This window comes from Cellvibrio sp., from assembly GCF_039207905.1.
Lineage (GTDB): Bacteria > Pseudomonadota > Gammaproteobacteria > Pseudomonadales > Cellvibrionaceae > Cellvibrio.
Map to the genome: position 1 here is coordinate 1 of NZ_JBCECX010000040.1, position 42,962 is coordinate 42,962.

At 48.3% G+C, this 42,962-nt stretch carries 32 protein-coding genes and 1 other RNA gene; 18 read left to right on the forward strand and 15 right to left on the reverse strand.

What is annotated here, in order from left to right:
* The first annotated feature begins 40 nt into the window (after positions 1-40).
* The 4 genes from AAGC78_RS18500 (at position 41) to AAGC78_RS18515 (ending at position 1,623) form a co-directional block, all read left to right on the forward strand.
* Positions 41-247 (forward strand): TIGR02449 family protein, encoded by a 207-nt coding sequence (locus AAGC78_RS18500; protein ID WP_435785587.1) that lies wholly within the window; start codon positions 41-43, stop codon positions 245-247.
* Positions 248-258: 11 nt separating this feature from the next.
* Positions 259-558 carry a cell division protein ZapA gene (locus AAGC78_RS18505; protein ID WP_435785588.1) on the forward strand — a complete coding sequence of 100 codons (300 nt, stop codon included), beginning with the start codon at positions 259-261 and terminating at the stop codon, positions 556-558.
* 214 nt (positions 559-772) lie between these two features.
* Positions 773-949: non-coding RNA, 6S RNA (gene ssrS / locus AAGC78_RS18510), on the forward strand.
* Between the two features lie 35 nt (positions 950-984).
* Positions 985-1,623 carry a 5-formyltetrahydrofolate cyclo-ligase gene (locus AAGC78_RS18515; RefSeq protein ID WP_435785589.1) on the forward strand — a complete coding sequence of 213 codons (639 nt, stop codon included), beginning with the start codon at positions 985-987 and terminating at the stop codon, positions 1,621-1,623.
* 88 nt (positions 1,624-1,711) lie between these two features.
* Here the strand turns inward: AAGC78_RS18515 and AAGC78_RS18520 are convergent, their stop codons facing one another.
* The 3 genes from AAGC78_RS18520 to ilvA all read right to left on the reverse strand — a co-directional run bounded on the left by AAGC78_RS18520 (position 1,712) and on the right by ilvA (position 6,526).
* Positions 1,712-1,834 carry a hypothetical protein gene (locus AAGC78_RS18520; RefSeq protein WP_435785590.1) on the reverse strand — a complete coding sequence of 41 codons (123 nt, stop codon included), beginning with the start codon at positions 1,832-1,834 and terminating at the stop codon, positions 1,712-1,714.
* Positions 1,835-2,156: 322 nt separating this feature from the next.
* Positions 2,157-4,739 carry a family 20 glycosylhydrolase gene (locus tag AAGC78_RS18525; protein ID WP_435785591.1) on the reverse strand — a complete coding sequence of 861 codons (2,583 nt, stop codon included), beginning with the start codon at positions 4,737-4,739 and terminating at the stop codon, positions 2,157-2,159.
* A 272-nt stretch (positions 4,740-5,011) separates the two neighbouring features.
* Positions 5,012-6,526 (reverse strand): threonine ammonia-lyase, biosynthetic, encoded by a 1,515-nt coding sequence (gene ilvA, locus AAGC78_RS18530; RefSeq protein ID WP_435785592.1) that lies wholly within the window; start codon positions 6,524-6,526, stop codon positions 5,012-5,014.
* A 243-nt stretch (positions 6,527-6,769) separates the two neighbouring features.
* Between ilvA and rpiA the strand changes: the two genes are divergently transcribed.
* The 5 genes from rpiA (at position 6,770) to AAGC78_RS18555 (ending at position 12,808) form a co-directional block, all read left to right on the forward strand.
* The gene (rpiA, locus tag AAGC78_RS18535) at positions 6,770-7,444 is read left to right on the forward strand and encodes a ribose-5-phosphate isomerase RpiA (RefSeq protein WP_435785593.1); all 675 of its coding nucleotides are present in this window, start codon (positions 6,770-6,772) and stop codon (positions 7,442-7,444) included.
* Between the two features lie 18 nt (positions 7,445-7,462).
* Positions 7,463-8,629: a helix-turn-helix domain-containing protein gene (locus AAGC78_RS18540; RefSeq protein WP_435785594.1), complete on the forward strand. Its 1,167-nt coding sequence runs from the start codon at positions 7,463-7,465 to the stop codon at positions 8,627-8,629.
* Positions 8,630-8,904: 275 nt separating this feature from the next.
* Positions 8,905-10,227 (forward strand): glycoside hydrolase family 5 protein, encoded by a 1,323-nt coding sequence (locus AAGC78_RS18545; RefSeq protein WP_435785595.1) that lies wholly within the window; start codon positions 8,905-8,907, stop codon positions 10,225-10,227.
* Positions 10,228-10,253: 26 nt separating this feature from the next.
* Positions 10,254-11,024, forward strand: coding sequence for a pirin family protein (locus AAGC78_RS18550; protein WP_435785596.1), 771 nt, complete (start codon positions 10,254-10,256; stop codon positions 11,022-11,024).
* Positions 11,025-11,188: 164 nt separating this feature from the next.
* Complete coding sequence (locus AAGC78_RS18555; protein WP_435785597.1) at positions 11,189-12,808, forward strand: methyl-accepting chemotaxis protein; 1,620 nt, start codon at positions 11,189-11,191, stop codon at positions 12,806-12,808.
* A gap of 68 nt (positions 12,809-12,876) precedes the next feature.
* Here AAGC78_RS18555 and AAGC78_RS18560 read toward each other — a convergent pair whose 3' ends face one another.
* A complete protein-coding gene (locus tag AAGC78_RS18560) occupies positions 12,877-13,812 on the reverse strand; it encodes a choice-of-anchor A family protein (RefSeq protein ID WP_435785598.1) in 936 nt (311 codons plus the stop codon).
* Between the two features lie 296 nt (positions 13,813-14,108).
* Complete coding sequence (locus tag AAGC78_RS18565; protein ID WP_435785599.1) at positions 14,109-15,359, reverse strand: glycoside hydrolase family 26 protein; 1,251 nt, start codon at positions 15,357-15,359, stop codon at positions 14,109-14,111.
* A 196-nt stretch (positions 15,360-15,555) separates the two neighbouring features.
* On the opposite strand from AAGC78_RS18565, the gene tsaA reads away from it, so the two are divergent.
* Together tsaA and AAGC78_RS18575 are read left to right on the forward strand one after the other, a co-directional pair.
* Positions 15,556-16,278: a tRNA (N6-threonylcarbamoyladenosine(37)-N6)-methyltransferase TrmO gene (tsaA, locus tag AAGC78_RS18570; RefSeq protein ID WP_435785600.1), complete on the forward strand. Its 723-nt coding sequence runs from the start codon at positions 15,556-15,558 to the stop codon at positions 16,276-16,278.
* Between the two features lie 12 nt (positions 16,279-16,290).
* Entirely contained in the window at positions 16,291-17,025 is a 735-nt protein-coding gene (locus AAGC78_RS18575; protein WP_435785601.1) for a DUF4197 domain-containing protein, read from the forward strand.
* 55 nt (positions 17,026-17,080) lie between these two features.
* Here AAGC78_RS18575 and AAGC78_RS18580 read toward each other — a convergent pair whose 3' ends face one another.
* Complete coding sequence (locus AAGC78_RS18580) at positions 17,081-18,304, reverse strand: MFS transporter (protein ID WP_435785602.1); 1,224 nt, start codon at positions 18,302-18,304, stop codon at positions 17,081-17,083.
* Between the two features lie 322 nt (positions 18,305-18,626).
* On the opposite strand from AAGC78_RS18580, the gene serA reads away from it, so the two are divergent.
* Positions 18,627-19,856, forward strand: coding sequence for a phosphoglycerate dehydrogenase (gene serA / locus AAGC78_RS18585; RefSeq protein WP_435785603.1), 1,230 nt, complete (start codon positions 18,627-18,629; stop codon positions 19,854-19,856).
* 79 nt (positions 19,857-19,935) lie between these two features.
* Here the strand turns inward: serA and AAGC78_RS18590 are convergent, their stop codons facing one another.
* Both AAGC78_RS18590 and AAGC78_RS18595 read right to left on the reverse strand, forming a co-directional pair.
* Positions 19,936-20,592, reverse strand: a complete 657-nt coding sequence (locus tag AAGC78_RS18590; RefSeq protein ID WP_435785604.1) for a DedA family protein — start codon at positions 20,590-20,592, stop codon at positions 19,936-19,938.
* Positions 20,593-20,640: 48 nt separating this feature from the next.
* On the reverse strand, positions 20,641-21,639 hold the full coding sequence (locus AAGC78_RS18595) for an alpha/beta hydrolase (RefSeq protein ID WP_435785605.1): 999 nt from the start codon (positions 21,637-21,639) through the stop codon (positions 20,641-20,643).
* Positions 21,640-21,879: 240 nt separating this feature from the next.
* On the opposite strand from AAGC78_RS18595, the gene AAGC78_RS18600 reads away from it, so the two are divergent.
* Positions 21,880-23,040 (forward strand): helix-turn-helix domain-containing protein, encoded by a 1,161-nt coding sequence (locus AAGC78_RS18600; RefSeq protein WP_435785606.1) that lies wholly within the window; start codon positions 21,880-21,882, stop codon positions 23,038-23,040.
* A 48-nt stretch (positions 23,041-23,088) separates the two neighbouring features.
* Here the strand turns inward: AAGC78_RS18600 and AAGC78_RS18605 are convergent, their stop codons facing one another.
* Positions 23,089-25,104 carry a metallophosphoesterase gene (locus AAGC78_RS18605; protein ID WP_435785607.1) on the reverse strand — a complete coding sequence of 672 codons (2,016 nt, stop codon included), beginning with the start codon at positions 25,102-25,104 and terminating at the stop codon, positions 23,089-23,091.
* A 329-nt stretch (positions 25,105-25,433) separates the two neighbouring features.
* Here AAGC78_RS18605 and AAGC78_RS18610 point away from each other — a divergent pair, with 329 nt between their 5' ends.
* Positions 25,434-28,226 (forward strand): TonB-dependent receptor, encoded by a 2,793-nt coding sequence (locus tag AAGC78_RS18610; RefSeq protein ID WP_435785608.1) that lies wholly within the window; start codon positions 25,434-25,436, stop codon positions 28,224-28,226.
* 98 nt (positions 28,227-28,324) lie between these two features.
* Here the strand turns inward: AAGC78_RS18610 and AAGC78_RS18615 are convergent, their stop codons facing one another.
* The 4 genes from AAGC78_RS18615 to AAGC78_RS18630 form a co-directional block, all read right to left on the reverse strand.
* Positions 28,325-30,661 (reverse strand): hypothetical protein, encoded by a 2,337-nt coding sequence (locus AAGC78_RS18615; RefSeq protein WP_435785609.1) that lies wholly within the window; start codon positions 30,659-30,661, stop codon positions 28,325-28,327.
* A gap of 254 nt (positions 30,662-30,915) precedes the next feature.
* On the reverse strand, positions 30,916-32,286 hold the full coding sequence (locus AAGC78_RS18620) for an ADP-ribosylglycohydrolase family protein (RefSeq protein WP_435785610.1): 1,371 nt from the start codon (positions 32,284-32,286) through the stop codon (positions 30,916-30,918).
* Between the two features lie 124 nt (positions 32,287-32,410).
* The gene (locus AAGC78_RS18625) at positions 32,411-34,543 is read right to left on the reverse strand and encodes a family 16 glycosylhydrolase (protein WP_435785611.1); all 2,133 of its coding nucleotides are present in this window, start codon (positions 34,541-34,543) and stop codon (positions 32,411-32,413) included.
* Between the two features lie 145 nt (positions 34,544-34,688).
* Positions 34,689-37,235 (reverse strand): glycoside hydrolase family 3 protein, encoded by a 2,547-nt coding sequence (locus tag AAGC78_RS18630; RefSeq protein ID WP_435785612.1) that lies wholly within the window; start codon positions 37,233-37,235, stop codon positions 34,689-34,691.
* 635 nt (positions 37,236-37,870) lie between these two features.
* Here AAGC78_RS18630 and AAGC78_RS18635 point away from each other — a divergent pair.
* The 4 genes from AAGC78_RS18635 to AAGC78_RS18650 all read left to right on the forward strand — a co-directional run bounded on the left by AAGC78_RS18635 (position 37,871) and on the right by AAGC78_RS18650 (position 40,676).
* Positions 37,871-38,566, forward strand: coding sequence for a hypothetical protein (locus AAGC78_RS18635; protein WP_435785613.1), 696 nt, complete (start codon positions 37,871-37,873; stop codon positions 38,564-38,566).
* A gap of 135 nt (positions 38,567-38,701) precedes the next feature.
* Positions 38,702-39,166 (forward strand): hypothetical protein, encoded by a 465-nt coding sequence (locus tag AAGC78_RS18640; RefSeq protein WP_435785614.1) that lies wholly within the window; start codon positions 38,702-38,704, stop codon positions 39,164-39,166.
* A gap of 76 nt (positions 39,167-39,242) precedes the next feature.
* The gene (locus AAGC78_RS18645) at positions 39,243-39,965 is read left to right on the forward strand and encodes a hypothetical protein (protein ID WP_435785615.1); all 723 of its coding nucleotides are present in this window, start codon (positions 39,243-39,245) and stop codon (positions 39,963-39,965) included.
* Positions 39,966-40,163: 198 nt separating this feature from the next.
* The gene (locus AAGC78_RS18650) at positions 40,164-40,676 is read left to right on the forward strand and encodes a hypothetical protein (RefSeq protein ID WP_435785616.1); all 513 of its coding nucleotides are present in this window, start codon (positions 40,164-40,166) and stop codon (positions 40,674-40,676) included.
* Positions 40,677-40,750: 74 nt separating this feature from the next.
* Here the strand turns inward: AAGC78_RS18650 and AAGC78_RS18655 are convergent, their stop codons facing one another.
* Positions 40,751-42,289, reverse strand: coding sequence for a tryptophan halogenase family protein (locus tag AAGC78_RS18655; RefSeq protein WP_435785617.1), 1,539 nt, complete (start codon positions 42,287-42,289; stop codon positions 40,751-40,753).
* A 16-nt stretch (positions 42,290-42,305) separates the two neighbouring features.
* Positions 42,306-42,962: tryptophan 7-halogenase (locus AAGC78_RS18660; RefSeq protein WP_435785618.1), on the reverse strand; the 657-nt coding region annotated here is incomplete at its 5' end.

The following is a 42,962-nucleotide window of genomic DNA, read 5'->3' on the forward strand; positions in this document are numbered from 1 at the left end:
ATAGTGGGCGACCCGCGCTATTTACTGGTTCTTTATTATCATGTCCGACGATCTGTTACTCGCCCTCGAAACCAAGCTGGATAAGCTGATCCTGCTGTGCAGCCGTTTGCAGCAAGAAAACACCGAGCTCAAAACCCGCGAAAGCGAATGGCAGCGCGAGCGTGTACGCTTGATCGAGAAGAATGATTTGGCGCGCAGCCGCGTGGAAGCCATGATCACCCACCTACGTAACCTGGACGCTGAGTAATCGAGGCATCAATGAGCAACGAAACTGTTTTTGTAAAAATCCTCGATAAAGAATACCAAGTCGCCTGCCCACGTGAAGAGCGTCAGGCACTGATTGAATCCGCCCAATTGCTCGATGAGCGCATGAAAGCGATTCGCGGCACTGGCGCCGTGATTGGTTTGGAGCGTATCGCAGTGATGGCCGCGCTCAACCTGAGCCATGAATTACTGCAAGCCAAAACGGCCGGCGCGAGCACGGGCGGAGCAGCAAATCACAGCGATTTATTGCGTTTGAACGAAAAATTGGATCGCAGCCTGTCCAATCTGAGCTAACAAATAACCCTGATTTCCCCCAGCGCCCGCCCTATGCGGGCGTTGTCGTTTTTACGTACTGATTAGTCCGCAAACAAATTGCCGCATCCATAATCACAAGCCCAATTCAGTGATTTTTACCAGCCCCGTTTAAGACGATTAATTGCTAAACGGTTATATAACCCAATCATAATTTCATTTGCGGAAGCTGGGTAACCTTGGGTTATACTGGCGCCACGCCCTGGAATGTTTGCAAACCGACAAGTCCTTGAGCCGATTTCCACAAAACTGGTGGTGTCTCGTTGTGTTTGGTGTGCATGTCCGCCTGACGGAAAGCCTTAAAAACCACAGGTGCTACCTCCTTGAACCTATGGGTTCAAGGCCAGCTTGGTAGCGGCATTTCGGGGTATCTTATTTCTCTTCCCTGTTTCTCCTTTAAGGCTATTTATGGCCGATTCGCTTGATTCTCCGTTTGGCAATAATCCATCTACCGATAATCTCGCTCAGGCAAAAACCAGCCTGCGTCAGGAATTGCGTGCGCGTCGACGTGCATTGAATCCAACCCAGCAACAACAGGCTTCGCTGTTCCTCCTGCGCCAATTGATGCAAGTGCCGCAAATTATGCGCGCGCGCAATGTTGGAATTTACATCGCCAATGATGGCGAGATAGATCCAGCGCCCATTGCCCAACAACTGTGGAAGATGGAAAAGCATTGCTATTTGCCCGTATTGCGACCGGGAAAAAGCCGCGAGCTGTGGTTTATTGAATACAAGCCTGATGCGCTGCTGACTAAAAATCGTTTTGGGATTCCCGAGCCGGATTTTCGCGACTATCACAAATTGCCCGCGACGCTTATCGATGTAGTGTTAATGCCCTTAGTGGGATTTGATCGGACGGGCGCACGGCTGGGAATGGGTGGCGGTTTTTACGATACCACCTTCGCCTTCAAACAAAAGAAAAAGCCGGGAAAACCAGCCTTGATTGGCTTGGCGCACGCCTGTCAGGAAGTGGAATCGCTCGCCACCGAAAGCTGGGACATTCCGCTGTTTGCTATCGCCACCGACAAAGAAATTATCCTCACCTAAGGGCGAGCTAAAAAATCTTACCGCGCAAAAAACAACTCCCGCCGAAGCGGGAGTCATTGTCGAAAATTCCGTTTATGTTCCTGTCACTTTATTCAGAGGTCGTCTCTACTGCAGCCTCTGCAAATGATACTAAAGCACCTACATCCAACAGGGTTACCAACACTCCCAAGCAAAACAAAACAAACACGACGGAGAGGACATCAACTTTCATGGTTGTAACCTTGCACAATATTATTTTTGAAAAAAACAACATCAATTACATAACCACAAAACAGCATACGGCTGTGGTGTGAATAAATAATAGGCAAGCTTTTGTAATAATGAAACACGTGTCATTGAAAATTTTACAAAATTCCGTTTGATGGCGCACAAATGCACGCATTTTTGCGAAAGTATCGACTTTTTCTAATCACATCGATAAAAAATAGCGGGGAATAACGGGGATTTCGCAGAAGTTGTGCAGAACAATCAAGCGCAGTTGCATGCGGTTATGTGTTGTTGCGTGTAGTTGCGCATCCTTGCGCAACTCGGGATTAATTTGCAGTCGCTGTTACACGGCTGGCAGCTTTGCCTAAACGCGTGCGTAACAACACCTCTGAAGTACTAACGGCCTGCTCACCAGTGTAGACACTCCAGCTCGCGCCTTTGTCGACACTAAACTCAATGGTCAGACCGGGCAGCGCAGCGTTCGCCAACAGCTTGCCGTTTTCGATCACTGCGCCAGGTGGTGGCAGATAGAAATCACCGCCCAACACAGCCAGCTTCGGCAACTCTTTCGCACTTAATTGCTGTGCAAATGCAGCCCACTCAGCATTGCGAGCCGCTACGTCCGGCTTATCACCTTCCCATGCCGCTTTATGCCATGCGCGTTCCGCCAATGGCACCAGACGTGGATAAATCATCTCTTCCATTTGCGCACCGGTGCGGATGGTTTCAGTCCATACCTGACCTTGCATACCGCGCAGATTCTCCGGTTTTTCCAGCTTCGGCAAGGCACGACCTACCAATGCTTCCAGGTTTTCAATCGGTGCGCCCATGCGGGTTTTGTCAGCATTGGCGTAGAGATTATCCGGCATAAAACCAAATACTTTTGCGGTGTCGGTATAACGGGTTGCCCAGTAGTAACCGCGCTCTTCCGGATTTGCTTCGTACGGATGATCGAAATACAAATGGGTTGCAGGCGATAAAATTGGCTCGTAGCCAGCATTCGCCAAACGATAGGCGCGGTCAGCTACGCCCCACTCCCAAATGTTATCCCAGGCATTGGCCAGTACGTGTTTGTTGGCAAATTGGCTGCGGTTGAAAGTGTTGACCGGATCGTACATCAAGCCGTCTTCCCAACCCGCCAAATCCAATCCGCGTGCAGCGCTGAGCGCGGCAACTTTGCTTACAAAGTAAGGTTTCAAATCCGCAGGGCCAGCAACACCTTGGTCGCCTTTGGCAAAGAGTGCGTTACATGCAGGTGATGCAGTCCATGAACCAGCACCGGTTTCGTCGCCGCCCATGTGGAAGGTCACGAGTTTGGTGCCCGCTTTGCGATACATTTGTTGCAGCTCGTACACCACTTTATCGACAAACGCGTAGGTCGATGGCAAGCACACGTTGATCGAGTTATCGGTGTAACTTTGCACCGTCAGGTATTGGGATTTGTCTTCCGGATCAGATAACAAATACTGCTCGGCTTCCGCTTTTTTGCCAGCTTTCAGCAGTTTTTGGTAACGCGCTTCCATCGATTTCACCGCTGCGCGGGCGTGGCCGGGCATATCGATTTCAGGAATCACATCGATGTGACGCGCGCTGGCGAATTTCAAAATTTCGATAAAATCAGCGGTTGAGTAATAGCCATTACCGGAACCATTTCTGTGCGGGCCAGTGCCCAATTGGGTCAGCAAACAGCTTTGCTCGGTGAGATCAAAACAGCGGTGCGCGCCCACATCCGTCAACTCCGGCAAGCCCGGAATTTCCAAACGCCAGCCTTCATCTTCAGTCAAATGCAGATGCAATTTGTTGAGCTTGTAACGCGCCATCTGCTCGATCAAACGCAGTGTTACATCTTTGCCATGGAAGTTACGGCCCATGTCGTAGTGCATGCCGCGCCAGGTGTAACGCGGTGCATCGCTCGCGGTGAGTTGCGGCAAACTGTGGCTGCTGCTCGCTTGCGCAGGCAACAAGCTCAGCACACTCTGGATTCCGTAGAAAGCACCAGCGTTATCGCTGCCGACGATGGTGATTTTGTCGGCCGCAATCGTGAGGTTGTAGGCTTCGGTTTTTTCGATAGAAGCATCGACTTTCACTTCGATCACTTTGCCAGTGGCCGCTACGTGATCAGCAGCAGAACTCACAGTTACACCGGCCGCTTTTAATTGATCGGCAAAATATTTTGCTTCGCTGGTGAGACGACCGGCGTAGCGAATTTGCCAGCTGCTATCGAGTGTTACATTGCCTTTGCGGTATTTCACTTCGAGCGGAGTCGGAATGATTTTCGGGCTGGCATCCAACTTGGCGGATGCCTGGTTTACCGCGAGGTTTTCCTGATAACGGCTTGCCGCTGTGGCAACCGCATAGAGATCAGCATTGCCGCCACCCGAGCGCAACAACTGCTCTGGTTTGGTGAATGGATCGACAAAATTTTTCACTTCTTCCGTATCGGTATTGGCAAACACCACCGGATTCAAACCTGCCTGGGTGATAAACGCGCGCGGCATAAAATCGGTGTAACTCACCATGCTGGCGCTGGCGGTGTAGGGAACCTCAAGGCTCGCACCTACGGCGAGGCCTTTAAAACCGGCGGTGGGCGCCAGCTCGTGCAAATCGCCCTGCACATGACGCAGGGTCAGGCCTTCTGGCGCAGCATCAAGCTTGCGCACCGAATGGAAGTAAATCCGCCAATCGCTTTTGCCCGCAGGCAAAGCAACACTGGAATCATTTTTCAGGGTTAATTTCAGCTCGGGTTTGGCCGTGAAGTTGCTCACGGTAGCAAAGCGCAATTCGGCCTTACCGCCAAATTCACCAAGTTGCTGCTGGGAGAGGCCCGCTGCCAAGGCGCTATGGGCAAGACCCACCGCCAGTGTCAATGCGCTTAAGCGCGCGAATAAATGTCGACCTGCAGATTTCATTATTAATACTCCCGCCCTTTTCGTTGGCTGATAAAGACTCGTGTGATTATGTGGTGCTATTTATAAAGTTGACTCGATTTATGGCGTTGATTTTTTCTGACAACGTTGTCCAGATTACACCAAAAATAACGATTCGCCAGTTTCTGAACATAAATTAACCCTTAATAACGCCAGCGATTACCGACCGAGCCAACCAAGGGGGGCAATACAAAGACAGGGGCAAAAAATAAGGGCGCCGAAGCGCCCTTATTGGTGTCGAGTAACAACGGGAATCAGCTCAGAAAGAACTGAGCCGCCTCGTTTTTGGTTTCATCCCAGTAGGGATAATTCAGCTCGTTCAGGAATGTTTTCAGCTCGGCGTAATCTTTTTTCGGCACTTGCATACCGACCAAAACACGCGCCGACGCCGAACCGTGGTTGCGGTAATGGAACAGCGAAATATTCCAGCGACCGGCCAACTTGGTTAGGAAAGTCATCAAGGCGCCCGGGCGCTCGGGGAACTCAAAGCGATAGAGGACTTCATCGGTCAGCTGCGGTGCATGGCCGCCGACAAGATGGCGGATATGCAATTTCGCCAGCTCGTTTTCAGTCATATCGACCAAATCATAACCCTGGCCTTTTAATTCGTTCACCAGATCAGCGCGATCATTTCCGCCAGCCGCTACTTGCACGCCGACAAAAATCTTCGCCGCCGTTTCATCCGCGTAGCGATAATTAAACTCAGTCACATTGCGCTTGCCCAACGCTTTGCAGAATTCTTTATAGGCACCCGGACGCTCGGGAATGGTCACCGCCAAAATTGCCTCGCGCTGCTCGCCGATTTCAGTGCGCTCGCTGATGTAATGCAGGCGATCAAAATTGATGTTGGCACCGCTGACGATAGCCACCAGGGTTTGGCCGGTGATGCCTTTTTCCGCCGCGTATTTTTTCAAACCGGCAACACTGGTCGCACCGGCAGGCTCGGCAATCGAACGGGTATCTTCAAAGATATCTTTAATACCCGCACAGATTTCATCGGTGCTAACGGTCACGCACTCATCGACGGTTTTGCGCAAGATGCGGAAAGTTTCCTCGCCAATTTGTGCCACGGCTATGCCATCCGCAAAGATGCCGACTTGCGGCAGTACCACGCGCTTTTTCTTTTCCATCGCCGCTTGCAAGCAGGCGGATTCTTCCGATTCCACCGCGATTACTTTGGTGTCCGGACGCAAATATTTAATGTAAGCCGCGATCCCCGCTGCTAACCCACCGCCGCCGACCGGAACAAATACCGCATCGATTTTGCCCGGGTACTGACGCAGGATTTCCATCGCCACTGTGCCCTGCCCCGCGATCACATCTGGATCATCAAAAGGGTGGATATAGGTGAGGCCTTTTTCTTCCGTCAATTTTTTCGCGTGCGCGGATGCTTCATCGTAGCTATCGCCGTGCAGCACAACTTTGGCTCCGCGCGCGCGCACTGCATCCACTTTAATCGCCGGTGTAGTGCGCGGCATAACGATAGTGGCCTTGATTCCCAGATGCTGCGAACCCAGCGCCATACCTTGGGCGTGGTTACCGGCCGATGCGCAAATCACGCCGCGTGCGCGCTCTTCTTCAGTCAGCTGTTGCAGCTTGTTGTAAGCACCGCGCAACTTGAACGAGAACACCGGCTGCAAGTCTTCGCGCTTGAGCAACACATTGTTGCCCGTGCGCTGCGATAACAAACGCGCGCTGTCGAGCGGGGTTTCGATGGCCAGATCGTAGATGCGGGCATTGAGGATACGTTTTATGTAAGTTTCAGGCATGACGGTTCTTGCTTGGAGGGAATGAAAAAAGTCGCCGCAGTGTAAACAATTTAGCCGCTGCTGGCACGGCGAAAATCCGTATAATGCCGTCAAGTTTTTACAGCATCCACCACCTGTGCTCAGCAAATAAAAAGCCAATCCCTCCCCTGCCCTCCCTTTTTCAAAGGGAGGGAGTTAGTACCCCCCTTTGAAAAAGGGGGTCGCCGAAGGCGGGGGGATTTGAACTAAACCAGAGACCGAACCATGACCCAAGACGAACTCAAACAAGCGGTTGCCCGTGCAGCAATCGAGTACATCACTCCCAAACTCCACAACGATGCCATCATCGGCGTCGGTACCGGTTCAACGGCCAATTTCTTTATCGACTTTTTGGGCGATATCAAACACCGCTTTGCCGGTGCCGTTGCCAGCTCCGATGCCTCGGCCGCGCGCCTGAAAAAACTCGGGATCGATGTGCTCGACTGCAATTCCGTGAGCGAATTGGTGGTGTACGTGGACGGCGCCGACGAGAGCAACGCCTATTTGCATTTGATCAAAGGCGGCGGCGCCGCGTTGACGCGCGAAAAAATCGTGCGCGCGGTATCGAAAGAATTTGTGTGTATCGCCGATGAAAGCAAATGGGTTGATGTGCTGGGCAAATTCCCGCTGCCGGTAGAAGTGATTCCCATGGCGCGTTCTTACGTCGCGCGCGAACTGGTCAAAATGGGCGGCACGCCGGTGTATCGCGATGGCGTGGTCACCGACAACGGCAATGTAATTCTCGATGTGTACAACCTGCAGATTACCGATCCGGTCGGGTTGGAAACCAGCATCAACCAAATTACCGGTGTGGTCACCAACGGCCTGTTCGCCGCCAAAGGCGCTGACGTATTATTGCTCGGCACCAAAGACGGAGTGAAAACGCTTTACCCTCGCTAATCGACAGGCTCAGGTTACATGCAAAAATTTTATAACAAAGCCATTGCGGGTCTGGTTAGCTTGCTAGCTGTGACCTGCCTGCTGGGTTATTTTTGCGTGGACAACACCTTCCTGCGCTTATCGCTCTTTCCCGCCGCTAAAAGTGCCCTGCCCTGGTATGCCGAACCGCACACGGATATCTATCAGGGCGGCAATTCCAGCCTCACGGTGCTGGACGACAAATTTAGCCTGGACGCCAACTTTACCCTCTCGCGCCAGGCGCAATACCCCCTCGCGGCCATCACTATGGTCTTTGGAAAACCGGGCAAAGTGGAGCTGGTTGATCTCTCGCCCTACGACAAAATTGTGTTCAACGCCAAATGTACCCACGCCAATTCGCTCAGCTTTTCGGTGGCGACTTTTGACGAACAAGTTTCGCAGCGCGAAGATTTTGTCAGCTATCGCGCGCCCGCCACGTTTTTTTCCTGCACGCCCGAGTGGACGCCAATTACCCTCGACTTGACCCGCATGGAGATCCCGCAGTGGTGGTTTGATAAATTCAATGTGGAGTTATCGCACAACAAATACATCCTCGATAAAGTGGCGAAGTTCAGTTTTGGCAACAGTTTCCAAACGCCCTTCGAGGTAGAAACCAATATCCAGCTGAATGAGATGACCCTGATCGGACACAACTGGGCTTATCTCTATGGTTTGGCCGCTTTCGTGTTGCTGTCATGGGGCGGCTATGCGTTCTGGTTTTTCCGCCAACACACCCTCGCCCTGACGCGCGAGCTGCACGACAAAATCCAACGCGACCGGCCATTAGTGGCATACCAACAGCTGTCGGTGGAGCCGCTGCGCGATAAAGACCGCAGCGCCATCCTGCATTATATGGCGACCCAATATGCCAACACCGATTTGACCATTGAGGCAATGTCTTCAGCGATTGGCGTGAGCCGCACCAAGATTAATGACATCCTCAAATCCGAGCTGGGTTTTACCTTTACCGGCTACCTGAACAAGTTGCGTTTAACTGAAGCGACCCGTTTGCTGGTGCAAGAGGAGGATGCAAACATTGCCGAGATCGCCTATTCGGTCGGCTATAAAACCGTCTCCTACTTCAATAAATTATTCAAAGAAGAGTACCGCTGCACCCCCAAAACTTACAAAAGCCTGTGCGACAAAACTGCCCATAACAAGGTTTGAATCCGCCCTACCTCTAGCCTCATCACTACCACTTCTGCCAAGCCACCCAACAATTTCTACAACTTGTCGTAAAAAAACTTCAACTTTTTTTAAATTGGTATGATTTTTAGACCAAGAATTAACCTCGCCCCGCCATTTTAAGCAAACTCACCTCACCACTACTCTCTTGTTGAAGTTCAACCATTTTGGACTTACGCAATTGTTGGGACGTTACAAATCATAAAAAGCCGCGCCAGCAGAGCGAGCTTTCAAACAACAATAACTCAGAGGTCCGCATGCGAATCCTAATGGCACTCGTGCTATCCAGTTCTTTATTAACTATGGCCGCATGTGGCGGTGGAGGCGGCGGTGGTTCAACACCTGCACCGGCCAGTTCGAAAGCTGCCGTTTCTTCGCCTGCGTCATCGCCCGCCAGTTCTGTCGCTGTGTCATCCAGCCTTGGTTTGTCATCATCGACTCCTGCCACTTCATCATCGAGTACGCCCGCGACTGCGGGTCTTTATCCCAGCTATAACCTGAATCCGCTACCGGCGGATGGCGTCGGCATGGAGAGCAGCGCTATCCAAATCGCGAGCAAGATCAGACTGGGCTTTAACATCGGCAACACCTTGGAAGCGACCGGGGGCAAATCCGAAACCTACTGGGGCAATCCGAAAATCACCAAAGAGTTTGTCGCCTTTGTTAAACAATCCGGTTTCAGTGCGATCCGCCTGCCCGTCTCCTGGGATCAATATGCCAATCAAACCACCGCTGAAATCGATGCGAATTGGCTAGCGCGCGTCAAAGAGGTGGTGCAGTACGGCGTGGATAGCGATTTGTATGTGATCGTGAATATTCATTGGGACGGCGGCTGGTTGGAAAACAATGTCGTACCGGGAAAACAGGCGCAAAACAATGCCAAACAAAAAGCGTTTTGGGAGCAGATAGCCACCTTATTGCGCGACTTTGACGAGCGTGTTCTGTTTGCCAGCGCTAACGAGCCCAACGTTGAAGATGCGGCACAAATGGCCGTACTGAATTCGTATCACCAGACATTCGTCGATACCGTACGCGCTACCGGCGGCAAAAACGCCCAGCGCGTCTTGATCGTGCAAGGTCCGGCTACTGACATCGATAAAACCAACAAGCTCTGGACGCAAATGCCGACCGATACCGTCACCGGCAAATTGATGACCGAAATCCACTTCTACAGCCCTTGGAACTACACCGGCATGACCAAGGACGAGAGCTGGGGCAACCAATTTTTCTACTGGGGCAAAGGTTTTCACTCCACCACCGATACCGCCCACAACCCAACTTGGGGTGAAGAAGATTATGTGGATGCGCAATTCAAACTCATGAAAACCCAATTCGTGGACAAGGGAATTCCCGTGATCATGGGTGAGTACGGCACAGGTGTTCGCAAGAATTTAACCGGCGCCGACCTGCAATTGCATCTGGATGGCCGCGCCCATTACCTGAATTACCTCACCAAACAAGCCATCGCCAACGGACTGGTGCCGTTCCTGTGGGACATAGGCGAATTGCTGGATCGCACCAACAATAAAGTACTCGACCAAAAAGCGTTTGATGCACTCATGACGGGTGCAGCCCAATAACAATTTGCTCAGAGAGATGATGGAATATGACCACAAATACTTCACCGCTGGACACCCATGACTTTACTACGAATCCCTACTTACAGGATAAAAACAATCTGTTCGCCGCAGTGGGCGATGCCAACCAACTCAAGCCGTTTATATCCTTCAAACCCCTTGGTGGTTGCACTGCAACCGCCTCAGGCCAAGCCATTATCCTGTACGTGGTTTCCGGAGAGGCGTCTTACTCTGACTCCACCGGCAAACGCGGCACGCTGAAGCAAGGTGGCTGGTGCTGGATTATTGCTGGCTCTGGTATTCGCTACACCATCACTCCCACGACACCTGACTATCAAAGTATGGAGCTGCGCGTGGCGCTCACTCCCGCGCTGGAAAACTCGCCGCCCCAAACCGCCTCCCGAGAACCTGAGCCAACTACGCCACAATTGTTACTTGGCTGGCATGGAAAAAACCGCAGCGATTTTGCGACGCCATCGCAAGTCAATTACCTGGTGGTGCGCCTCAACGCACATCAGGACTGGGATTATGAGCTGCCGTTAAACCACAAGTTTGCGTGGGTGGCGGTGGTCAGTGGCGAGGTAACAACCACCAGCGGAAAAATACTGAGCGGAAATATGAAGGTATTTAACCACCCCACGACAAAAATCGAATGCCGGGCGCATTCAAGTTCGATGCTGGTGGTGGGTTCCTCAATGGAATTTGGCTACGACCTGCTCTTTCATCAAGAGTCGATACACACTTCACTTGAGGCATTGAGACAAGGTCTGAAAGGCATTTCCGATCTAGCCACAGACTGACGCGTGATTACTCGGTATAAGCGATTAAGTCGGAGCCTTCAGCCGCGCTAGTTTCGCGTAAATTCATATCGATACCGAACAAAAAACAACCAAAAAGCCGTGCACCGAGTCACATCTTTCCTATACTCGAAAAACCCACTTCCGGGTTTTTCGAGAGTATTTCTATGTTTTCCTTTTCTAGCATCCAGGCGCGCTTGCTTGTTGCAGTAGGCGCCGGGATTGTGCTGTTTGTGATGATCAGCGGCATTGCCATCTCCCTGCTTAGTAACACCATCGCCGATTACAACCGCTTGATTGCCGGTTCGGTTGCGCAGGAGCGCGCTATCAACAACATGAACTACCAGTTCAAAACACAAGTACAGGAATGGAAGAACGTACTCTTGCGCGGTAAAGACCCACAAAAACTGGCGCAGTACTGGGCACAATTTGAAACCTTGCACCGCGATATCCAGCAACAAGGCGCCCATTTAAAAGACGAGTTACACGATGACAGCCGCGCGAAAGTCGAAGCATTTTTAGCGGCACATGCGACCGCGTTCGAGCGCTATAAAACCGGTCTGGAAGATTTTAAAGCCACCGGCTTTGACCCAGCCGCTGGCGATGCAGCAGTTACCGGTATCGACCGTGAACCGAGCAAATTGCTGGAAGAATCCGCCCAAATGATCACCGCCCGTGTTGCTAGCGATACGGCGATGAATGTCGAGGCGAGCAAAACCGTATCCTTCTGGGCGAGCGCACTGATTCTGATCGGTGGTGTGCTGGTGGTGTTTCTGGTGCTGGTGATTTTGCGCAAAAGCCTGATCACACCACTCTCTAATATCAACGATCACCTCGCATTACTTGCCGATGGCAACTTCCGCGAAAAGCTGCGCTTCTCCGATAAAGGCGAGCTGGGCAAACTGGGCGCGAATATCCAGCAGGTACAACAGAGCATTGTGCAGGTAGTCACGACCGTGCAGAACTCGATGAACAAGTTGGCCGAGGCATCGAGCCAAATCAGCCAAAGCGCCACGGCTGTTGCGCGCTACACCGACCAGGCGCACCACTCGACTGATCAGGTATCCGCCGCAATTACCGAGATGACCGCGACGGTGCAGGAAGTGGCGAGCAACGCTGGCGGCGCCGCTGATGCCGCGCAAAACGCAGACAAAAATGCGCACCAGGGTTTGAAGATCATGGATAACACCCTCGATGCCATCAACCAATTGAGCAACGAAGTTAACCACGTCGGCAGCGCCATGACGCAATTGGAAGCGGATACCAATCGCATTGGCAGCGTGCTCGATGTAATCAAAAACGTTGCCGAACAGACCAACTTGCTCGCGCTCAATGCCGCGATTGAAGCCGCGCGCGCCGGTGAACAAGGGCGCGGTTTTGCGGTGGTGGCCGATGAAGTTCGCTCACTCGCCAAACGCACTCAGGATTCCACCGCCGAGATCCAGCAGATCATTGAAGCGGTGCAAAAAGGCGCGGCCAATGCGATGAACGCGATGAAAACCAGCCAGGGCAAAACCGGCGCGACTCTAGAGATGGCCGGTCAGGCGGGGCAATCGATCAACCAGATTACCCAGTCGATCACCGCTATTTTGGGCATGAATATGCAGATCGCCACCGCAGCGGAAGAGCAGAGTTACACCGCCGAGGAGATTAACAAAAATATTATCCAGGTCGTTAACCTGATCGATAGTTTGAATCAGGATGCGCGCAAGTCCGAGCAGATTGCCCGCCGTCTGGACGACACCACCAAAGACCTGGAAACCCAAATCGCGCACTTTGCGGTTTGATAGCGAGTAATTCCAGACGAAAAAAAACCGGGCTATTGCCCGGTTTTTTTATATCTACACCAGCGGAATTATTGGCGACGACGCAAACGACCCAAGCCCAACATGCCCAAACCGGCCATCAACAAAATCAGGATAGATGGCTCAGGGACTTCAGTCTCTGGCGGCGTGTAATCCCAGTAGTAGTGATGGATTTGGCCAGAACCAGTGTAAGACTTGGCAGCCAGAGAGCCGTCAATGTCGTTCATGATTTTTACATCGGCATCCACCGCCAACACATTACCTTTCCAACCATTACCCAGATTCAGACTGGTGGCATCGTAGAAATTCCACAGGATGTTGGAGTAAGTGCTGTTGGTAAAACCACTACCGCTCAGGTTTACCGAACCCGGGTTGCTCAGGTTAGTACCGGATACGTTGATAACGACATTAGCCGCATTGCCAAAATTCAACTGCCAGTTGGCGTTGTTGGCAAACAGGTCTGCGCCGGCGATATTGAATACCACCAAATCAGTCGCCAAACCGCCGTAGCTGAGAGTGGTGCCAGAAACATCACCAGTCAGGCCAAAGCTGCGATAAAAATCTGACTCTGCACTCAATACATCGTAGAAAGAGTCCAGCTTGTCAGACACCGCAGTCACGTCATCCAACGCGCGGACGCAAGAATTTTGCGGCAGGCCGGATTCGTTGCAATTCAAATTGCCAATGGTTTTAGTGCCGCCGTAACCCAAATAACCATTCTGGATAGTCAGGTTGGGGGAGTTTACGTTGCCAATAACTTCTACATTATTGGTCGCATTGAAAGCGGAATCGGTCAGGTGTGAGCCAAACTCACCGCTGGACTTCAGATCGCCGCCAATCACCGCTTGGCCATAAACCTTCACATTGCTGTTGGTGTTCAGGTCACCAAATAAAATCAGGTTGTAGTCGCTCAGCGGACCGGCAGAAGCCATCGCCGAGAGCGAGGCAACACCGAGTGCTGCTGCAAATTTTGAGTAGAACTTCATAGCTATTCCTTGAGTAGTGGTCTTGTCATTGTTTTTAAAACTGCCTCTTCTAAGCACATCCTATGCCTTTTTTATTTTTTCCTTTCAAATCAATATTTGACGCCAACTAATGCCAATCACATCACACAAAACTGTCAATTTCGCCGACAGTTATTAATTGACAGCGAAAGACATCTTTTTATTGATAAAAAATAACAATCAAAAAATAAACTAAAAATCACTGCGAAAAACAATAAAACAACAACAAAAAAAGCCGCCTGTCAGGGCGGCTTTTGCAGACCAAATTCGTACGTAGATCACTCGTAAAGTTTAGGTAATTCACTCTCAAATAAAACGTAGGGATGTGCAAAAAATGTTTTGAAATCTTCCGCCGTGGTTTGGCCGGTATAGGGAGCAAAAAACTGTTCGGATTTTTCGCGCGCGCTGTTGGCGTTGCGCCACACCATCATGTAGGTAATCTGCTGCGCTTCTTCACCGGCGAGGATTGGGTTGAGGACGCGCTCGGTCCAGAAATTGGGAATGGTCAGGCGGTTGTTGCCAGTTTCGGTCAGCGCAGCGATTTTGTTGCGTACCTGCGCGATTTTCACAATGCCTTTGAGCGCGGCGACAAAACCGGCTTTTTGTTCGTCGGCCGAGGCGGTGTTGGAGTTGTGGCCAACATCCCAGTAGTTATCAAGGCCAATGACATCGACATATTCATCGCCCGGGAAGGCGTAGAAATAGCCGCTCTCAAAGGCTGCCAAATCGATGCGGCTGCGGTCGGGTGAATAGGCGTAAATCAGGTTGTGCAGGCCTTTTTCATCGCGCAGGTATTTAACAGTGAATTGCCAGAGCGCGATGTAATCCTGCTCGCTGGCGTTGCCTTTGCCCCACCAGAACCAGTCGCCATTGTGCTCATGCCAGGGGCGGAAAATAATCGGAATGTACTTTTTATTGCCTGCCGCATCAGTCACGGCCAAGCCTTCATTGAAGGCAACAAAAGTGTCGAGATAGGCTTTCAAGGTATCGTGTTTGGAGCCGCCGGGAATAATGTCGTGCACGGTCGGGGTTTTGTCCCAGGAGTTGCCACCCGACACCGGGCTGTACATATGCCAGCTGATGGTGATCACACCGCCGCGGCTATAGCCGGCTTTGATCCAGTCTTGCATCTGCTTGAAGTTAACGCCATCGAGGTTTTTCTCGTGCCCCAATTCCAGTCCGCCCAACTCCCAACCGTAGAGCGCCGGATTCGAGCCGGTCACATCGCGGATATCGGAGCGGTCCAAATCCCCTTCCCAATTTACGCCGTAGGCAAGGCTATCCTCATGGCCGAACAACATGTGCTTGCCGCGCAATCCGGCGAGATTGTTGTAGAGCGCGAGGGTTTCCGCCGAGGCAAACTTATCAATCAACTTGTGAGCGTGGTGATTGGCCGCAGGTTCGGCGGCAGTTACGGTTGCGCCGGGCGCCGCTTGGGGCGCGGGGGATTTATTATCGCAGCCAAGCAACAAACTACTCACCATCAGTAGCGCCGCAACGGGGCGAAAAATTAGTCGAGATGTCAGCATAAAGGACTCCTGAGGATCAAAGATCATTATTAGAATGGTCGAGCACACACAAATGTAATCGGTTTCAGAAAGCGGATACTACCAGCTACAGACCGGGATTAGACCATGATCCAAGGTAAAAAACTGTTGAGCTGCGCCCGACTTTTGCCTAGCCTTGCGCCACTTATCCCCATAGCGCCCTGCGCAGCGACCACTTATGGATTTCAATTTCCCCGCCATCGGCATAGTGCACTCCTGCTTTAAGGAGAAATTCGGCATCCCCCGTCAGCCGGGTCTAGCACCTTTGGCGCGCGCGGAAATCGAGCTGCTGCCGCCCTACGATGACCGCAGTGCATTTGACGGTTTGGACGGCAGCAGCCATATCTGGATTCAGTTCGTCTTCCACGCCAACAAGCGTGAAGATTGGAAACCCAAGGTGAAACCGCCGCGCTTGGGCGGCAATAAAAGCCTCGGCGTATTTGCCACCCGCTCGCCCACGCGCCCCGCGCCCATTGGTTTGTCCGTGGTCAGGTTTGAAGGAGTTGTCGAGCGTGCGGGAAAACTATTCGTGCAAATCAGCGGTGTGGATTTATTGGAAGGCACGCCGGTATTGGATATCAAACCCTATGTGCCCTATGTCGATTGTGTGCTCGAGGCGGAAAACCACTTCGCGGCAGCGCCGCCACAATTGCTCGCCGTGGATATCCCCGCTCAACTCATGGCCGAGTGCGTCGACTACTGGAAACGCACCGGCACCGACCTCGCTGGATTGGTCACCCAAATCCTGCAACAAGACCCGCGCCCACAATACCAGCAGCCGGAACCCGAGCGGATTTACGGCATGAAACTGCTCGATCTGGACGTGCGCTGGCGCTACATCGAAGATGATGGGCATTACCGAATTCAACTGACCGGACTTATTTCCAGCCAACAACCCTAAGGATCATCGCTGATGAAATCGACTAAAAAATTCCTGATCTCCAGCTGCCTGCTGGCGCTGCCCTTAAGCCTTGTTGCATGCAACGCGACTCTGCCGCAGATCGCGGAAACTGGCGCAAATGTTGCCGGTGCTGCGGGCTACAACAACCAAGCGCAATTGGTGCGCGGCATTAAAGAGGCACTGGAGCTGGGCAGTAATCGCGCGGCGACCAGCCTGTCGGCAACCGGCGGCTATGCAAACAACCCGCTCTATCGCATCGCACTACCTGACAATGTGCAATCGCTTGCTGGCAAATTGCGCCAATTAGGTTTGGGCGGCCAGTTGGATAAAGTGGAAGCGCTGATGAACCAGGGAGCAGAGAAAGCGGCGGTCGAAGCGAAAAGCGTATTTGTCGATGCCGTGCGCAACATGAGCGTGACCGATGCGCTGGGCATTATCCGCGGCGGCAACACCGCAGCCACCGATTACTTCCGCATCCAAACTGAGGCGAGTTTGCGCCAGCGCTATCTGCCGATCATCCAGCAAAACTTGCAGCAAATCGGTTTTTACAACCAGTACCAGCAGCTGCTAAGCACTTACAAAATGCTGCCGATTGCCAACAAACCCGATCTGGATCTGGAGCAACATGTGCTGAATCAGGCGCTGAATGGATTGTTTAAACAGGTGGCGGTGGAAGAACAATTGATCCGCAAAGATCCAGTAGGGCGCGGCAGCCAGATTATTGGGGCTGTCTTTGCTCAGAAGTAGAAAAAACAAACACGCGGCCAGTTAACCGTCGCGTGTTTGTCTTAATCGGGAATGATCAGGAAGATAATTCCGCCGCATCTTTAGGCGCGGCCGCCGAACGCCTGGCATCGGCGATCATCCAGTAGAACATCGCAAGTCCACCCGCCGACAAGAGCACACCGACCCAGCCGGTCGAAGCGAAACCAAAGCCGGCATCAATCGCGATACCACCTAAAAACGCACCCGCCGCGTTGGCGAAATTGAATGCAGAGTGATTCATCGCAGCGGCCATGGTTTGGGCTTTGCCCGCCACGTCCATCAAACGGATTTGCACCGCCGGGCCAATCACCACCACGGTGCCTACACAAAATACGGCGAAGCAGGCGAGCAGCAGGTGCGAGGCAGTGAGCGCAAAAAAGGCGCAGACCACCATCGACCAAATCAGGCAGCGCTTAATCGTCCCGAGCAAATCGCGGTCCGCCATACGCGAGCCGACGATATTGCCGGTCACCATGCCCGCACCAAAGAGCGCCAGTACAAAAGGCACGCCCATTTCGGTTAAACCAGCGAGGCTCATCAAGGTTGGTTTGACGTAGGAGAAAATCGAAAACAGGCCGCCAAAACCTATAGCGCCTATGCCGAGCGTGATCCACACCTGGCAATTGGTAAACATCGACAGCTCATGGGCGATACGCACGCCCTCTTGCGGTGCTTCTTTGGGGACAAACTTCGCCACACAAATCGCCGACGCAAGGGCGATCAAGCCCACCAGAATAAACGCCGAGCGCCAGCCCAACCACTGGCCAAGACCCGTCGCGACCGGCACGCCAATCAGCGTCGCCACCGACAGCCCCAACATCACATAAGCTACCGCGCGGGCGCGCATATTGGGCGGCGCGAGCGATGCCGCAACCAATGAGGCAATGCCGAAAAAGGTGCCGTGGGGGAATCCACTCAGCAGGCGCAAGGCCAACAGCGATTCATAATTGGGCGCAAGCGCGCTGGCGATATTGGCCGCGGCATACAGCCCCATCATCACCACCAACATGCGCGTACGCGAACGGCCTGTACTGAGGATCGCCAGCAGCGGCGCGCCTATCACCACGCCCAGCGCGTAGGCGCTAATGGCATGACCGGCTTGGGGGATACTGATGGAGAGAGAGGAAGAAATTTCGGGCAGCAAGCCCATGGAGATGAATTCGCCAACACCTATCGCAAAACTGCCCAAGCCTATGGCGAGGAGCGCGATGTAAAATGTTGATGAAGGCACTTCGTTCGATACAGCTGAAGAAGATGACAAACCTTGAACCTCGATAGCTATGATCATCCAGAACAGACGATCGGCCGCGCCATTATAAGGACTTGCCGTTACAAGGGAGTGTAAAAAAAGACTATAAGTCTAAGTAGAATCACTCATGTGAGCGCGCTGGCGCCTTTAGCCACCAGCAGAAATATCCTTGCGCTCCGCCCTGTAGTGACTGCTTTTCCCCTGTTTGCCTGTGGTATGATGCGCGCCAATTTTCAGCCCTCGCCGCTATCCTTGCGGCCCCTCTGTCTCCCGTTTGATGCCATTGCTCCCGGAGACGCCGCTGCACCGCTTTCACACTTTAGGAGTTGTCCCCATGAGCAAGACCTCGTTAGACAAAAGCAAGATCAAGTTTTTACTGCTGGAAGGCGTGCATCAGTCAGCGGTTGATACCTTGCACCAACAGGGTTACACCAATATCGATTACCTGAAAACCGCGTTGGGCGAAGACGAGTTGATCGAGCGCATTCAGGATGCCCACTTCGTTGGCCTGCGTTCACGCACCCAACTGACTCGTCGCGTATTTGAAAATGCGCCCAAGCTGATCGCTGCTGGCTGTTTCTGCATCGGCACCAACCAAGTGGATTTGAAAGCGGCGCAAGAACACGGCGTTGCCGTTTTCAATGCCCCCTACTCGAACACCCGCTCGGTTGCCGAGTTGGTTATCGCTGAAGCTATCCTGTTGCTGCGCAATATTCCGCAGAAAAACTTTGTCTGCCATCGCGGCGGCTGGGATAAATCGGCAGTGGGTTCTTACGAGATCCGCGGCAAAACCCTCGGCCTGATTGGTTACGGTTCTATCGGTAGCCAAACCAGCGTACTGGCTGAATCACTGGGTATGAAAGTGCAGTTTTTTGATGTGATCACCAAACTGCCACTGGGCAATGCCAGCCAAGTTCGCTCATTGGATGAATTGCTCGCGACTTCTGACATCATCAGCCTGCACGTGCCGGAAAACCAATCGACCCAAATGATGATTGGCGCCCGTGAAATCAGCCTGCTGAAGCCAGGTGCGATTTTGATTAACGCCTCGCGCGGCACAGTGGTAGATATTGATGCACTGGCGGATGCCATTAAATCCGGCGCTGTCGCCGGTGCTGCCATCGACGTATTCCCGGAAGAACCAAAAGCCAACGGCGACGAATTTATCAGCCCATTGCGCGGCTTGGACAATGTGATCCTGACCCCGCACATCGGCGGCTCGACCATGGAAGCACAGGCAAACATCGGTATCGAAGTGGCTGAAAAGCTGATCAAGTATTCCGATAACGGCACTACCACCAGCTCGGTTAACTTCCCTGAAGTTGCCCTGCCCGGCCATCCGGATGCACATCGCCTGCTGCACGTACATGCCAACGTTCCGGGCGTGCTTTCGAAGATCAACAAAATCTTCTCCGACAACGAGATCAACATCTCCTCGCAATACCTGCAAACCAACGACAAGGTTGGCTACGTAGTGGTTGATATCAACTCGCCTTACAGCGAAGTAGCGATTGAGCAATTGAAGAACATCGAAGGGACAATTCGCTGCCGCGTGCTGTTCTAAGCAACGCAAAAAACGTTGCTAGCTCCATAAAAAAACGCCGCATTAAATGCGGCGTTTTTGTTTTCGGCTACTGCAAAAGTTACGCAACCGAACTCGCTTTACTGGCCTTACGCGCTTTCCAAGCCTCGTACACAATCGGCAGTACCGACAGCACTAGAATCCCGAGAATCAGCAAAGTGAAGTTCTTGCGCACCACTGGCAGGTTGCCGAACCAGTAACCGGCGTAGAGGAAAATCCCCACCCACAGCAGCGCACCAATCACGTTGAACATCATAAAACGCTTGTAACCCATGCTGCTCATACCGGCGGCAAAAGGCGCAAAGGTGCGGAAGATAGGCACAAAACGAGTCATCACTATAGTTTTACCGCCGTGCTTTTCGTAAAACGCGTGGGCGCGATCGAGATAATCGCGGCGGAAAATTCGGGATTTGGGATTACTAAACAGCCGCTCGCCAAAGAAATGCCCGATGGTGTAATTGACCGTGTTGCCCAAAATCGCCGCACTGATTACCACCAGCGCCATCAGGTTTACATCGAGCGTGGTGCCCACTACCAGTGCGCCGGTAGCAAACAAGAGTGAGTCGCCTGGCAGGAAGGGGGTGACCACCAAACCTGTCTCGCAAAAAATAATCAGGAACAAAATGCCGTAAATCCACAATCCATATTGGTTAAACAGCTCGATCAGATGCTGGTCGACATGCAAGATAAAACTGATGGCTAGTTGTATAAGTTCCACGGTATTTCCTTCGTTTAAGAGTAAGTTTAAAGGTGTCTTGAAAGAGGTTCAGGGCAATTTACCAAAATAGTCCTGCAATTTTGCGAATACTTGGTGGCGATACTCATCGCTCTCGTTCACCAACTGGTGACCGGCGCCTTCAATAAAATAGAGCCGCGCGCGCGGCAGCTTACGTGCAAGTTGCTTGAGGTTGTAGCGCCAAGCCACGGTCTGGTCCTCAGTTCCCTGCAAAACCAATACCGGTCTATCAAGGGAGGAGAAACTGCGGAACTGCTGGTTCCAGGCTTTCATCGCCCCCACCCAGCGCACCGATAACCAGGGCGATTGTAAACAATCTTGCTCATCCACAAAGCGGAGAAAGTCAGGATTATGGGAATTGCGCGAATGTTTGCGCGGCATGCGTTTGATAAAACGATGCACCAGCGCATACACAAAACGCCCCGTGCCCCATCCTCTGGGCAAAATCAGCGGCGCACAAAGTGCGATACGCGCCAGACGCGGCGCAGTGCGATTGACCTCATAGCGCCATAAATGATTCAACAATACCGCCCCGCCAGTGCTCTGCCCCATCGCAAACCAAGGGGCAGGCAATAATTGCTGCGCATGGGTCAAGACAACATCCAATACATCGGCATAGCGATCAAAGGCATCAATAGACGCACGCTCCCCGCTGCTCAGGCCATGCCCGGGCAGATCAAAGGCGACTACCGCAAACCCTTGCGCCAGACCGAACTCTATCGCATTGCCATAAAGCCCCACATGGTCATAGTAGCCATGGACAATCACCAGTGTCCCCTTGGGTTTTTCTGGCAACCAATAATGGGTAGCAATACGGAAACCACCGGTATCAATGGCTCCAAAGCCGTGGCGTACACCGGTTTCGGTCTTGGCAAAATTGATCCCATAAAAATCGAGGTAAAGCTGCGCTGTATCGCCCTTTGCCCAAGCACTGTCCGGCTCGATAGAAAAATGCAAATTTGGCATTTGCTGAAACAATGCTTCACTGTGACTATGATTAAAGTGTCGCTCGCCTTGGGATGAAGACATAAAAAATAGAATCCACAGGTAAATGAAAAAATGTAATCGATATCACGCCTGTCCGTCTATCAGCACACAGAAGCCAAAGCATGCGCTAGGTAGAATGACCGCGACACATTGAGCGACACACACTAAGCGACACAATGGAATGCATCCTCTATAATCCTGACCAACCCACAGGCTAATCGGCTTGGCCTGACTAATCCAGACCTAAAAACACATAACAATGACAACCAGGGTTTGACCACAATGCAAAAACACATTTTCAACATACACGATGTGATTCTGTTTATGACAGTCGCTGAGTGTATCCTGCTAGTGATTTTCCAGGCGATACTTCCAGTCAAAAACCAACTCGCCAACCGGCTCTTAAGTATTTTTCTGTTATCGATTGCCATCAGTTCCGCGTGCATCATGGTACTGTGGAACGACGATGTGATGTTATTTGATTTATTTGATGAAACGCTATTGCCGTATTTTCTTGTCATCGCGCAATTATTAAAAGGGCCGATGCTGTTGTTCTATGTTATTGCGCTCACTGAAGATGCATTTAAATTTACCCGAAGGCATTTACTCCACCTTGCGCCAATTGTGTTAACTGTTGGATGGTTGTTGGTATTCCAGATCGACAGCTCCGGCCTGCGTTTCAAAACACCCGGCCAAACAGAAACTGAACGCCAGCTCGCAAACAACGTGTGGCATTTTATTAAAATCATGCCGTTCTTTTATGCATTGGCTGCGGTTAATCGCGTGCGTTTGTATCGCATTGGTTTGCACAACCAATACTCCAATTTTTCGCCGACTGAACCAACCTGGTTAAATATGTTAAGCCTCGGCTTTTTGTTTACCTGGAGCTTTTCTATTCTCGTTCACCTGATTGCCAACACCGTTGCCTTGGGTGAACCACAAATTTCGGATTTGTTTGGCATCGCTGAAAATTACATTGTCTTTATCCTGATCAACGCTCTGTTTATTAACAGCGTGGTGCATACCCATAAATTGCTCACTACCAAACCGGAAGTAGCCAAAGATAAAACCGATGAAAAACTTACTGACTCTGCGATCCAAAAAGTACAGTTAGGAATGGAAGTACAAAAACTATTCCTGAAACAGAACCTCAATATCGATGAGTTTTCAAAGCGGATTAATTTGCCGGTAAAAGAAGTATCTGCCGTCATTAACAAACACTACGGCACCAACTTTTTTGAGTTTATGAATAGCTATCGTGTAGAAGAAGCAAAGCGATTGCTGGGCGATACCCAACATGCTGATATGACCGTAATGGACGTACTGCTGCATGCAGGTTTTAACAGCAAGTCGGCCTTCCATCGCTTCTTTAACCGTTTGGTTGGCATGTCACCCACGGAATACCGCAAACAACATCTGCATAAAGAAACCAAAGCAGCTTAGTTGATTGTGCTTTACGCCCGTGCAATGCGGGCGCAAAGCAATTAATACTTAAGGCAGCTGCTTTATCCCACCGGAATCCAATTCCAGCAAAAAATGATCACTAGGTGCATCGCCGGAAAACTGCAGCAAAATACTTAATAACTTACCCAATTTTTCATGATAGGACCGACGTGGACCTTCAGCACCAGATTTCACAAACTGCTGCGCGAGCAATTGATAATGCACAAAACGCTGTGGGTCTATATCACGTAGTGCCAGCTGATCCGCATTCCACAGGCGATAAAAATCCAGGCTTAAATCCCGCCCATTCCATGCTGCAAAATCTTGCACATCTAAACCATGCGCTCGTGCGACCTGCTCTGCTTGCTGCGCTGCAGTACCCCACGCGAGCTGCAACTCCTTATTAACCTTATCGCCATTGAACATTTTATGAATGTCCGCAAAACCAATATCGGCATCAAGCTGCGACAACACCAACATCTGCTTGCCATTCATCGTCATTAATAATTGACGAATATCAGCAGGCCACTCTTTTGGAAAGAAGCGCAAGCGCGATAACTCACGCAAATGCCATTCGGTAAACTGGTGATAATTTTTTGCTTGCAGAATATCTTTGTTCCAAATATCCGGAGCATTAATACTTTGCAGATAATTCCACTCCTCCTGATAGTGAGGAAACAGTTCATCGAAGCGCGGCACTTGATTTAACACCACTGTTTCAACTTTAACCTGTTGATTAGCCTTGGTGGTTAGTATTTTGTACGCAGGCAAGTAGGCCGCAAGCGATGGAGCCTGAATATTGAATAATACCTTACCGTCGTCGCCGCGATACACACCGGTATCATTAATATGCATGTGCCCGGCGACGTGAATTTTTAATCCGGTATCAGCGAGCATTTTGCTGGTATTGGTTGCGGGTTTACGGCTCAGTTGAAAACCTCCTTCACCCATTAATTTTTCGATGTCTGCAGCAGCACCATCATAAAAATCCTGCATAGGAAAATGCGAGAAAGCAATGAGAGTTTTGTGTTGCGCTTTTGCGCGCTGAACAACATCAGAAATCCATTCCAACAAGTGGGTTTTGTGCGTAATAACCCTGTTGTAACCCGCATCACTGGAACCAATAAAATTTTCCGCATCCAGCGGATTACCATTACTATGTTGTTTAGGTTGGTAAACATTGGCATCAATCGCTAACAACCACAGCCCCGGCGTTGGCTCAACCAGATAACTGCTGTCCGACACCTGATAACAATCGCTGTAACTTGCCTGTTTATATTTTCCGCCCGCGCCCTGGTGGCAAATTTCATAGTGCCGTTTTTCAAACTGCGCCTGTTGCAACGCCACTGAATATTGATAATTCGAATAGGTGTAATCGCTGTAAGGAGTTTCAAAATAGCGGTAATTTTCCTTTGGATAAAAACCATGCTCACCAAGAAAATCCATGATCGGTTGGTAACCTAACTCCTGCACTTCATCAGAACAAATCACCGTAAGCTGTTGTGAAGTACCACTGCTTTGGTCGAGGCAAGCAGGATGTTGCTTACTAAAAATAGGCTGCTCTTTTCCACCTACCCCTAAAAAATCCGGTTTACCTGCAGGGTGTGAAATTGGTTTGGTTGGATCGTGATTGCCCGGCGCGGCGAAGAATTCAATTCCGTATTCGCGACGGTATTTATCCAGAATCGTTTTTAACCCGCGCATATGCAACGGCTGACCGTCATCACTAAAGTCACCGGGCAAGGCAACGTATTTTATGTTCCGTTTAACTATGTCATCGAGCGCCGCGAGCAACGCAAAATAATTTTCGTTAAATAAACGTGTCGAATGCAATTGCGCGCGCATGGAGCGAATACTTGCCTGTCGTTCACCTTGTGCGGTCTGCGTTGGCAAACCAGCAAATGCACCATCACTGAAATTGCCGTAGATATCGTGGAAGTGAATATCCGGCATAAACGCGACACTGATCACCTGCGTTTGATCAACAAAGTTAGCAGTTTGTTTATTAGCGCCAAATACAAAAACGAGGAAAGTAATTAATAGCAAGGAAAGGATGTGTTTCATAAAAAATAGAGCCAGTCGCATTACATCTATAGGGTCACAAGACTGTGATAACGCAGTTTATGACACTCTGGCTACACTTTTGTGACACCCACCATTGCACCATATTTCATCACTTTGTACATAATTTAACTGCGAAAAATATGCATAAAATTAATATTTTTTAATATAAAAAATGAACATGGAAATAAAAATGAAACACATGGCCATTAACTTGCCGTGGCGTTTCTAATTCCCTTATGGGGAAATAAAAATGGATTTTTCTCTTTTTTATGAGAGCTAGAAATGGTTGACCGTTGTTTTTCTAACTGTAATAAATTAGGGGAAGAGAAGTGAGAACGACTAAAAAAGCATCTACCGTATTGAGTAGAAATAATCTGAGCCAGGCAATTGGCAGCATTATTTTCGGTGCGACCTTGAGCACCATTTCATTACAAGGTATGGCACAAAGTGCTGACCAACTCGAAGAAATCGTAGTTACCGGCAGCTATTCAAAAAGCCTGGAAAAAGCCATCGATATCAAACGCAATAGCGTGGGCTTTTCCGATTCAATCGTAGCAACTGACATTGCTGACTTCCCTGAGCAAAACCTCGCTGAAGCTTTGCAGCGTATGCCCGGTGTGACCATCGAGCGCAACAAAGGTTTGGGTAGCAAAGTAAACGTGCGCAGTCTGCCAAGCGATTTCACTTATGTTTCTATCAACAACCTGTCAACTGCATCAGGCAGTGGCGGTCGCGATGTTGAATTCGATATTTTTGCCTCGGAAATTATCCAGAGCGTAACCGTGCAAAAATCACCGACGGCTGCTGATGAAGAAGGCGGTATCGCCGGTTCAGTGTTGATGACAACGGCTCGTCCGTTTGATTACAACGAAGCAAAATTTGTAGTGTCTGCCGAAGGCGCGCACAACTCTATCTCTGAAGAAATCGATCCCAAAGTGTCCTTGCTTGCGAGCAATACCTTTGGCGATTTTGGTGCATTGGTTTCTTTATCGGTTGCAGAACGCAGCAACAGAACCGATTCCAACTCAGGCATTAATTTCCGTCCGCTGTCACGTTGGACTGAAAAAACCGGTTCATCAAAATGGCAAGCTGATCAAACCATTTCTGTATTAGAACGCGATACCGGTGTGAAAATCACCAACCCGATGGATAAAGAACAAACCAATCGCGTTGTGTTCCATGACAAAATCGGCAACCGCTCTTATTTAAATGAGCAAGATAAATGGGGCGCAACTGCTGCATTCCAATACAAACCTAACAGCACATTTAGTTTAACCTTTGATGCAATGCTCGGCGGTTACGACAACACTGAAGACGAATACGATGCAGCGGCTTACACCGCATCCAGTATCAGTGCGCTCGAAACTGTACATGGTTACGACAACACTACTTTGGCTAAACACGGCATAGTGGTACTGACCGATGTATCTTACGCAGCGACCCAGCACGAATTTCTGAGCAAAGAAAACGTACATAAAACAGATTACACCCAATACAGTTTGAATATGGATTGGGAAATTGGCGGCTGGATTGTTGAAGGCCTTGTGGGTTATTCAGGCGCAGAAAAAACCTCTGATACCAGCAACCTCAAACACGTTGCTTACGCACCATCACGCAGCCGCTACACCAGTCACGGCGGCGAAACACTGGTAAGTGCCAATCCAAACAGCATCGACATGTACAACTCACCAGAGAAATACTTGTTCGACTCTTATGAAGTTAACCTCGAAGAAATTCAGGATGACAAATACGCAGCGCAATTGGATTTTATCAAACCAATGGATCTGGAATTTTTGCCAGCATTGGATCAAGTACAATTTGGTGCGCGCTACACCGACAAATCCAAAGAGCGCGACCGCGGCACCAACACTGTTAGAGGCCCAAGCAAAGACAGCACTGCATGGCGCAATGTACGCACTTTGCAAGACAGCGAGCTGACATTGATCTCTGATTTGGTTCCCGGTGGAAAGTATTTGTCAGAAGCATCTAACAGCCCGCAGTGGTCACAAATTTCCAACAGCTACGCGCGCGAAACTTTTCGCTACGATGGATTTAAAGTAGATTTCGCCGATAGCGAATACTATCGCGTCGATGAAGAAGTATTGAGTTTGTACGCGATGACCGATTTCAAATTCGATATCGCCAACATGCCAGTTATGGTTAACGCCGGTGTGCGTTCAGTGGATACGGATGTGCTGTCGTTTGGTTACCATCAGGTTCAAAACTCTAATGGCTCTACCGGTTACACACCTACCCCAATTTCCAAAAAGGGTAATTACAAAGATGTACTGCCAAGCTTGAACGCAAGCATGGAATTAACCGAAAACTTGTTGCTCCGTGCAGGCGCATCACAAACCCTGATGCGTCCCGCGTTAGGTGATATCGCTTACAAGCGTACAGTTAGCGTCAGCGAATTTAAATATCGCGATGGTAACCCGGACTTGAAACCAACCTATGCTGATCAATGGGAATTAGGTTTGGAGTGGTACGTAGGTGAAGGCGCACTTTTCGCCGCATCTTACTTCGAGAAAAAAATCGAAGGTGTTGTACGTGAATCGCTTACCGGTGTTGTTAAAGATGTAACCAAATACAACGCTAACGGCACTATCGATGGCGTGTACGATTTTGAAATTTACCAAAAAGTAAATGCTGATGGCGCCTACGATGTATCCGGTGTGGAATTGATTGCACAATTCCCGCTGAGCATGTTACATCCATCACTGGAAGGTTTTGGTATCAATGCCAACTTCACCATGCTGGATAACTCACTCACCGGTGAATCTGATTTGGGAATCCCAACTCCACCGGAAGGTTTGGCGGATGAAACTTACAACTTGACCGCTTACTACGAAAACGACAAATTCGATGCGCGCATTTCGTATAACTACAAAGATAAGTATGTAGAGTCAATTGCCAGCGATATGTACCCAGTGTATCGCGATGCTTACGGCCAAACTGATTTGTCTTTAGGTTATCAAGTGACCGACAATATCAAAGTTATGCTGGAAGGTATCAACATCACTGACGAAGAAACCAGCGGCTACACCATCGATCCAGCATTCCCGACTATGTACGAATTTTCTGGTCGCCGTATCAGCCTGGGTGTAAGAGCAGATTTCTAATTCATTAAAATTAACAACAAAAAACCAACAATAAAGAATTAGATTAATAGTACGTAAAAAATAAAAGGATGCACCGCGAGGTGCATCCTTTTTTAATATCAAAACTTAACTACAACTTCGCAAGCTTCAGTTAATGCAGGAATAGCATAACGCCCTTCCCACAAAATGCCATTGCAACCAGTTACCGAGCTAATTGAACGTCCCATGTTTGGCTCTATCCTCAATGCGAAGGCCCTATTTTTGGGTGCCATCATTACCTTGTCTACCATACGTTCATGGGTAACAAAATCATTTAAAGGCTCATATAAATCCAATAGTTGCTTGACCACTCCGCCACTGCCCACCGTCAGCTTTACCTCAACTCCGGCAGTATATTTTCGCTTTTTCAGCGGATTACAGCTGCCACCATAAAAGTACTCGCATAACTCAATTTCATCTTTGCTTGCTTTAGTTATTTCGATAAAACTGTTCAGCCTCGGCAAATAAAGTCTATTGCTTGATACCTTATAAAATTGATTACCAAAATAACTGCTCGAATTAGTGCTGGATTCAATTACTCGCCCAAATCCCGTCATCCAAACTGCGCCGCTAGCGTTTTCCTGAAATACAGGATTTGACCAGGAATTCCAAAAAGCAGCCGAACTAAAATCAGCTGATTTTGACTGAATTGATAGATAACAATTCTGCGGAATGAATGGAGTAAAATCCGCTCCCTGGCAGATACTTAAATAATATTTTCCATTGTGGATCGCCACTACATCGCGCTCCATTCGCCAACTGGCATTAGCAATTGCCGCTTGACGATGCTCATCAACCCGCACCCAACTACCTTGTGATTTTGCTTCAAGGCCATCGCGCCAGGTTTTATCTGCATTCACGTCATAAGGATTGTTTGATACATCAGCTGGATAAAAACTCCAACGCCCCACCCAATCTGATTCTGTCATGGAAACCGTAGCGCGCTTGAATAATGCATCGCGATATACCGAATTATTCCCGCTAAAAAATGTAGTGAATCCGCCTTCATTTCTCGCTCCAATCCAAATGTGCATGTCGCCGACTTCAAGACGATTTCCAGTCAATATCCAATCGACTGTTTGAGTGGTGTTATCAAACAAATATTTCTGCACCGCTTTACCATCAGCCGATAAGGTGAAGCTGTAATCTCTACCAATCCACTCTTCACCAACCAAATCACTAACGACCACATTCGCTGTAGCGTCCAGATTGATCAACCTAACCACCTGAGGTAAAAGTGCGCCTTGATACAGGCTGCTGCTGTCACTTTGCTTAATTGCATTGACCATAAGTTTTAGCGAGGCGATGTGGCGGATATCAGACTCGGATACCAAATCCAGCTGCATTGAATTGAACGTAACATCGCACAATTCAACTTTCGAGGTAAGACTGCTATCACAATTTTGCTTCACTCCGTTTTCATCATCAAAACCATTCGTTTGATAAATAACAGAGTCAATAAAACTGATAGTCACCTTGGCTTGATCGCGAATCCAGGTAATATTCGTATTTACTTTGGGCGTATCTCCGCCACTTAGAATATCGGTATTGATTGAATTTGTTTTTATGTTCCCGGTGCCGTCGGCATTAAGTGTTAACAAATAGTGTGAAAGACGGCCCTCAAGTGCAAAATTCCCAGCTACATTTTTGGCTGACACATTTAGGATAGAGGCTTGAAGATCATTAATATTCTTGTTTAATTCAGACTCGTTAGTAATGCGCAACGTTTCCAAATGTGCCTCAGCAAGATTTGCGTCAAGTAGATAATCCAATGTTGTCTGCTTACCACCGGGAAGGGTGCCACCTACATCAGGTAGTAGCTGCGTTAACATTGCTGCCTGCTCTACAGCACGAACAGGATGTAAATTAGCCAGCGCTTGTTTGCGCTCAGCATCAGAAGTCAACGGCCAATTATTATTTTTAATTTCCGCATATTCAGCAGTAGTAAGCGCAGTGATGCTCAAACCAGAGAATTCATTCTGATCTACAGCATTATCACTCCCGGCCAACGATGCTAAATGTTCTGCAGACGGCAGTAGACTAACAAACTCGACCCTCGGTTTAATCAAACCACCTTTGACAGTAACAACGATAGGAATACTTTTATTTTTTTGCTCTACATCAAGCTTGACCTGATAGTTTTTTCCATTCGTAAGTGCGGCATTAAAACTTTGCGTGCCCGCGTTAAGCACTAAAGTCGCATCAGCCAAACTGTCGGCTTCAACTTGACCATTGAGTGTGAGGACTGAAGTAGTAACACCTGACGATGATGATGTAATTGCCAGGGAGCTTCCTGCCGCTGAACTACCCTGAGGCTTTGGATCAGATGAGCCGCCACCGCCGCCACATCCATGTAACAAAAATAATCCACACAACAGCGGCACATGAATCTTTGCAGAAATCCGATTTGACATCATATTGAAACCCATTTAATTATTAATATTTCCCGATTGCGCCACCGAAGTCGCGAATATTACTTCCAAGGTCGACTACATATAAGCAGCCACCCAAACCAACACTATACATTTAATCACCAGTGACATGACCAAAGCTATATCCATAAAAAAATCCCTCCTCCTGCATCAGCAGGAGGAGGGATTTTTTCGCCAATAAAACTTAAGTCCAACTTAATACAACCAATGAAAACCTATTGATTGTTAGCTAATGATTTTTACAACGATGGCTTAAGTGGGATTATCCACCGATCATTTTTAGTATCGATACTGCCACCCATCAGCTGGATAACTACTTTATCCACAATAGCCACGCCGGTTTCAGCCATATTTTCAAATGTATCTATCCCATTCTTGGGAAAATTTTTGCGCGTGCGATGGATATTAAAGCGATTGGAAAACTGCTGATTAAATTCAGTTTCTATTCTTTCTTTGCCATACATAAAACCGAGTAGGCCACCCCAGGTTGCAGTAGGATTATCCGAATCCCAACCGGTAAGTGCGCCAATTTTAATAGTTTCTTTTAGATCACCTTCACCGTAAAACAAACTCACCAAACTTGCGGCAAAATTAATTCCCGCTGCAAAACAGCCGTTACAATACAAATTTCTGGACGTAATTGCGTAGCCATCAAATTGCTGCACTTGATAGCGCTGATAAATTGCATCGCGTGTTGTTTCCCACGGTGTATTTTTGAGATAAAGACCTTTAACAAAATCATACATAGCCGCCGGATATTGCCCCTCTGGCAATTGCTTGCGCGCTTGTTCTGCCATCCAGACAACTTGCTCTTTTCTCGTTAGGGATTTGTCGACTACCGAAGCAAGTGAATACATAGTGATATAAAAACGTGCTATATCAGCGGCCTCTTTGTCGGCTACGGTTCTTACCGGTAGATCACTTATTTTAAGTGCTGCATCTACACGTGCAGGCGCGAAAAACCCAAAAATTTCTGTGGTCAATTGCGCATCGATCATGTCGTAATGCTCATTGAGCATTTGGCTACCGGTAAGTGGTGGCAACACGCCTTTCTGCATTAAATCAAATGCTTTTTGATTGGATACCCATAAATAGTTTTCGTAGTTTCCTTCAGGATCACGGCCAAAAGGAGTTGGTTCAGATGCAGAATAAATATGCTTGAGCCAACCAGCGCGAATCTGCTCTGGTGTTAATACAACTGCATCGCTGTTTTTCAATAATTCCTGATAGATGTATTCAATATCAGTATCGTCATCAGATCCCCAAATACCTTCCGGGCCAACCGTTACAAAATCAATAGTGGCGGATAGATTGCTCGGAATGCCCTGCCCCCAAATACTTGGCTGATCTGCTTTCCCCCAATCATGACGGGTATAGAAATCTCCGGTTTTTAATTCGCCAATATTGCCTATTTTATCCATCTCGGTAACCAGACCGGTCCAGTTGGCAATGCATTGCCCGAGCCAAAAACCATAGAGTGAATTGCGGTATTGGCTGCGTGATATTTCAATCGTTGCTACTTTTTTTGTATTAGCCGAGAGTTCTCGATTGGAATTATTCACACAACCACAGAATGATAATAAAAACACAATGAGAACTAACTTACGCATAAATTAACCCTTTTATAGAATCGATTTAAAAAAACAGTATGCCAAATTAACCATCAGGAAAACAGAAATAAAAAAGCCGGGAATATCCCGGCTTTTTGTTCAACTACATCCCAAGTCTACTATTTTATTCAACCTCTAAACGAATATTATCAAACACTATATCCATAGCGCCTGAGGGTTCTATAACAAACATATTAGTAATTGAGTTGATATTCGCTATACCAGCCGGATCAATTGAATTGCGGCGACTTATCAGATCTGCAACGCTAATACTAAAGGATTGCCACACACCATCAGCAGGTAGTGGCACACTTACATCGCTTAAGTTAGGCCAACCGCTATCCGTCTTCACTAACAACGTAGAACCGTTCGCTTTGCTATTCACTTTGAAATCAAACTTCAATTTACCGGTGGCAACCCAGTGGTTCAAACTGATTGGGGCATCGAGCACATGGAAGGATACATTACCATCCCCACCGGTTTTAACAACTTTGAAAACACTTCCACGCCCTGCTTCTGTTACTGCAGATGTAGAAACGTTTTCAGGTTTATAGATTCCAATATCCAATCCAGAACCAATCGCATCACCAAATACCGTAAATAGTGGAAGCGGTGCAAACACATCTACACCAGTGCTCGCTTGGCCTTCAATACGAATATTGTCGAATGAAACATCAATTGCACCAGTCGAATCAACAACAAAGGTATTATTGATTGATGCAAGGTTAGCTTTACCATTGCCACCATTCATTGAATTGCCCTTATTTTTGAGAGTCGCGAGACCAATGCGGAATTCCTTCCACACACCATTCTCAGCCACAGGCACTTCTACGTCGCTAACATTTGGCCAGCCACTATCGATTTTCACTAACAGTTTCGCACCATCCGCTTTACTGTTAACTTTAACATCGAAAATTAACTCACTATCACCAGACCAATTTGTTAGGTCAGTTGGATCACCGTCAACTTGAAGGTACAAATTGCCATTCGAGCCAGCTTTAACTACATTCAAAACGTTTCCACGGCCAGCTTCTGCCACTTCTGAATAGCTAACAATCTTGTCGGGGTTATAAGAGTTTACAAACAAACCATCTGTAACTTCATCACCATACATTACCAATAACGGCGGGCCAGCAAAATCTACTTTACCGATTCCGGGACGACGGTGACCTGGAACATGCTCAGCATTTTCACTAATAGTCGCGCAACCTTTGCCAGTTTCTGGCGATCCGGTGCACTCATATACGCGCACAAAATCCACTAACATTTTCTGCGGGAATACGGACTCATCCACACCTTTGTTATTAACATTACCGGCCCAATTACCGCCCACCGCAAGGTTTAATAGCAAGTGGAATTTCGATTCACGATCAAAGGGGGCACCGACCGGCGCATCGGTTAACACTCCATCTTTCATATACTGGCCATACCAGCCAGCTTTAGTTTGAGTTGCGAAGTGCACGTCATCAACATACCAACGAATTTCACCTTCTTCCCACTCAACTGCATAAGTATGGAAATCATCCGCCGGATTAGCATTATTCGGTAATGCATAAGCAGCACCTGCATTTACATTGCCCGGCCAATTTCGGCCGTAATGCAAGGTACCATGCACATTAGCTTCTGGAGCACTGCCATTGGTAACCACTTTTAGATTAACGGCCTCCATGATGTCAATTTCACCACTGGATGCCCAAACGCCATAAGGAGAGTTCGTCGGTAACATCCAGATCGCCGGCCAAGTGCCTTGACCGAACGGTAATTTTGCGCGAATTTCAAAGCGACCAAATGTCCACTCTTTAATATTTTTCGTGCGTAAGCGAGCAGAAGTATATGGCAAGGTTTTTACACCAGTGCCCTCACCCTCTGCATTATCAGAACCCGTAAAATCTTCACGTTGCGCAACAATGGTAAGCACACCGTCACCCACATAAGAGTTAACGGGACGGTCGGTGTAACACTGCTGTTCCTCATTACCACCACCCCAGCAATTTCGTTCAAATCCCCATTTACCTGTATCAATTGTTGTACCGTCAAACTCATCACTCCACACCAACTTCCACTCAGGTGCAGCGGGTGCTGAACTGCTCGCAGCAGTAGAAGAAGGTGCAACTGACGAAGGTGCAGCTGAAGCTGACGAATCGGAAGCACGTTTGCCGCCACCGCCAGAGCCGCCACAACCGACCAGTCCCACTATGGCAAGACCGACACATAACTTGGTTAAAACAGGAGTAAAGCTTCGCTCGTGATTTTTCATAAATACCTCTATTGTTATTGTTGAAATACCCTGGATTGTAGTAACGCGTTTAACACCTAACTATTTTTATCTTTGGAAAAGAGCTGTAGTAATTATTAAAAAAATAACTGGCGCCGCAAAAAGCGACGCCAGTCCAAATCACACATTATTCAGCGCAGGCAGGAGCCGTTGCATTTTTCTCGATACGCACGTTGTAAATAGACACGTCCAAACTGCCCGCAGTGCTCAACATAAATGGTGCGAGAACCATATCCATTTTGACGCGTTTTTTCGCCAAGCATTCCAGCGCAACACTCACACTGGTCCACTCGCCTACTGTTGCGGCATTCAATTCTTTAGTGACAGGAATTTCACCGACACAGTCGCTACCGCAATACATTCCCAAGTTAACTTCGCCACTTGGTTTTGCATTCACTTTCACATCAAATACCAACGCGCCTTTACTCTCAGCGTATGCGCTGAAATCGGTACGAGTAGTTGAGCCTAAGGTAACGGTTGCTTTAGCTGAACCATCAAATTGCAAACGACGGGTATCTTCCTGCACTTGTTTATCTTCTGATGAAACAATTACTGCACCTAACTCACCACGACTGGTAGTGACTGGCAACATATTGTTGACGTGATCCAACAACACCAGTGTCCATGGATTCACAACGCGTTGATTAAAGATTGGCGCGCTATCCGGAGTATTCGCAGCGGCGATTGTTGCTGCAGTTTCATCAAGTTCAGCAGTTTCAACTTTATCTGCGTAAGTAAGGCCAAAGTCGTAAGCAAATTGCGGTTTATATTCTGCATCGCCCACATTCAATGGTGATTGTGCTGGCGATGACGGCCAGGAGAACGGCAGCTTGCCTTTCACATCAAAGTTCACTGAACCATCAGCTTTGCTCAACACAACATCAGCAACACCTACACCTTCTGAACCTGGCAACCAGATAACAGCAAATGCGTCGGATGCATTGATAAAGTTGTTGGCCCACAGCGGACGACCGGTAATAAATAATGAAACCACTTTAATGCCGTCAGCTTTTAATTTTTTCAGCAGCGCGAGATTTGCTTCATTTTTGTAAATCAAGCTACCAACATCACCTTGCATTTCGGCGTAAGGATCTTCACCAAATACGACGAAAGCAACATCAGGTTTGGTTTTGTAGCTGCCACTTTCGCTCAACTCAACTGAACCGCCTGCGGCTTTTGCTGCATCAGCGATACCTTGATAAATAGAAGTGCCACCGGGGAAATCCGCATTGGTATTGCCGGTGCCCTGCCAGGTGATACTCCAACCACCGGATTGTTTGCCGATATTGTCGGCACCATCGCCAGCAACCAAAATTTTGCTCTTGGCATTTACCGGCAATGTTTGTTGGTTATTTTTTAATAACACTACAGATTCGCGTACAGCTTGACGTGCGATTGCGCGATGCTCAGCGGAACCAATCACTTCGCGCTTGCCTGCCAGCTCACGTGTTGATGGTGCACCTTTCTCAAACAAACCTGCACGCAACTTCACACGCAGGATACGGGATACCGCATCATCCAAACGCGCTTGCGAAATTTCACCGCTTTTAACTTGCGCCACAGTGTTGTGATACAGCTCTTTCCAATTTGGGTCCGGCGCCATAAAAATGTCCAAACCGGCATTGATTGATTGTGGACAGCTCACAGGTGTACAACCGGACACAAAAGCGTGGCCATTCCAATCGCCCACCACCAAACCATCAAAGCCCATCTGGTTTTTCAATTGATCGGTCAACAAGTATTTGTTGCCGTGCATTTTTACGTCCTGCCAGCTACTGAATGACGCCATGACAGTTTGTGCACCAGCGGCCAACGCAGTTTCATAACCGGCATTGTGGATTTTTACCAATTCTTCTTCACTGATCGCTGCATCACCGCGATCTTGTCCACCCAAGGTACCACCATCAGCCAAGAAGTGTTTTGCAGTGGCGATAACGTGTTTCTCGCTCAGCAGATCTTTACCTGCTACACCTTGCAAGCCTTCTACCATTTTTCCGCCATAGGCTTTCACGACTGCCGGATCTTCTGAGTAAGATTCATAAGTGCGCCCCCAGCGATCATCGCGCACTACTGCCAGCGTCGGGGCAAAACTCCAATCGATACCGGTGACTGCAATTTCAGCTGCAGTGGCAGCGCCGATCTCACGAATTAATTCAGGGTTGCGCGTTGCACCCAATGCGATGTTGTGCGGGAACAAGGTCGCGCCAATAATATTGTTATGGCCGTGTACCGCATCGGTTCCCCACATAACGGGAACTGGAATACGGCCACCTTCAGTACTCATGGATGCGTTGTAAAAAGCATCAGCCAGGGCAATCCACTCTTCCACTTTGGCGTGTTTGTTTTCACCTGGGAAAGATCCACCACCATTAAGAATCGATCCGAGTGAATATTCAGTGACATCAGCAGGTGTCACTTGACGCAATTCAGGCTGAATCAACTGTCCCACTTTTTGCTCAAGGGTCAACTTACCCAATAGCTCGGTAATTTTTGCTTCAATAGCCGGATCTTTTTTAACCGCGCTCTCTACTTTCGGCCAGAGGGAGTTAGCAGCCGGTGCAGCATTGCTATCAGCAGTAGTTGCCTCGTTAGATTTTTTATCACAACCGCTGAGCGCGGCTAAAACTACTAAACTGCAGGCCGCTAATGCGCCCGGCTTATAAAGATTAGGCATAAATTACCTCGCCAAAAAAGAATGTTGTTGTAAGCGTTTGTTGTTTTCTCAGTCAGGATGCGGGTTGATTTAAACCAAAAATAAAAAAGACCCCCTTATGCAAAAAAGCCCCCGCTTTCTACTTGAGGAAGAACGCGGGGGCCAAGCAAGGAGAGCTAACAAGAATAGATAGGATTGGCATATGTGTACCTAGCCAAACTTGCTAACACCCATGGGGACCTGACATCACCCAAGGGTTCATTTGTTAGTGAGAAGTTAATCGCACCAACAATAACTCGCATGCGGCTCAACCACGGGCACAGCACTTGAGTTGCGAATTGATGATGGCACCTGATTAATCAGGGTGTCGTCCCACTTTTGCCACCAGCAGAACGTGGTGCACGAATTGACAATAGTGGGCAGGCTAAATAACGCGCGTAGGAAATAATTGTGTTTTTCCGTACATGATTACTGAAGAGTCCCGTCGCGCTTCGGGTTCGGCTAATTAACAGAACAAAACATCGAACCACCAATCAGACCAGTTTTTAATCTAATCAAAAGTGGGACAGCTTTTTCCAAACGAGTTGTTATAGTCTTTTCGCGTGATGATTTTTCATCAGTCACGTTTTATCGACTAGCGAAGGATAATAAGGATAATGACGCAACTCATAAAAATCAGTTTAATCGCTATTGCATCCGCCATTGCAGGCGCTTATGCAATGCATCATTTATATCCAATCGATAATGCTGACACCCAAAACCACGAACAGCATAAAGCGCTACAACAATTGCAGTCGGAAAATGATCAGCTACGCGCGCTAATTTCCCAACAACAATACACTGCTGAACACACACCATCTGTAGCCAAAAAAATAAACCTGCCCCAGAACGATGCTGCGCCAATTGATGCTCATCAACTCGATAATAGTGACGCCGAAAGTCACCCTTCCGAGCAACCCATGGCTGAAAACGAATTCAGCCGCTGGATGACTCAGGCCAACAAGGCATCAACAAACTTTGATTTGGGCGCTGAGATGCAGCGTCGTTTTGAGGCCGAGCCAATCGATCAGCAATGGGCCGAGAAACAAGAGCAGGAATACCTTTCACTTTTCACCGAAAACAAAGAACTTGCAGGCGTTGCGTTTCGCGATTCCCAATGCCGCAGCAAGCAATGTGCAATCAGCATTGGCATCACTGATATTGAACAAGCCAACCAACTTGTGGAAAAAGTATCGAGCGCTTTGCAAGCACAGAAAAAATACTCACTTATTGTCGCAGCGCCCGATCCCCAGCAGGGTGTAACCAAGCTGTATATCGGAAAAGATGCGCAGAGTTTTGGGTTCAATGAATGATTGAACTTGAAGGTTGGACCGGATGCCAATTCGCTGCTTGCAGCACAGGTGATGCTAACAGCCATCATGGTTAATTCAGTGTATGGATGCTGATGTAATTAACATCAACAATAACTCGACATAACAGGAATTTTTATGAAGCTTAATAAAATTGTATTAGCGACAGGTCTCTCTCTACTCAGCTGCATTGCGGTAAATACCAGCGCACAAACTACAGTTCCTTCCGGTTGTACCTGGACTTATGTCAGCAATCAATCCGGACCAACCGGCACCATCCTGAATACCGCGTGTAAAGTAGGCAGCACTACACTTGCTACGCGCGAACAAAAATATAACCAACATTCACCAGCCAGTTGCAGCATTACATGGGTAGCTCCTGGCTATACCGTGTCAGGCAGTTGCGATAGCGCGCAAATCTTACAATATGTAACGACCCAGACAGCAGCACAACAATGTTACACAGGATCAACCACTGTTTATCAACCCGGGCCATTTACACCACCTTTTAATGTAGCGCAGTTCTGCGGTCAAAATTGTCCGTACTCAGTACAGCCGTTGGCAAACTATTCTTATCCGCCATTGCGCTACACCTGCCTGTAACCCAAAAAAAAGGAGCGGGCCCGCTCGCTCTTTTTGTCATTACACATGAATCGTATATTCAAGGAAAACGAATAACATGGTGCAATTATATAAATTTGTTTTAGTGGCGTTAACTGCGGGAGCCAGCGGTGTTTGGATTGGCCACACACTTGATAATAACGATAGTAAAATCAATACCAGCCAAAAAATTATTGACTCGTCGGCAACTGTTACTACCAGACCCGACGCGCTTAGCCAATTGCAGCAGCAGATTCAGCAATTACAAGCTGAAAATAATCAGCTCAAAAAACAATTGCAGATCAATATTGCTAAAGCATCCACATCAACTAACACAGAACAAAAAGAAATAGATAATGCCTCACAGTCTTTAACGACGCATCTGCAAGCACTGGAAATGGAAAAACAACAGCGCAAAGCGGCAGATGTTGTTAACTGGATAAAACAATCTCAAAACAATAATCGCAACTTCGATTTAAATAACGAATTGTCAACGCGTTTTGAACAAGAAAACCGTGATCCTGCGTGGGCAGAACAACAAGAAAACCACTACCGTCAATTATTCACCAATAATGACACCTTAAGTGGTATCGCACTGCGTAACACCCAATGCCGCAGCAGCCAATGCGAAATCACTGTTGGCATTACCAACACTGAACAATCCAATCAACTTCTTCAGACCATAACCAAAGCCTTAGCCAGTGATGAGCAGCCCGTTTCCATTATGGTCGCGACTGATGAGCGCGGCGGCACCAGCAAACTCTACATTAGCAACAACGAAGACGCCTTCGCGTTCAACTAATTATCTTTATTCCAACATTATTTGAGATTGCTCACACCTTTCATTTACTCAATGAAAGTGTGGCGATCTCAATAATTGATAGAGCAGGATGCTTTATTTGCTGCAACTAGCAGTGGTGATATGACAGCTATCACCGTGAACGCACGCAGGAGCGAGCGAATTCACTTGGACAATAACGTTAAATCAACTGGAGTTTTTATGAAATTTTCAAAATTATTAGCGGGTTTCGGTCTTATGTTTTTAGGCAGTTTATCTGTTGGCGCAAGCGCCCAGACAACTGTGTGTACATGGGGCTCAGTGTATGGATATAGCAGTGGCGGCACATCTTACACAACCTATATCTGTCGCGTCGGCGGCGGCAATGTTGTCGCAGCTTCCCGCACAGATACCTGGACTTATGGCCCAGGATACACTTGCGGAGCAGTGACTGTTGCAACCGGATATCAAAACACTTATGCAACGCAAGGCAGTAGCTATCCGTTAAACTGTAATACCAACGTTATAGCGACTGGCACACCACCAGCAAGTTCTGCTGCGGCATCTTCAGCGGCGAATCCTTGTTACACTGGCTATTCTCAAATTATTCAAACCAGCCCAGGATCTTACCCTTCATTTAATCCAGCAAATTGTGGCCCGCAACCGCAATGTAAGCACAGTGTCGTTGCCTTGGATCAGCACTCTTATCCACGCTTGAAATACACCTGTTTATAAAATAAAAAAAGCGGTGCAAATGCACCGCTTTTTTTTGATCTCGCAGTATGTAAAAACTTATTCGCCAGATTTTCTTAGCTAGCTACTTTTTGCTTCGATACTTTTTTAAATTCCATTTTTGGAGCCGGACAAAACTCTTGCAAGAACTCATCGTGAGTTGGCAGTTTCTGCACCAACTCATCAAGTAACACTATTGCCCGATCCAGCATAGGTGTAATTTCCGCTATATTCATATTATCGATACGCGGATGGTATTTGCGCGGTCTAATTTGCATGCCTTCCAATACGGCCTGCCAACTTTCAAAACGGAACAGTTCATCTGTACCATCCCGCAAGATCCCGTGGGATTTAAATAACTCCAAGCGCTCTTTAAGAGACTGCGGCAATTCCATATTCTTGCAGAACTTCCAAAATGGAGTGTCATCGCGTTCGGTAGTGCAATAGTGCATAACAATAAAATCACGAATTTCTTCGTAATCATAAATCATGCGACGATTAAACTCATTGATTAATGCAGGTTCACACTCCTGATCAGGGAAGAAAGTCAGTAAAAAATTTACCGCACGAACTGCAAGGTGAATTGCGGTTGATTCCAGCGGCTCGATAAAACCTGAAGACAAGCCAACTGACACACAGTTATATTTCCATGGTTCCTTGCGCACACCTGTGATGAAAGGAATCACCACCGGTTCCATAATCATTTCGCCCTGCAGATTCTTCAACAAGGTCGCACGCGCTTCGTCATCACTGATATATTGATTTGCATAAACGTAGCCATTACCACTGCGATGCTGCAGCGGAATTTTCCAGATCCAACCAGCATCCTGCGCTGTGGCTTTGGTGAAAGGTGGAGTCGCATCTACGTTTTCTGTTTGTACAGCAATTGCCCGGTTACAGGGCAAATAATCTGACCAATCGTGATAGCCAACACCCAATGTTTTTTCAATCATTAATGCACGAAAGCCAGAGCAATCCACAAATAACTGCCCTTCAACCTCACGACCATCTTTCAACACAATACTTTTGATAAAACCATTATCTTTTTGTTTGACTTCGGTCACCATACCTTCAGTGCGTACCACTCCATGCGCTTCTGCATATTTACGCAGATACGCAGCCACTAATTTCGCGTCCATATGCAATGCATAACTCGCACTGGCAATCGGAGTTTTGGGTGCTTTCTGTGGCAAGAAGAAGCGCCCATGCTTTGCCATGATATTACATGGAGAAAAATCCATTAGTTCATATGATCCACCTTGCAGTTTTGTTTTCAACCATAACTGAAAGAAATCATAATGACCAATATTTGCACCGGCCCTACCAAATGGATGGAAATAAACATCATCCTTTGTTCTCCAATTGGCAAATCGAATACCCAACTTAAAACTGCCTTGAGTCTTACTAATAAAATCCTGCTCGTCTATTCCAAGCGTGCGTAACATTTCAACGAAGGGAGGGATCGTAGATTCCCCTACACCAATCGTTCCGATCTCTTCAGACTCAACAAGCTCTATCGAGCAAACTTCGCGACTCAATTTGTTCGCCAGAGCCGCCGCTGTAATCCAACCTGCAGTACCGCCACCAACAATAACAATTTTATTAATAGGATTCATAAATACAACTCACCGGTTATTTTTCCACCGCACAAAATTGCGCAATAAATTCTTCATGTGTTAGAGAATCATCTACCAATGCCTGAATAGATTGACGCATTTGCAAGAAACTCTCTTTTAAATAATCTTCATTAAAAGTATCGACTGCAATATCGTAGTCATCGGGCAGATAATTAAACCCGGTGTAGACTGCCAACCAGCTAGGCGTTTGGAACATCTCCCAGCGATAACGGATAAAGTGTCCACGCGCTTTGAATATTTCCATTTTTTTGCGCAAACTATCAGGCACTTCCATCGCATTGCATTCGCGCCAGAAGTTGCTATCAGTACGCTCGGACAACTTGTAATGAAGGATGATAAAATCACGCACCCGCTCATATTCTTCAAGCGTAATCTCATTGAATTCTTCTATCAACGCTGGATTAAAGCTTTTATCCGGAAATAGCATTTTAATTTTTTCAATTGCAGTTTCAACCAGCGCAATACTGGTGCTTTCTAACGGCTCCAGAAAACCGGAGGACAAGCCAATCGCAATACAGTTTTTATTCCAGGCTTTGCGCCGACGCCCGGGAGTGAACGATATTTTTCTCGGTTCACTGAGCAAATCACCTTTTACGTTATCGAGCAATATTTTTTTCGCCGCATCATCATCCATATGACGACTGGAAAATAC

Excerpts from the sequence above, each read along its gene's own strand:
- AAGC78_RS18500 (WP_435785587.1), top strand. The coding sequence starts at position 41 with ATGTCCGACGATCTGTTACTCGCCCTCGAAACCAAGCTGGATAAGCTG.
- AAGC78_RS18505 (WP_435785588.1), top strand. The coding sequence starts at position 259 with ATGAGCAACGAAACTGTTTTTGTAAAAATCCTCGATAAAGAATACCAA.
- AAGC78_RS18515 (WP_435785589.1), top strand. The coding sequence starts at position 985 with ATGGCCGATTCGCTTGATTCTCCGTTTGGCAATAATCCATCTACCGAT.
- AAGC78_RS18520 (WP_435785590.1), bottom strand. The coding sequence starts at position 1,834 with ATGAAAGTTGATGTCCTCTCCGTCGTGTTTGTTTTGTTTTGCTTGGGA.
- AAGC78_RS18525 (WP_435785591.1), bottom strand. The coding sequence starts at position 4,739 with ATGAAATCTGCAGGTCGACATTTATTCGCGCGCTTAAGCGCATTGACA.
- ilvA (WP_435785592.1), bottom strand. The coding sequence starts at position 6,526 with ATGCCTGAAACTTACATAAAACGTATCCTCAATGCCCGCATCTACGAT.
- rpiA (WP_435785593.1), top strand. The coding sequence starts at position 6,770 with ATGACCCAAGACGAACTCAAACAAGCGGTTGCCCGTGCAGCAATCGAG.
- AAGC78_RS18540 (WP_435785594.1), top strand. The coding sequence starts at position 7,463 with ATGCAAAAATTTTATAACAAAGCCATTGCGGGTCTGGTTAGCTTGCTA.
- AAGC78_RS18545 (WP_435785595.1), top strand. The coding sequence starts at position 8,905 with ATGCGAATCCTAATGGCACTCGTGCTATCCAGTTCTTTATTAACTATG.
- AAGC78_RS18550 (WP_435785596.1), top strand. The coding sequence starts at position 10,254 with ATGACCACAAATACTTCACCGCTGGACACCCATGACTTTACTACGAAT.
- AAGC78_RS18555 (WP_435785597.1), top strand. The coding sequence starts at position 11,189 with ATGTTTTCCTTTTCTAGCATCCAGGCGCGCTTGCTTGTTGCAGTAGGC.
- AAGC78_RS18560 (WP_435785598.1), bottom strand. The coding sequence starts at position 13,812 with ATGAAGTTCTACTCAAAATTTGCAGCAGCACTCGGTGTTGCCTCGCTC.
- AAGC78_RS18565 (WP_435785599.1), bottom strand. The coding sequence starts at position 15,359 with ATGCTGACATCTCGACTAATTTTTCGCCCCGTTGCGGCGCTACTGATG.
- tsaA (WP_435785600.1), top strand. The coding sequence starts at position 15,556 with ATGGATTTCAATTTCCCCGCCATCGGCATAGTGCACTCCTGCTTTAAG.
- AAGC78_RS18575 (WP_435785601.1), top strand. The coding sequence starts at position 16,291 with ATGAAATCGACTAAAAAATTCCTGATCTCCAGCTGCCTGCTGGCGCTG.
- serA (WP_435785603.1), top strand. The coding sequence starts at position 18,627 with ATGAGCAAGACCTCGTTAGACAAAAGCAAGATCAAGTTTTTACTGCTG.
- AAGC78_RS18595 (WP_435785605.1), bottom strand. The coding sequence starts at position 21,639 with ATGTCTTCATCCCAAGGCGAGCGACACTTTAATCATAGTCACAGTGAA.
- AAGC78_RS18600 (WP_435785606.1), top strand. The coding sequence starts at position 21,880 with ATGCAAAAACACATTTTCAACATACACGATGTGATTCTGTTTATGACA.
- AAGC78_RS18605 (WP_435785607.1), bottom strand. The coding sequence starts at position 25,104 with ATGAAACACATCCTTTCCTTGCTATTAATTACTTTCCTCGTTTTTGTA.
- AAGC78_RS18615 (WP_435785609.1), bottom strand. The coding sequence starts at position 30,661 with ATGATGTCAAATCGGATTTCTGCAAAGATTCATGTGCCGCTGTTGTGT.
- AAGC78_RS18620 (WP_435785610.1), bottom strand. The coding sequence starts at position 32,286 with ATGCGTAAGTTAGTTCTCATTGTGTTTTTATTATCATTCTGTGGTTGT.
- AAGC78_RS18625 (WP_435785611.1), bottom strand. The coding sequence starts at position 34,543 with ATGAAAAATCACGAGCGAAGCTTTACTCCTGTTTTAACCAAGTTATGT.
- AAGC78_RS18630 (WP_435785612.1), bottom strand. The coding sequence starts at position 37,235 with ATGCCTAATCTTTATAAGCCGGGCGCATTAGCGGCCTGCAGTTTAGTA.
- AAGC78_RS18635 (WP_435785613.1), top strand. The coding sequence starts at position 37,871 with ATGACGCAACTCATAAAAATCAGTTTAATCGCTATTGCATCCGCCATT.
- AAGC78_RS18640 (WP_435785614.1), top strand. The coding sequence starts at position 38,702 with ATGAAGCTTAATAAAATTGTATTAGCGACAGGTCTCTCTCTACTCAGC.
- AAGC78_RS18645 (WP_435785615.1), top strand. The coding sequence starts at position 39,243 with ATGGTGCAATTATATAAATTTGTTTTAGTGGCGTTAACTGCGGGAGCC.
- AAGC78_RS18650 (WP_435785616.1), top strand. The coding sequence starts at position 40,164 with ATGAAATTTTCAAAATTATTAGCGGGTTTCGGTCTTATGTTTTTAGGC.
- AAGC78_RS18655 (WP_435785617.1), bottom strand. The coding sequence starts at position 42,289 with ATGAATCCTATTAATAAAATTGTTATTGTTGGTGGCGGTACTGCAGGT.